The sequence below is a fragment of the Parabacteroides sp. AF27-14 genome (assembly GCF_003635425.1).
GTDB classification, from domain to species: domain Bacteria; phylum Bacteroidota; class Bacteroidia; order Bacteroidales; family Tannerellaceae; genus Parabacteroides; species Parabacteroides distasonis.
Map to the genome: position 1 here is coordinate 1 of NZ_QTLZ01000032.1, position 43944 is coordinate 43944.

General features: G+C 41.8%; 31 protein-coding genes. 11 read left to right on the plus strand and 20 right to left on the minus strand.

The window, feature by feature from the left end:
• Positions 1-110 (minus strand): glycosyltransferase family 2 protein (locus DWY79_RS20550; RefSeq protein WP_135960001.1); only part of this gene is annotated, 110 nt, incomplete at its 3' end.
• A 134-nt stretch (positions 111-244) separates the two neighbouring features.
• A complete protein-coding gene (locus DWY79_RS20555) occupies positions 245-2014 on the minus strand; it encodes a tetratricopeptide repeat protein (RefSeq protein WP_121960721.1) in 1770 nt (589 codons plus the stop codon).
• Between the two features lie 560 nt (positions 2015-2574).
• On the opposite strand from DWY79_RS20555, the gene DWY79_RS20560 reads away from it, so the two are divergent.
• A complete protein-coding gene (locus tag DWY79_RS20560) occupies positions 2575-3951 on the plus strand; it encodes an MATE family efflux transporter (RefSeq protein WP_122370259.1) in 1377 nt (458 codons plus the stop codon).
• A 44-nt stretch (positions 3952-3995) separates the two neighbouring features.
• Here DWY79_RS20560 and DWY79_RS20565 read toward each other — a convergent pair whose 3' ends face one another.
• Positions 3996-5663, minus strand: a complete 1668-nt coding sequence (locus DWY79_RS20565; protein ID WP_036616454.1) for a RagB/SusD family nutrient uptake outer membrane protein — start codon at positions 5661-5663, stop codon at positions 3996-3998.
• A 16-nt stretch (positions 5664-5679) separates the two neighbouring features.
• The gene (locus DWY79_RS20570; RefSeq protein WP_005863703.1) at positions 5680-8694 is read right to left on the minus strand and encodes a TonB-dependent receptor; all 3015 of its coding nucleotides are present in this window, start codon (positions 8692-8694) and stop codon (positions 5680-5682) included.
• A gap of 213 nt (positions 8695-8907) precedes the next feature.
• Here DWY79_RS20570 and DWY79_RS20575 point away from each other — a divergent pair, with 213 nt between their 5' ends.
• The 5 genes from DWY79_RS20575 to nadB all read left to right on the plus strand — a co-directional run bounded on the left by DWY79_RS20575 (position 8908) and on the right by nadB (position 17219).
• Positions 8908-9519 carry an RNA polymerase sigma-70 factor gene (locus tag DWY79_RS20575; RefSeq protein WP_008773174.1) on the plus strand — a complete coding sequence of 204 codons (612 nt, stop codon included), beginning with the start codon at positions 8908-8910 and terminating at the stop codon, positions 9517-9519.
• A 23-nt stretch (positions 9520-9542) separates the two neighbouring features.
• Complete coding sequence (locus DWY79_RS20580; RefSeq protein ID WP_122370261.1) at positions 9543-10544, plus strand: FecR family protein; 1002 nt, start codon at positions 9543-9545, stop codon at positions 10542-10544.
• Positions 10541-12289: a RagB/SusD family nutrient uptake outer membrane protein gene (locus DWY79_RS20585; RefSeq protein ID WP_057327031.1), complete on the plus strand. Its 1749-nt coding sequence runs from the start codon at positions 10541-10543 to the stop codon at positions 12287-12289. The genes DWY79_RS20580 and DWY79_RS20585 overlap by 4 nt, the downstream gene beginning before the upstream one ends.
• 16 nt (positions 12290-12305) lie before the next feature.
• The gene (locus DWY79_RS20590) at positions 12306-15494 is read left to right on the plus strand and encodes a SusC/RagA family TonB-linked outer membrane protein (protein WP_233564026.1); all 3189 of its coding nucleotides are present in this window, start codon (positions 12306-12308) and stop codon (positions 15492-15494) included.
• Positions 15495-15647: 153 nt separating this feature from the next.
• On the plus strand, positions 15648-17219 hold the full coding sequence (gene nadB, locus DWY79_RS20595; RefSeq protein ID WP_005860322.1) for an L-aspartate oxidase: 1572 nt from the start codon (positions 15648-15650) through the stop codon (positions 17217-17219).
• Positions 17220-17294: 75 nt separating this feature from the next.
• On the opposite strand, the gene rbr is transcribed toward nadB, so the two are convergent.
• Complete coding sequence (gene rbr, locus DWY79_RS20600) at positions 17295-17873, minus strand: rubrerythrin (protein ID WP_008777696.1); 579 nt, start codon at positions 17871-17873, stop codon at positions 17295-17297.
• Positions 17874-18162: 289 nt separating this feature from the next.
• Here rbr and DWY79_RS20605 point away from each other — a divergent pair, with 289 nt between their 5' ends.
• Positions 18163-19842: a SulP family inorganic anion transporter gene (locus DWY79_RS20605; RefSeq protein ID WP_005860327.1), complete on the plus strand. Its 1680-nt coding sequence runs from the start codon at positions 18163-18165 to the stop codon at positions 19840-19842.
• Positions 19843-19895: 53 nt separating this feature from the next.
• On the opposite strand, the gene DWY79_RS20610 is transcribed toward DWY79_RS20605, so the two are convergent.
• From DWY79_RS20610 to DWY79_RS20620, 4 genes are all read right to left on the minus strand, one after another.
• Entirely contained in the window at positions 19896-21341 is a 1446-nt protein-coding gene (locus DWY79_RS20610; RefSeq protein ID WP_122370263.1) for a PA14 domain-containing protein, read from the minus strand.
• Between the two features lie 104 nt (positions 21342-21445).
• Positions 21446-21604 (minus strand): hypothetical protein, encoded by a 159-nt coding sequence (locus DWY79_RS22850; protein WP_005860331.1) that lies wholly within the window; start codon positions 21602-21604, stop codon positions 21446-21448.
• A 68-nt stretch (positions 21605-21672) separates the two neighbouring features.
• Positions 21673-22128: a hypothetical protein gene (locus DWY79_RS20615; protein WP_005863718.1), complete on the minus strand. Its 456-nt coding sequence runs from the start codon at positions 22126-22128 to the stop codon at positions 21673-21675.
• Between the two features lie 112 nt (positions 22129-22240).
• Positions 22241-22828, minus strand: a complete 588-nt coding sequence (locus DWY79_RS20620; protein ID WP_005860336.1) for a DUF5025 domain-containing protein — start codon at positions 22826-22828, stop codon at positions 22241-22243.
• 228 nt (positions 22829-23056) lie between these two features.
• On the opposite strand from DWY79_RS20620, the gene DWY79_RS20625 reads away from it, so the two are divergent.
• A complete protein-coding gene (locus tag DWY79_RS20625; RefSeq protein ID WP_005860338.1) occupies positions 23057-23488 on the plus strand; it encodes a hypothetical protein in 432 nt (143 codons plus the stop codon).
• 78 nt (positions 23489-23566) lie between these two features.
• Here the strand turns inward: DWY79_RS20625 and DWY79_RS20630 are convergent, their stop codons facing one another.
• The 3 genes from DWY79_RS20630 to DWY79_RS20640 all read right to left on the minus strand — a co-directional run bounded on the left by DWY79_RS20630 (position 23567) and on the right by DWY79_RS20640 (position 27499).
• Positions 23567-25147 (minus strand): hypothetical protein, encoded by a 1581-nt coding sequence (locus DWY79_RS20630; protein ID WP_005860340.1) that lies wholly within the window; start codon positions 25145-25147, stop codon positions 23567-23569.
• A gap of 79 nt (positions 25148-25226) precedes the next feature.
• Positions 25227-25580: a DUF3244 domain-containing protein gene (locus DWY79_RS20635; protein WP_005860342.1), complete on the minus strand. Its 354-nt coding sequence runs from the start codon at positions 25578-25580 to the stop codon at positions 25227-25229.
• A gap of 173 nt (positions 25581-25753) precedes the next feature.
• Complete coding sequence (locus DWY79_RS20640; protein WP_005860344.1) at positions 25754-27499, minus strand: hypothetical protein; 1746 nt, start codon at positions 27497-27499, stop codon at positions 25754-25756.
• A 321-nt stretch (positions 27500-27820) separates the two neighbouring features.
• On the opposite strand from DWY79_RS20640, the gene DWY79_RS20645 reads away from it, so the two are divergent.
• Complete coding sequence (locus DWY79_RS20645) at positions 27821-28927, plus strand: acyltransferase family protein (RefSeq protein WP_122370265.1); 1107 nt, start codon at positions 27821-27823, stop codon at positions 28925-28927.
• A gap of 77 nt (positions 28928-29004) precedes the next feature.
• Here the strand turns inward: DWY79_RS20645 and DWY79_RS20650 are convergent, their stop codons facing one another.
• The 7 genes from DWY79_RS20650 to dinD all read right to left on the minus strand — a co-directional run bounded on the left by DWY79_RS20650 (position 29005) and on the right by dinD (position 40650).
• Positions 29005-31308, minus strand: a complete 2304-nt coding sequence (locus tag DWY79_RS20650; protein ID WP_122370267.1) for an outer membrane beta-barrel family protein — start codon at positions 31306-31308, stop codon at positions 29005-29007.
• A gap of 144 nt (positions 31309-31452) precedes the next feature.
• On the minus strand, positions 31453-32340 hold the full coding sequence (locus DWY79_RS20655; RefSeq protein ID WP_048926950.1) for a LytTR family DNA-binding domain-containing protein: 888 nt from the start codon (positions 32338-32340) through the stop codon (positions 31453-31455).
• 108 nt (positions 32341-32448) lie between these two features.
• On the minus strand, positions 32449-36072 hold the full coding sequence (locus tag DWY79_RS20660; protein ID WP_122370269.1) for a discoidin domain-containing protein: 3624 nt from the start codon (positions 36070-36072) through the stop codon (positions 32449-32451).
• A 32-nt stretch (positions 36073-36104) separates the two neighbouring features.
• Positions 36105-36884 (minus strand): radical SAM protein, encoded by a 780-nt coding sequence (locus DWY79_RS20665; protein ID WP_122370271.1) that lies wholly within the window; start codon positions 36882-36884, stop codon positions 36105-36107.
• A gap of 33 nt (positions 36885-36917) precedes the next feature.
• On the minus strand, positions 36918-38978 hold the full coding sequence (locus DWY79_RS20670) for a helix-hairpin-helix domain-containing protein (RefSeq protein WP_122370273.1): 2061 nt from the start codon (positions 38976-38978) through the stop codon (positions 36918-36920).
• A gap of 13 nt (positions 38979-38991) precedes the next feature.
• Positions 38992-39801: a hypothetical protein gene (locus tag DWY79_RS20675; protein ID WP_122370275.1), complete on the minus strand. Its 810-nt coding sequence runs from the start codon at positions 39799-39801 to the stop codon at positions 38992-38994.
• Positions 39802-39822: 21 nt separating this feature from the next.
• Positions 39823-40650 (minus strand): DNA damage-inducible protein D, encoded by an 828-nt coding sequence (gene dinD / locus DWY79_RS20680; RefSeq protein WP_122370277.1) that lies wholly within the window; start codon positions 40648-40650, stop codon positions 39823-39825.
• A 119-nt stretch (positions 40651-40769) separates the two neighbouring features.
• Here dinD and DWY79_RS20685 point away from each other — a divergent pair, with 119 nt between their 5' ends.
• Entirely contained in the window at positions 40770-41375 is a 606-nt protein-coding gene (locus DWY79_RS20685; protein WP_008778681.1) for a DUF4294 domain-containing protein, read from the plus strand.
• Here the strand turns inward: DWY79_RS20685 and DWY79_RS20690 are convergent.
• Positions 41367-41897 (minus strand): RNA methyltransferase, encoded by a 531-nt coding sequence (locus DWY79_RS20690; RefSeq protein ID WP_005860365.1) that lies wholly within the window; start codon positions 41895-41897, stop codon positions 41367-41369. The two genes, DWY79_RS20685 and DWY79_RS20690, sit on opposite strands and share 9 nt — an antisense overlap.
• 696 nt (positions 41898-42593) lie before the next feature.
• Between DWY79_RS20690 and nadA the strand changes: the two genes are divergently transcribed.
• Positions 42594-43580, plus strand: coding sequence for a quinolinate synthase NadA (gene nadA, locus DWY79_RS20695; protein ID WP_008773192.1), 987 nt, complete (start codon positions 42594-42596; stop codon positions 43578-43580).
• Positions 43581-43944: the final 364 nt, after the last annotated feature.

Consider the following 43944-nt stretch of genomic DNA (forward strand, 5'->3'; position numbering starts at 1 on the left):
ACCACGATAACCTCAAAATGGACATAGGTTTGCTTGCAAAGGCTTGATAACAGATCATCAAGCTCATCCGGCCTGTTATAAACAGGAATAATAATGGAGTATAAACGCATATCTTTTGTATAAAAGTCTAGCACAAATGTAGACTCATTTTCATACATAGTCAAGGAACACACATGGACAAATCAAGACCAGATAGCACTGATAATCAATAAATTAAAAACACACATATGGACATCCCCTGTTTTTAGTACTCTTTGAGATATTGATCTAGTAAGAAACTTACGTCGGAAGGTATTTGTTTGCTTTTTTTGATACGCTGTTTGATACGCTGTTTCTGTTTGGATACAGACTCGGGGAGAGAGTTCGCAAAAACAGCTATTTGGGAAGAACTGAACCCCATCTTGATTAAGCAGCAATATCGCTTATCTAATTCGGAGAAATCAGGGAAATCTTTCTCTAACCGTGTATAGAACTGATGGTATTGCAAGTTTGTCCAGTTTATGATTAATGACCAATCTGCATCCTTCAGATATTTAGGATGCTCTTTTAGGTCTTTCAATTTATCGAAATAAGGTAATTGCTCATCTAGTTTCTTATATGAGGATTTCAGTAGCTCTTCATATTTCTCTATCTCTTTATGGGACTCCGCATTTTGATCCAATAAACTTTTATTCTCTGAAACAATCTCGTCGATTTCCTGCTGTTTATTATTTAACGTGGCGATCAATTGCTCATTTTCTTTTATACGATTCTCATTCTCTCTTATCGATTCCTTGTAAATTCGTATTTGCTCTCTAGCATGCGCTAAAGATTTTTCCTTCCGCAATACACGATATTGATAGACTATTATAAGAATCAACAGAACCGCAGTGACAAACAAGCCGATTATCTCTTGATTCGTTTTTTCTAGTTTTAGCTGGTTATTTATGTTCAACAATCTCTCATGATCATACCGAGCCTGAATTTCAGCCAATTCTCCAGCATGATTTATTACCTGTAGCGAATCTGAGTAAATAAGATATTGGTTATTATATTCTATGGCCTCCTTGTAAAGTTTTTGTTCTACACATATATAATATAACACTTCATAGGCTTCACTTAGCGTATACAAATTGTCCGTTTCTAAAGATTTCTGAAAGTAGACCTTTGCTGAGTCTAGTTGCCCCAAACTCCAAAAAGCACTACCTATCTTGTAATATATTTGAGGAAGCTTATGTAAGGAAGATACTTGTAAACATAAGTCAAGCTCTTTTCTAGTGTAATGTAAAGCTTTTTCTCCTTGACTTAACTCATTATAAACAACGCCTAGCTCTCCCATAGCCATAGCTTCAAGTTCTAAATTTCCTAATCTTTTAGCATTTTCCAATGATTTACCAAAATAGAATAAGGCACTATCCATCTCATTTATATGCACATAAGTTCTTCCCAGCTCCGATAGAGCATAAGATATCCGTTCTCCATTTCCTGATCGTAATGCGTATTGATAAGCATCCTTTAATTGTACCAACGATTCTTCATAAAGATCTTGATAACGATACGTATTTCCTAATGATTGGCAGATCAGATAAGTAAAAAGCGGCTCATCCAACCTTGTCATTATATCTTTAGACTTTAAAAAGAGAGGTATCGCTTCCGTTAACTTTTTCTGATCCTCCAATAATTGTCCCTTATAATAATACGCTTGCGCCATCCTTTTCAAGTCATCCTCTTTCTCGAAATAATCCATCGCATCTTGAACCAACTTATCCGAGGAAGGGATATTCAACGAATCCGGAAGGCGTTTACCATATACCTTATCCCGGGCTTGTGCCAACAATAGCGCCCAAGTAGCATAGTTCTTTCCGCTAGAGAGTGATGATTGAGGCATAGAACGTAATATAGATAATGCGCTATCCGGATGCTCCCACATCACAGATTCCGCACGAGATAATTCCGCAGGTAATGGTTTTTCTTGGCGCATACAAGAAAAAAGGGTAGCGAAAAGTAGCAAAGTCAGTCCTAGTGTTCTCTTCATTTAGATTACAGTTTACAACTTAAACGCAAGTTATAAAATTTATTTTATAAATACCACTAAAATATTTGTTTTTCAATAGTGATTTTGAGATACGATCAGCCAGCAAGGAGACGCGGCACACTACGTATCTACTAGTTGTATTATGTATTTAAAATATTAGCATATAAGCATTTGCAGTTTTTATGGTAAAAAACAAAAGTTTATCAAGCAGAAAACTTTTGTTTCCCTATATAGAAACTAAAGTTTCTTCAGCACGAAACTTTTGTTTTCCCTAATAGAAACTACTTTTACATATATAGGCACTACGACACACGAACCTAAACGATAATTTGGTTTCTTGCGTTTTCTATCAAAACATGGTAGATAAAGAATGATAATTGTAGATATTTTCTATCTACAACCACTATATAAGATGTTTATTTATAAGGCATATAAGAAGGAATTGTAGATGTGGTAGATATTAAGTGTTTTTTATTAACTGGTAATTTATGGAACTCGATTATATAATCCAACAAGTTCTTGTAACTTTGCAGCCATTTTAATTGAAATCCCGATTGAATATGAAGAACAAATACGAGGCTAGGCTAGGTACGGAACGTATGCTACCGCTGGTTTTCAAAATGGCGCTTCCGGCGGTAGCGGCCCAATTTGTCAACTTACTTTATAATATCGTAGATCGTATCTATATCGGGCATATTCCCGAGATCGGGACAAACGCTTTGGCCGGTATAGGGGTGACCACCTCCATCGTGATCTTGATCTCCTCTTTCTCCGCTATCGTGGGAGCGGGCGGTTCGCCGTTAGCGGCCATCGCTCTCGGACAGGGCGACCGGGAACGGGCCGGAAAAATAGTGGGAAATGGATTTATATTGCTTATCCTATTTACTATATTCACTTCCCTCATCACCTATACCTTCATGGAACCGATCCTGCTTTTTACAGGAGCATCAAAATATACGTTAGGATATGCGGTGGATTATCTCTCTATTTATTTACTGGGCACTCTGTTTGTCGAGATATCCACGGGCTTGAATGCCTTTATCAACGCACAAGGGCGTCCGTCTATCGCTATGTGCTCGGTTTTGATCGGGGCTTTATTGAATATCGTATTAGACCCTATCTTCATTTTCTGGTTGGATATGGGGGTAAAAGGCGCCGCGCTCGCCACGATCCTATCACAAGCTTGCAGTGCCATATGGGTATTGAGCTTCCTTTTCTCAAGACGTGCCTCCTTGCCTTTGGAAAGGCGGTATATGAGACTGGACCGAAGAATCGTACTCTCGATGTTCGCTTTGGGAATTTCTCCGTTCATCATGGCCAGCACGGAGAGTCTGGTCGGTTTCGTCTTGAATAGTAGTTTGAAAAATTTTGGCGATATCTATGTGAGCGCATTGGCTATCTTACAGAGTGCCATGCAATTAGCTAGCGTACCGCTGACCGGTTTCGCCCAAGGATTCGTACCGATCATAAGCTATAATTACGGACATGGAGACAAACAGCGGGTGAAAGATTGTTTTCGTATCGTGCTAATCGTTATGTTCTCTTTCAACTTGATACTCATGCTATTCATGATCTTATTCCCCTCAACCGTAGCCTCCGCTTTTACAAGCGACGAGGAGTTGATCGATACCGTCCGTTGGGTCATGCCCATCTTCTTGGCGGGTATGACGATTTTTGGCTTACAACGAGCTTGCCAGAATATGTTCGTAGCGTTGGGACAAGCTAAGATATCTATCTTTATCGCCTTGCTTCGTAAAGTAATCCTCTTGATTCCTTTGGCATTACTATTACCTCATTTTATGGGGGTAACCGGCGTATACGCGGCAGAAGCCGTATCGGATGCCACGGCCGCTATTTGCTGTACGTTGTTATTTATATGGAAATTCCCGAAGATACTAGGGAAAATCAAGCAAAAAGAAGAAAGGGCTGCCCAATAACGGACAGCCCCCTGATAAAGCCTTAAAGATTAAAATGAATCGTATTAATATCCCGGATTCTGTGTCAAGTTAGGATTCAGGCTAAGGATATCGGCATAGATGGAGAATACCGTTGTATATCCCGTCTTATCCTCTTGATAATCCAGTGAGCTGGCGGAATGTTTCACGCCTACATAACGGTCTACCGTAGCCTCGGTAAACTTACCGAAACGGATCAAATCCTGCCGGCGTACGCCTTCCCACGCTAATTCAAGCATACGCTCGTCTAATAGCGTATCCAGCGTTACGTTTTGTAGCGGTTTGGCGCCTACACGGTTACGAACTTGGTTCACCTCATCGTCTCCATTCTGTCCCAGACGAATCTTGGCTTCCGCCTTCATCAGCAACGCGTCGGCGAAACGGAAGATCACGCAGTCATTTCCATGCAAGTTTCCACCATCCTGAGCATTCTGGTCGAACTCATATTTAGCCATACGAGCTCCGGCGGTCTTCACCAACAAACCATCGGAGGCATCCATATATACCTTCGGGGCGTTCGGCTCATATTTCAAAGGCACTTTCTGTCCGTCCCATTCCGTATAGATCGTCTTTCCGTCCGGACCGGTTACCTCGCCCGTAAAATAAGTAAGCTTACAACGAGGATCCTCATCCGCCGTACCGAACTTAAACACGTTCATCGCCTTCACCGTAGCGCAAGAGCCATTCCATCCGGATTGGCCGTAAGCGGTTGCATGATCATAATGGCGGGTACGTACCAAATTGTAGTCCTTAGCGTCCGGATAAGCGACCGGGTCCATAGGAACCGTGAAAATATTCTCAACCGAGGTCTCGTTCGCTACGGCGAAATTCTCCGAGAAGTTTCCCTGCAATTTATAGCCCAAAGCCTCCAGCTTATCCACATAAGCGATCGTAGCTTCCCAAGCGTTCATCTCTTTACCGTCAACGGTAAACTTGATGTTCTTTCCAGCCGGACGATTGCCGTCCGTCCAATTGTCGTCCGCATAAACCTCCGCGTTCAACGCCAACTTAGCCAAGATCATATAAGCCACCGGCTTGGTAATACGCCCGTAATACTCACCTTTTTGGTTACTGCGGTTATCTGAAAGATAAGGCAACGCCTCCTCCAACTCCGAACGGACAAAGTTAAATACAACGCTACGCTCAGATTGCTTTACCTCAGACATCGGTGTCGTAGAGGAAGTTACCAACGGAACACGAGCGAACAAATCCAACAACTCATAATAGAAAAACGCACGGACCGCACGGACCTCTTCCAGATAAACCTTGAAATATTCCACGTCCGGTTGTTCCTCGGCAAAGGCTTGCAACTTATCAACACTCTGGTTGCATTTTCCGATCTGCTCATACAAGAAATCCCAAGAGTTCTTGGTCAAATCATTCATCGTGCCCCAACGGTGTAAGAAAATATTCTGCCATAAACCGCCATCTTCCCAGTCGCCGATACGGCAAGGAAGCATAGCCTCATCGCTGGAGAAGGTATTCAAGTCATATACATGACGGTCGTTACCCATGATCTTGAACATATTATTGTACAGGCTCGCAACCGTGTTTACATAGACCAACGTAGGGCTTTGGAACGCGGTCTCCTCATCAAACGCGTCTGTAGGACGCTCTTCCAAAAAATTAGAACAGGAAGAAAATGCCGCGGCGGCAGCGGCTATCATAAAGCTATATATAAATTTCTTTTTCATGACTCTTTAAATGGATTTAGAAGTTAACACTCAAACCTAATGAATACGTACGGGATAACGGATAGAAACGTTTGTTATCCATACCTAGGTCATTATTATCTTTATCGACCGTCGTACTGTTAATCATCGGAGACAAACCGGAGTAACCCGTGATCGTAGCTACGTTGTTCACCGAGAATGTCACACGGATATTCTTCACGTATTTCTCGATCTTTTTGCAATCGATGTTGTAACCCAACGTAATATAATCGATATTCAAATAATTACCCTTTTCCAACCAATAATCAGAGATCGACTGGTCGTAGATCTTGCTTTCCGGAGCCTTAGCCAATGCGTTGTATGTAGGGAACTGGCTCAAGTTCATATAAGCTAGCGATGTACCGTTGAAGATCTTATGACCGAAAGCGCCGTTCATCTGCGTCATCAAGTCAAAGCGTTTGTAGCGGAAGCTGAAGTTCATTCCCAGATAATATTTCGGCATGGCTTGGCCGGCGATATAACGGTCGCCACCATCATTGGTATCCAAACCCTCTTTTCCATCGATCGTCTGATCCAAGTTGTAGATATAGCGGCCTTCGATAGCGTTTCCATTCTCATCCAAAGCCGGAGTCAAGCCCAAGCAACGAGGAATGTAGAACACTCCGACAGGCTGGCCTACCATCTGATAAACCACACGGTTGTTTCCTACGAAACCGGCACCACTCATACTGGACAGATCCATATATTGTTTCGCCTGCAACTCTTGTCCCATATAAGAACCGCTCAAGGAGTTCAATTTATTCTTCTGGTAAGAGAAATTCACGCCCATGTTGAAATCGAAATCCTTTGTCTTCACGATACCACCGCTTACAGCCAATTCCACGCCGGAGTTGGTCATCTCTCCCAAGTTCGCCAATAATTCCGGATATACGAACGGAGGAACCGGAACCGCGTATTTATACAACAGATCCGTAGTCTTGGAAGTATACCAATCGGCGGTCAACGTAAAGCGGCCATCGAGGATACCAGCGTCCACACCCACATCGAATGTCTTTTTCACCTCCCAACGCAAGTCCGGGTTCGAGTTACGTGTAAAGCCATAGGTAGCGGTAGAATTTCCATTGACGGAAGTCACGCCGTTCGGGCTCATCAAAGCCAACGAGTTATAAGCCTCGATAGCATCTTGGTTACCGGTCAGACCATAACCCGCACGTAGTTTCAACTGGCTCAGCCAATCCACGTCTTTCAAGAAAGCCTCCTCATTCAACACCCAAGCGGCGGAAGCGGAAGGGAAGAAGCCCCATTTATTATTCATACCCAATTTAGAGGAACCGTCCGCACGTAAGTTCACGGTGGCGATAAAACGGTTGTCATACATATAATTGAAACGACCCATGAATGAGGCCAGACGATTCTCGTTTTGGAAAGAAGTCACGTCTCCGTATTTCACCGTACCACCCGCTTTCAGGTTGTTATAACCGAAGTAATCCGTCTCAAAGCCACGGGCACCGGCGCTAAATCCCGTATAATGATATTTTTGTCCCTCTACCAAGGCCAAAGCGTCGATATGATGTTTCTCATTCAAATCCTTATTATAGGATAACTGGATATTACCCATCAAGATATTCTGCTTATTATCCGCACGGTAACCATGAGCGTCGGAAGTCTGCGTAATCGCTTTCAAATCTTTCGGGATATACTTCATGTTCTCCTTCACGTTATACGTATAAGAGCCGAATGCGCTCAGTTTCAACCCGTCCAAAATCGTCCAAGTCAATTTACCATGTACGTTCACGTAAGCGTTCTTCTCACGATCCTGTATCTCAAGACGTCCCAGCGGGTTCTGGATCTCGTTCGCGTAGGGATCCTCATCCCATTTGCCATCCTCATTCTTATGCGTAGGGAAGGTTGGGTTGTAAGTGGCGGCCGAATAGAAAGTTTTCTCATAATCGTTCGTATAATCCACTTGTTTCAAGGAACCGAACATACCGAACTCGATTTTCAACTTATTGTTGAACATATTCTGTGAAGCGTCCAGTTTAGCCGTATAATTCTTCATACCGCTATTCTTGATAATACCCTGTTGATCGATCACGCCTACAGAAGCACGATAATTCGAATCGTCGTTACCCGCGCCGAAAGAGATGTTATGGTTCTGCGTATAACCCAACTGCTCGATCTCGTCGAAGAAATTCGTATTACCTCCCATATCCAGCGGAGTCATGCCTAACGCCTTCGCCGTAGAGCGGAACTCATCGGCGGATAACATCTTCAAGTTCTTATAAACATTACTGATACCGAAGTTGCCGTTATAACTCAACGTCTTCATACCGTTCTTACCTTTCACCGTAGTCACTACGATTACACCGGCGGCACCACGTGAGCCGTACTGAGCGGTCTCGGAAGCGTCCTTCAAGATCGTGAACGTCTCGATGTCGGCGGGAGCGATCGCGTCCAACATGCTCAAATCACCGAATACGCCATCGATAATCACCAAGGGATCATTACCACCGGACAAAGAGGTCGTACCACGTACACGGATAGAAGGCTTAGAGGCAGGGTCGCCACCCGTCTTGGAGATTACCACACCGGCAACCTTACCTTTCAAGGATTCCAACGGCGTATTCACCACACCTTGGTTCATATCCTCTTTCTTGATACGCTCTACCGCACCGGAGATCGTACGCTTGCTACCGGTAGCGTAACCTACTACTACCACCTCGTCCAACGCCTCTACATCCTCGTCCAGAATGATATTCAGGTTCTGCTGTCCATTTACCGGGATCTCTTGTGATTTATAACCGATATAAGAGATGGTCAGAGTCCCGTCTTTCGGAGCTGCCAACGTGAAATTTCCGTCCATATCGGAAATCGTACCATTCGTTGTTCCTTTCACAAGGACACTAGCTCCAATAATCGGATCGCCGAATTTAGAGTCTTTCACTACACCTTTTACGGTAATGTCTTGAGCATAACTGCTAAAGGAAAGAAAAAGTCCCAAAAGAAGTAGGAACAGACCTCTTTCCCGCAAAGAGAAGAAATGCTTTTTCATGCTTTACAATTTAAGATTACTAAATTAATTTTATTTATTTCGTTTGCTTGATAAAACAACCAAGAGGGGGAATCCCCCCCTTCTCGGACATAAAATAATCTTACAGGAATAAAGGGCGGGTAAAAGCGGGCCTAGTTGTTATATAATAAATTGATTTGATCATAAAATAGAATACTTTTGTTACATTTGCCTCAATCTTTTATCTAAAGTGGTATGTGTGAGCAATTGTATCTAACGGATGATCGTCTTCTTTTCGATAAGATCAGAGGGGGCAACGCAAAGGCGTTCGAATACGCTTTTCGCAAGTTCTCTCCCCGTTTAGAGGCATTTGCCCAGAAATACACCAACGATACAAACGAGGCGGAGGATATCGTACAGGATGTATTCTTGAAATTATGGGAAAGAAGGGAGTTGCTGGATAACATCTCGCTGACCTCTTTTCTTTTCATGATGGTAAGGAATAGTTGTCTAAACTATTTAAAACACCGTCAGATAGCCGATACGGTACAGCAACGGATACCGGATACCGAGACTGCCGAGCGATTATACGCGGCGGATTTCGTACCCGACCCTTCCTCCTTGCTGATCCAAAAGGAACTGTCCGACTCGATCGATCAGATTATGGAGGAACTACCGCCCAAATGCAAGGAAGCGTTCGTTCTCAGCCGTCTGAATGGCTTGAAAAACCGGGAGATAGCGGAACATATGGCTATTACGGAGAAAGTGGTGGAGAAACACATTACCCGTGCCTTGAAACGATTCCGGGATGGATTAAGGCGTTATGCCTTATTACTGGGAACGCTCCTTAGTCTTTGGAAATGGTAATAAAGATTTAGTAAAACAGGAAAATGGAGAATAAACGATTCGAACATATAATTACACGGTATCTGAAAGGCAAGGCGACCCCGGAGGAAGAAGCGGAGTTGCTTCAAGCCATCCATGTCTCAAAGGAATGGGAGGCCGCTTTCCGGAAGCGAACCGCCGAATGGAATCCTTTGGAAGAGACTGAAGCCGATCCGGAAACGGACCGGAAATGGAATCGGATCGCTTCGATCATCACGCCCTCGGAATCTCAATCGCAAACCGAAGAGGCACCGGTTATTTCTTTGGTCTCAACTTCTTCCCGAAGAATATGGTTCTCGATAGCAGCGGTGGTCTTACTATTGCTTGTATCCGGAGTTACCGTCTATTTCTTGAATCAAGGCGGAAAAGCGGGAACAGGAAATGCCGAATGGCAAACGATTATAGCTGCGCAAGAGGATCGTTCGATCCTTTTACCCGATGGTAGTTCCGTTTATCTGAGAGAGAATTCCGAGCTAAGCTATCCGGAGGTCTTCGCCTCTTCCATACGAGAGGTCAAAATCAAAGGAGAAGCCTTCTTTGAGGTCACTCCCAATAGCGAGCAGCCTTTTATAGTTGATGCTTCCGGCTTATCGGTCAAGGTACTGGGAACCTCTTTCAGCGTACAGACCTCCGATCAAGGAAATGAGATCTCCGTGATCTTGGTAGAAGGAAAGGTGAGCCTGAATAACGCGCATGAGAAAGAATTGGTACAGTTGCATCCGAACCAAAAAGCCGATTATTTCGTGAATGACGAACATTATACGGTAACGGAAGTTGATAGTGAACGGCTTACCTCGTGGAGAAAAGGGATCATCTTTTATGATAACGCTTCCCTAGATGAAATCGTACGCTTGATCGAACAAACCTATAAGGTCTCACTCATGTACACACGTCCGGAAAACGATGACCAACGTTTCTCCGGCGCTTTTCTAAAGACACAAAAATTAGAAACCGTATTACAACAAACCAATAAACTCACGGGTACGAACTTGATTCTTATTCAATGAAGAGATACGCGCCACTGCTGTTAACCTTTCTTTTTCTCCCGCTGCTCTTCTCCTGCTTCGATCTGGAAGAAGACCTATACGACCAGCTGGAGAAAGAGGATTATTATACGGATTATGAATCCTTAATGGCCTCCGTACTCCGTCCTTATGAGCATGCGAAATGGGCGGAGACTAATTTCTCTTTCTGGCTGCAAGAGTTATCGGCGGATCAACTCGTGATCACCCAAAAACGAGAGCATTGGGAAGACGGGGGCGTATGGCGTATGATCCACCAGCATACATGGGATACGTACGAGAAAAACAGCGAGCAAATGTGGAACGCTTGCTACGGTGGTATTGGATATTGTAATAATACATTGGCGGATATCCAAGAGTTATCATATGATAACTTCGGACTCTGCGAGTCCGACAAGCGGCAGCATATCGCCGAGCTTACCGCTTTACGGGCTTATTTCCAACTTTTACTTCTGGATGCGTTCCGCATCCCCGCGATCTCCCTCACGACAGAGGAAGAGGTTGGTTCAGCCACCCCACAAGAAAATTTCCACTTTATAGAAGAGAGCTTATTAAACGCCATCCCCGATTTACCCAAGGCACCCTCTAAGAATTACGAGGGACGTATCACCCAAGGAGCGGCGGCCGTATTATTGATGAGGCTCTATTTTAACGCGTCTTGGTACATCAATATACCGATGTGGGAACAGACCGGAGCGCTTTGCGAACGGATTATCAACGGAGAGTTCGGCACTTACTCTCTCACCTCGGAATGGACCGATTTATGGAACGCGGGCAATCAAGATTGTCCGGAATTAATCTGGTCTTATCCCCAGTCCCGGCAAGTAGGATATGACGATTTTTACTATCTGTTTTTTATGCACTACCAAGCGCCCGAACGATTCGGCTGTGGCAAGGATTTGCCGGCGGCCTATAATGGTTGTCACCTCAGTCCCTCTTACGATCCATCCGGCAAGCCCTACCCTTATACGTTAGGACGCACGTTTTCCAAATTTCCTGATACGGATCTCCGGAAGAAGAACTTCAAGGTACTCTCACAAGGCATTTACGAGGGATTATTCCTCTTCGGACCCCAACAGATATACAATAGCGACCAGCTTCAGTATGGCGCCGAGGAATGGGGAAACTACCCCCTCATTTTCATAGATCAAGTAGCACGTTATTCCGACCATCTATCCGATACGGAAAAGAAAGCGCTCACAGATAAACAATTATCTTCCGATACGCCGTGGATCATACGAGATAAAAGATTCACCTCCCTCGCATCCAATATCAAGACCGGCGAGGAGAATACAGGTATCCGTATCGTGAAATATCCGCTTTATCCATCCGGAGACGTGGGGCTGATGGCGAATAATCTGGTAGTGTTACGGCTGACAGAGGTTTATTATACGCTGGCGGAAGTTTCCTTTCGTCTGGGTAATCCAGCCAAGGCCGAGGCGATCTTGAACCAGATACGCAAACGATACTATGCGCCGGAAGACTGGGAACAAGTACGCTATCCGGAAGATGGCTCCGTCCTTACCGCACAGGAATTATTGGATGAATGGGGACGTGAATTTCTAGCGGAGAAACGAAGACGTACCGATTTAAACCGGTTCGGCCTATTCACGACCGGTATCTGGTGGGATAAGCAACCCTCCGATAGTTATCGCCGGTTCTATCCGATACCTGCCCGGGCGATATCGGCCAATCCCTTATTGAAACGCTCGGAAGGATATATCTATTAACCGTTTAATTCACCCTATGCAAATCAAGATATACATATCATTCTTAATAACGGCTCTGTTCCTTTGCGTCCCGCATACACGGGCCCAAGAGATCGAGGTTCCCATCACCTTGAATGAACATGGGACTCAATTAAGGGATGTATTGCGGAAAATAGAGCAACAATCCCCTTATCTTTTCCTATACAACGAGACTCAGTTGGATATGAAACAGAAAATCAATGAGAAAATAACCTCGCCGGATATCCGTAAAATACTAGACCGGCTATGCGGACCGATCGGGATACGCTATGAGATCATGGACGTACAAATCTTGTTGATGCCTAAGATCGATACAAGGAAGCCCAAGCCCTATCCAGTCCCGGTTACGGGTTATATCACGGATGAGAAAGGGTCTCCCATGGAATTTGTCTCGGTAATCGACCTTCTTTCCGGTAAAGGAGGACTAACGAATGAGGAAGGGTATTTCCGCTTCTTTACGGATAAGGATTCGTGCCGGCTACAAATCTCCCATCTGGCCTATAAGCCGGAGCTAAGGACGGTAGGGCCCGATAACCGTCATTTACAGATCCAATTGATACCGGCCGTCTTTAATTTGGACGAGGTGGTAGCGATCGGCTACGGAACCTTGGCACGCAAGGAACTGACATCAGCCGTGGGTTATGTATCCTCGGAACGGTTCTTATCCGGGAAGGTCAACAATCCCATCCAAGGCATCAAAGGATTGATCGCCGGAATGAGCATCTCGGGATCTTCCTTGTCCGATATAAACTCGATACCGGATATACAGATACGGGGCGCCGGGTCTATTTTGGCCGGAAACAATCCGCTAGTCGTGGTAGATGGGGTACCCGGAGTATCCTTGAATAGTTTATCGCTAGCCGAAATCGCCTCCATATCGGTATTAAAAGACGGATCTTCCGCCGCCATTTACGGATCGAACGGGGCTAACGGAGTGATCTTGATAACGACCAAAAGCGGTAAAAGCTCGGATAAGTTGCAGGCCAATTACCAAACCTACCTAGCGGCCGCTCACGAATATAATAGACCTCGTGTCCTTTCGCCCGAAGCCTTTGTAGCAGCCGGGAGAGACGCTGATCTAGGGTACCATACGGATTGGCAAGCCGCTTTGATACGCTCCTGCCCCTTGGAACAAAATCATGATTTATCCATTCAAAACGGATGGAAAAGCGGGGCGTTCCGTATCTCCATGAATTACAGGGACGGACAAGGGCTAGACATTGTATCCTCCCGCCGGGAATACGCCTTACGTACCCATATCAGCCAAAACCTCCTCTCCGGCTATCTGGAGCTAACCGTATCGCTCGCTTACAAAAAACAACATTTGCGCCTAGGTAACCATACAGCTTTCCAACAAGCGATGCTAGCCAATCCTACCGCCCCGATCTATACCGATGAGGAGGAGACGGAGTATCTCTATCCTTCCGGTTTCGAGCGGGATAATCCCGTAGCCTCACTAAAAGAGGAAAACCGGCAACAAGAGAACCAGTTTATGACCGGCTCGCTAACCGCACGGATCAACTGGAGCAAACCTTTTTACTCCACCATTATGCTCGCCGAGAACCGGGAAGAGAGTGAGGAAAATGTCTATTGGACCTCACGGGCCAAAGAATCCGTAGACAATAACCGGAAAGGGCGAGCGGATCGTACCTCTTCCAAATATGTAAACCGGACGCTAGACTGGACCAATCATTACGATAATACGTGGGACCAGCACATGGTCAAAGCGATGATAGGCTATTCATTCCAACGTTGGGATCATTCGGGAATGAACGCCGGAAATGCCGACTTTCCTACCGACTTCTTCACATGGAACAACATAGGCACCGGTTCTTACCTTACCGATGGAAAAGCGACTTTAAGCTCATTCAAGAATTCCAGCAAGTTGATTAGTGTCTTTGCCCGGTTTAATTATTCCTACCGGGACTTATTGATGCTTTCCGCCTCGTTTCGCAGGGAAGGTTCCAGTAAATTCGGGGCGAATCATAAATGGGGCAACTTCCCTGCCCTTTCGGGTGGTATACGCTTGAGCGAGTTACCCGCCTTCCAAACGGAATGGTTGGACGATCTTAAATTCAGGGTTGGTTACGGGGTATCGGGCCGCCATAATTTCTCCCCTTACCAATCGCTAGAGACGTACGCCGGAGCGGGTAAAGTCATGGTAGATGGCAAATGGATACAAGTATTCGGACCTAGCAATAACCCCAATCCGGATTTACGCTGGGAAAAAAGCCTGCATACCAACATAGGCGCCGAGGCGATCTTACTTAACTCCCGCCTCATGCTCTCCTTGAATCTATTCAAACGTACGACAAAAGATCTCCTGTTTGTCTACAACGCAATCAAGCCTCCCATGATCCATGACAATATCACGACAAACGTAGGTACTATCGACTCCAAGGGATTGGAATGGGAAATGAACTGGCTGCCCGTGCGTACCAAGAACTTTCAATATTCGGCAAGCCTCACGGGTAGCCTATTGAGCAGTACGCTGAAAAGTCTTTCCAACAATCAGTTCAAGCTAGGCTATACCTATCTGTATGATCTTCCCACCCCCGGATTACCCGGCCCGGCTATCCGCTTGGAGGAGGGAAAGCCAATCGGCTCCTTTTTCGGTTGGCGCTATGCCGGAACCGACGCCGAGGGTAATATCTTGGTATGGAGCAAAGACGGGAGAAAGATCCCGACCACGGAACGAACCGAGGAAGACAAGAATTTTATCGGCAACGGCGTACCGAAAGTGCAGCTCTCTTTCAGCCATACGTTTACTTGGAAGAATTTTGATTTACGATTGTTTTTCACCTCTTGGCTGGGGTACGACCTGTTGAATCTGAAACAAATGTACTACGGGCTACAAAACGTACCGGTTACCAATCTTTTAGAAGACGCTTATACCCGTAACGACGCCATCAAGGGAGACAAGATCTATTGCGATTATTTTCTGGAGAACGGTAATTTCCTGAAATTAGAAGAATTGACCTTGGGATATAAAATTCCTCTCCCAGACAATAAATGGATTCAATCGTTACGCTGCTATTTCTCGGTAAATAATGTATTTACACTTACCGGATATACCGGAGGCGATCCCGCTAATATCAACGTGAATGGCGTAGAACCCGGTATCGAGACCACTTCCATCTATCCTGTAGCCCGTACCTTCACGCTGGGATTATCCGTCCAATTCTAAAGACCTCCACTGCAAGCCGGGTTGCAGTAACACAACCCGCAAGGCTCTATCCGGGAAACCTGTAGTCAATATTTATTTTGTACGAAAAGCAAGCGCAAAAGGAACAACCTAATCAGTTAATCCCTAACTTTGTGAGCCTAAACAGTAGAAAACATGGTACAAAGATTCGATTACTTAGTGATAGGCTCAGGAATCGCCGGTATGAGTTTCGCTCTGAAAGTAGCCAATGAAGGCAAGAGCGTAGCACTTATCTGTAAAGCCGGACAAGAAGAAGCCAACACATATTTCGCGCAAGGAGGTATCGCTTCCGTAACCAACTTGAAAGTAGATAATTTCGAGAAGCACATAGAAGACACGATGATCGCCGGCGACTGGATCAGTGACCGGGCAGCCGTGGAGAAAGTCGTGCGCGAGGCCCCTGCCCAGATCGAGGCGCTTATCCGATGGGGAGTTAATTTCGATAAGAAAGAAAGCGGAGAATTCGATCTGCATAAAGAAGGAGGACACTCCGAGTTTCGTATCCTGCACCATGCCGACAATACGGGAGCCGAGATACAGACGAGCTTGATAGAAACGGTAAACAACCATCCCAACATCGCCGTATTCACGAACCATTATGCGGTAGAGATTATCACCCAGCACCATATGGGCATTATCGTCACCCGCCATACCCCCGGTATCAAATGTTTCGGTGCCTATGTATTGAACGAGGATACGGGCGAGGTACATACTTTCTTGTCAAAGATAACCGTTATGGCGACAGGCGGTTGCGAGGCCGTTTACCGGAATACGACAAACCCGCTGGTAGCTACCGGAGACGGTATCGCCATGGTTTACCGCGCGAAAGGCTCCGTAAAAGATATGGAGTTTATCCAGTTCCACCCGACCGCCTTGTATCATCCGGGCGACCGTCCCTCTTTCCTCATCACCGAGGCGATGCGCGGATATGGAGCTGTATTGAGAAACCTTGGCGGCGAGGAGTTCATGCATAAATATGATCCCCGTCTTTCCTTGGCTCCCCGTGATATCGTAGCCCGTGCGATCGATAGCGAGATGAAACAACGGGGTGAAGACCATGTCTATTTGGACGTGACGCACAAAGATCCGGAAGAGACGAAGAAACACTTCCCCAATATCTATAAGAAATGCCTCAGCTTAGGGATCGATATCACGAAAGATTACATCCCGGTAGCCCCTGCGGCCCATTATTTATGTGGAGGTATCAAGGTAGACTTAAACGGGCAATCCAGCATCCGTCGCCTATATGCGATCGGAGAATGCTCTTGTACCGGCCTGCACGGTGGTAACCGCTTAGCTTCAAACTCATTGATCGAGGCAGTTGTATATGCCGACGCCGCGGCGAAACACTCATTAAGCGTCATGGATCGCTATGAGTTTAACCAAGATGTACCGGAATGGAACGATGAGGGAACGATCACCAATGAAGAGCGTGTATTGATCACCCAAAGCATGAAAGAGGTAAACCAGATCATGGAAGCGTATGTAGGTATCGTTCGTAGTAACACACGTTTGATCCGTGCGTGGAACCGTTTGGATATTTTATATGAGGAGACAGAGAGCCTTTTCAAACGTTGTAAAGCATCCCGTGAATTATGCGAGTTGCGTAATATGATCAATGTAGGTTATTTGATCACTCGTCAAGCGATGGAACGGAAAGAGAGCCGGGGATTACATTATACGATTGATTACCCACCGATTAAATAATTGAAAATTGAGAATTGAAAATTGAGAATTACTAACTATGTTAATTCTCAATTTTCAATTCTCAACTTTTAATTATCAATAGTTCTGTTTCATCGGTTCGAAATAAGCTTGCGGATGAGCGCATGCCGGACAGTTAACCGGAGCTTTCTTGCCCTCGAATACGAAACCACAGTTGCGACATTGCCACAAGATAGCCTCAGCTTTCTCAAATACCGTACCTGTTTCTACATTATTCAATAACTTACGGTAACGATTCTCATGCTCTGCCTCTACCTTAGCGATCATCTTGAAAGCTACAGCGATAGCGGGGAAACCTTCTTCCTCTGCGATCTTAGCGAACTCAGGATACAATTCAGCCCACTCCTCATTCTCACCAGCTGCCGCAGCTGCCAAGTTCTCAGCGGTTGTTCCGATTACGCCTGCAGGATAAGAAGCGGTAATCTCAACCATTCCACCTTCCAAGAATTTAAAGAAACGTTTAGCGTGTTCCTTCTCTTGCTCGGCTGTTTCCATGAAAACACCTGCGATTTGCTCGTAACCTTCTTTCTTGGCTACGCTAGCGAAAAATGTGTAACGACTTCTTGCCTGAGATTCTCCGGCGAATGATTTCAATAAATTCTGCTCGGTACGTGTACCTTTAATACTTTTTTCCATAATGCTAATTTTATGTAGTAAATTAATGAGTCTGTTTTGTATATCGTTTTTCTTATGACCGATCAAAAGTAAGAATTTGTTTCCAAACATCGATTACGCAAACATTAAATAATATCTATCTCTCAATAGATATCACTTATTTATCAAGGAAAAACTTCTCCTCCTTTATACTATGAAACAACAAATCCTCCTAAATTGTTTACACAAAACCGGAATGCGTCTTTAGATTTTTTGCATCTTCTTTATTTTATTAACTTTGCATCCTCAAATCAAACAGGCAAGAAGAAAAATGAAGAACAAATTTGATTTTCAGCCCAAGCTCTTTACGGCGCTGAGAAATTATTCCAAAGAGAGGTTCATGACGGATCTCATGGCGGGTATAATTGTCGGCATAGTTGCCCTACCACTCGCCATCGCTTTTGGTATCGCCTCCGGGGTAAGTCCGGAGAAAGGGTTGATCACGGCTATTATCGGTGGATTCATCGTCTCCCTTTTAGGAGGCTGCAACGTACAGATCGGCGGACCTACCGGAGCGTTTATCGTGATCGTTTATGGCATTATACAGAACTTCGGTATCGAAGGGCTTGCCATCGCTACCGTCATAGCGGGTATTATTCTGGTATTGATGGGCGTGTTGAAGCTCGGTACCGTGATTAAGTTTATCCCCTACCCGATTGTCGTAGGTTTCACGAGTGGTATCGCTATCACTATCTTCACGACACAAATGAAAGACTTATTTGGATTGACTATGGATAAAGTCCCCGCCGATTTCATCTCTAAATGGATCGCATATTTCGGGGCGTTCGATACGGTTAACCCTTGGGCATTCGTTATCGGTATCATTAGTATCCTGATCATTACGTTAAGCCCGAGGCTAACGAAGAAAATTCCGGGTTCCTTGATCGCTATCGTCATCATGACGATCGTTGTTTACATTATGCGTAATCATTTGGGTATTACAGGTATCGAGACGATTGGAGACCGGTTTACTATTAACGCTTCCTTGCCAGCCCCGGCTCCGATCACGTTTAATATGGAAACTATCAACTTATTGCTTCCCTCCGCCTTTACGATCGCTATCCTTGGGGCTATCGAGTCTTTATTATCCGCTACGGTAGCGGATGGTGTGACAGGCGACAAGCATAATTCAAATACGGAACTAATCGCCCAAGGCGCGGCGAATATCATCGTTCCTATTTTTGGCGGTATTCCCGTGACCGGCGCCATCGCCCGTACAATGACCAATATAAATAATGGTGGACGAACTCCGGTTGCCGGTATTATTCACGCCATCGTATTATTATTGATTTTGCTTTTCCTCGGACCGCTTACCAAACACATTCCAATGGCTTGTCTGGCTGGCGTATTGATCATCGTATCCTATAATATGAGTGAGTGGCGTACGTTCCGTTCCTTGATGAAAAACCCGAAAAGCGACGTATCCGTCTTGTTGGTGACTTTCTTCCTGACGGTTATCTTTGATCTTACGATCGCTATCGAGATCGGCCTTCTGATCGCCATGTTATTTTTTATGCGCCGTGTGGCTGAGACCACGCATGTATCCGTCACCACGGATGAGATCGATCTTTCCGACGAGGGCGAGATTCATCATGACGAGGAAGTCCTCTCCCTGCCTAAAGGTGTAGAGGTATACGAGATCGATGGTCCGTTCTTTTTCGGCGTAGCGAATAAGTTCGACGGCATCATGAAAAGTATGGGAGATAAACCGAAAGTCCGCATCATCCGTATGCGTAAGGTTTCGTTCATAGATTCTACCGGTCTGCATAACTTGGAAAGTCTTTTCCGTCTTTCTGAGGCAGAGCATATCCATATGATACTTTCCGGGGTCAATGAACATGTACACCGTGTATTGACAAAATCCGGATTCGATAAGAAGATTGGCGCAGAAAATATTTGCAGTAATATCAATGAGGCAGTAGAGAAAGCGAAAGCTGCCGTACAAGACTAAGATACTATCAGACAGTGGGAGACGCAGCATGCTGCGTCTCTACAACTGGATATTTATTCCGGTAAATAATACCAGTCCTCTGGTAAGACAGCTTCCTTTATTTTACGGCTGGAAACCCCGACCTCCAAGGCCTCGCCCATATAATCCTCGAAATACAAAACACGTAATTCGTGGAAACCAGCGTCTAACGCTACCTTTCCTTTCGCTATACGAGCATTATGAGAGCCATCATTATCAACAATAGCTTTACCGTCTATAAATAGTTTGGAACCATCATCCGAATACGTATAAAAGCGATATACACCTTTTTCAGGGATATTTATCAACGTACGGAACTCATAAGCGAAATGATCCTTGGCCGGAGCCTCCTGAATGGAGATATTTTTCATCGTACCCTCTTTCACTTTTGTCCCGGAAGCGATCTGATCCGTATGTTTAAACTTGCCTTCATAATAGGTATAAGCTACCCCGTGCTTTTTAGGTTTTACCGTTTTGGCGGGTAAGAATTCCATCGTTTCCTCATCCTTAGAGGTCAGGCCAGACGGATAATAATACGTATATTCCTTTCCGGACGAGGTACGAATCCATGAATCAAACTCAAACTTGCCCTCACGCAATTCAATGATACGGCCACCCCGCTCGAAATCTCCATAAGCGTCCCATCCGGATACACGCCCGAAAGCTAGCCCCACGTTATATAACATTCCTATATAATCGTTATCATGATCGTGCCCGGCGAAAGTAGCCATCACATCCTTCATTTCCACCAAGGAAGCGAAGAAGCCCGTGTTGATCTTAGGAGAGGCGATTCCCTCTTCTTTCTGTCCTAATGTAGTCTCCGCCCCAACGATCTCATTATATTCCAACAGAGGAATATGGAAAAAAGCCAAGGCTGGCAACGGTTTGCCGCCATTTTCCTTGGTATAGCGCATACTTTGCTCACGATACCAATGGATCTGGTCGAAATGAATCCAATCATACGTGCCATAATCCTTCAGCGTAGGATAATCGTTGGAGTCGATACAATACAATAAGGCCGCCGGTTTCTTTCCGTCCGAACTGTAGACCGGTACCACATAGTTTCCGGCTCCATGGATATCACCCGGTCCCTTCTCGCCCATAAAATAAGGTGATTTACTAAGCATGGCATAAATCTCGTCCTTGGAGACGATCTCCGCGTCATGATTTCCCATCATGACCGTAAACGGTATCTTGGCCTCCTCAAAGATCCCGATCACCGACTTCCATCCTTCCAAACCGGGGTTTGCTGTCACCACGTCGCCCGTCAGCATTGCCACATCCGGATTCTCCGCCTTTAATACGGATTGTATCGTAGCGACTGTCTTAGCGCATTTAGATGATTTCTGATCCCAATGAATGTCTGTAAATTGGACGATCTTGAATTTCCCATCCTTGAAAGCAAGCTGTTTTTGCGCGAATAAGCTCATCGGGGCACAAAAGCACAACAAGGCTATCGCTAATAAAAAAGTCTTTTTCATGTTCTTCGATTTAGTAATTGGGGGCTAAGTTATAAAAAAAAGAGAGCGATGTATAAAAACAGGCTCTCTTCCTTATGTTAAATGCCACAATGAAACCCTTGCTGTCAAACAAAAGCTATATACATATCCGCAAGCCGGGTTTTCCTGTCAAAATGCGGGATCTCTTTTACTATTTTCTCACAATCCTCAAGGCTCATTCCTCCTTTAGGTTCCCCCCAGTACCAAAGTTTAGGGGTATTCTGTTTTTTACTTGTTGACTCCATAATTCTCGTTGTTTTTATCGTAAGACAGGAAACGCTCAAATACCCCTATCCTCAAAATATATAAAAGATTAAAATAATGTGAATTTATATCCAACCGACAACCCCAATTTCAAATCCCGGTCATTGACACAATTCTGGAAATAGTTCACTCCCACATAAAATCTTTTTACCTCTATACCGGCCGCCGCCGTAGCTCCCAGATTCCAATATTCACCACTACCGGTGTAAGCACCCGCATTTAATCGGAGATTCACTTTATCGCTCAACGGAATATGAAAAGAAGCATACACGGGTACAAAAAAATCAATATTCCAATCATCTCCATATGAAAACGAATTCCCTGCGGTATGCAGCAACAATCCCGTTTGTATAGAAAACAACCGTGATTGTGGAAAGTTTATATACGCCCCCGTCTGAAGCCCCCATCCATCTCCTCCTAGTATTCCGGTACGAGCTTCTATATCAGCGGCCTGCGATCGACCAAAAGATAAAAGCAATATTAACAGAACAAACAACTTCTTCATTACTTACAAGGTATTAATATTAATATTTAGATTGAATAAAAGTTCGACATATCATGATATAGAACTCCCATTCAATCTAAATATTGCTTCTATATCATTATTCGGCTCCAAGTTAGTGTATTCCGAATATAGCATCTTTTATGACGATCGAATCTTCCGAATTCTCTATATTATATAGGATGCCTTCCATCTTCCCTTCAATATAAGGGGTACCACTTCCCTCATGAAAACGAATACTATCCACTTGTATCCGAAATGAAGATTTCAGTGGATGATACACTATTTTAGCGTCATCTTTCGTGATCCTAACAGTAGATTCTATCTCTTCATTCAATAATTTACCCTTATCGATCAGATATTCTCCTTCTCTCAATGGAATCAATGAGATCCTCAGCATAGGATAAGGATAGTCAGAGATATGCACTCCTAATGGTATCTCCCAATAGAAACCGCTTAAATCGGTATTTACCTCCTGCCAAAAATTTCCATGATCAATAAAAGAATGAGAGTTCGACTGATTAGCTATAGAAATATCTTGACTATTCACCTTTCCTTCAAAGTACCCCAAATAGTAAGGAGTTTCTTCAAAAGAAGTATCCTCATCCTTGTCACAAGAAACGAATGAGAATAGTAAAAGAATGAATAAAGAAAAGATGAAACCTGCCATCATTCCTTTTTTAGCTTCATCCCAGTAAAGCATAGAGATATTCCGTTTTTCAGTTGTTGATTCCATAATGACTATTGTTTTCTTATAAGACAGGAAACCATCAAATACCCCTATCCTCAATGTATATAAAAGATCACAATAAAGTAAACCGTATTTTATTATTTCTATTTTACACAAAAAGACATTAATTATATTTTTACATATAGCCTATTACAATATATTCACTACATTTGAAATATTAATCAACATAAAATATAAGCCATGCAAAAATCATCATTTAATAAACTTAGCATTTTACTATTTATTATAGTAATTCTATCTTCTTGTAATAAAGATAATGGCATAGAAGAGATTAGTGAATCATATATTGAAATAAAAGTGCTTAGAATTAGCAAAGATAACACAAAAACACCTATTTATAATGCAATAGCATACATTTATTATGATATAGCACCTATTGATCTCGCAAATTACACAGATAAAGGGAATGGTATATACTCTAATGGTAAAAATACAATTATACCTAATCAAGTAAAAAGAACAAATATAGATGGCTATCTAGAAATAAAACCAGAAGAAACTATTCATTCTATTACAGTTTTCATCCATGACACTAATAGTAATATGATTTCTCACTCATATTGGTCAAACCGTCAAAATCAAATAAAAGAAACTATTACATTTTATTACTAATTATATTTAAGATATGAAGTAAATAGTTATTTATAAACTATTTACTTCATATTTAGCTTATTCATATAAGCATATCCATTAATACATTTTCAAAGGAGCCAACTCTATTTTATAATAACCATTATAATATTTACTATTTAATGGAATTGAATATGCCGTATCTCTACGTCCTGCATATTCAATCCAATCACCAGAAAGAACAACAGGATCATAAAAATTAACAATAACATCCCCCAATTCATCATTACCCAATGTAAATGTTTTTTCAAATGTAGTCGTAATTGTCTTTTTCGCACTTGCACCAAATTTCAATCCTACTTTTTCAAAAACTCCTTTTACAGGATTAAGTTCAAAATTTCCTGCAAATTCAGCAGTAGTTTGGCTAAGCGTCCTTTGAGTTTCTGTACCATCAATTTCTTCTATAGAAATTTTTATTACACAACTAAAATTTTCTATATTCCATTCAAACAGAGGTAAATCAAGAGGAACAACTAGGCATTCTTTTACACCATCAACTTTAGAATTACCTCCTCCTATATCTTTGTAAGATACTCTAAATAGATCTTCTGGTTTTACGCCAAAAGAAAAAGTTTGTTCTGTCCCTATAGGACTTTTTGTTCCAACATATACTTTAACTAAAAAATCAAATTTACCATCAGTCCAAGGAGTAGCTTTATAAGATTGCCTAGGATTAAATATTTGATCATAATCTAACTGTGCATCTCCTGTTTGATCTGATATCTTTTGGAAAGCTATATTTGGATCCCCTTTCATTTGGAAAGAATATAGTGTTTCTTTATAATCATAAACAAATACACCTTTATCTGAACCTGGAACCATATCATAATATATATAGTCCCTATGCCATCCATCCTTATTTTTATAAATATTATATGCATCAACTGATTTTTGTAATCTATCTTTCATACTTTTATTTACATTTCGAGATCTTAAAATGTTTTTTTGTTTCATATTATTAAAAGATTCTCCAAGAAAAGAATAAGTTATTCCCGATTTAGAAGAAAAAGTAAAATTAGTACTACTAAAATTACTTCTAGACAAATTACTATATTCATTCGCTACGATTCTTTCATTATCCTTTAATACAACAATAGGATACATAGGAATGAGATCTGATTTTATAATTTTTTCTTCCCCATCCTTATCATATATAGGAACATCGTTACTGATACAAGTTCTAACAGCAACAACTGGTATTTCTTTATCAGTATTCCAAAGAGCAGCAGAGAACGAATTCTTAGGTAATTCTGGAACAAAAATTGTTAGAGTAGGAAACTTTTCATTAATAGATAATAATTTATCCATTTCAATATATTTCCCTATATACTGTTCAAATGTAATATTATCTTCCAGCATCTCATCTTTTACTAATTGATAAAGAACATCATAATCATTATCAATCATTTTTAAAGCCTCGTTTTTAATCAAATTTCTAGCCATTAGGCTTTCATTAAAAACTTTTGATAATGCTTTAGCAAAATCTTTTTTCAAAACTAAGTCTTTATTCATTAGAAGAGAATCATGAATAGAAATTTCTATATTATTTGTAGATAATATATCATTTCTTTCCATCACTAAATCATCATTACAAGATGATATAAAAACTAAGCAAATAAATAATAAATACACCTTTTTCATAATACTACTTTTTAAAAGGTAAAACAATAGAAAATTATATTTTTACTCCTATATCATTTACAAATACAAAAGTTTAAATTTAAAAATCCCCAAATACATGATTATAATCATTCATTATATGTAATACTCCTTTTTCTTGATCTCTTACTTTTAGAGGTATTACTAAATATGGCATAGTACTCGTTTGTACCTTTTCATTATAGATCACTTCTCCCGTAGAACTAGTGACGATAACACATACATCACCAAGATCCTCGTGAAAGTTTACTATCAGTTCTCTATTAGCCTCCTCAATCGATGCATCCATTGGCAAACCTATTGGAATGGATTTTTTCTTATGTTCCCATTTACCATGTAGATCTATAGGCTTACCCCAGCATGGCATAGCCCATAATAAAGCTATTGCCGCTAATAACAATTTAAGCTGTCTCATTTCGTTTTTATTTTTTCAACGTAAAGATCAAGCCTATAGAAGAAACAAGCAAATATAACGCTAAATAATAAGCGACAAACGAAATTCATAATCAACTAATATTTAATTGATTATAAATCAACTAGCAGGACAAAGGGTAAAGCCAATATTAATAGAAGCTATTGTTTATCAATCTATTGTACACTATTAATAAGATAAGCACATAAATCAAGCTCTTTCGCTATGATTCCCAGCCTTTGGCGTACACGCTGCCGACGCTTGTTTACCGAATCCGGCTGGATATGTAACAGGATAGATTCACCTATCGAATCCAAACCCAACAAGCTCAAATAACAATAACGCAATTCGGCGGCAGATAAATTAAACGCAGCGAGTCGATCCGCTAAAAAAGGATAAACCTCATTCACTTGCGTAATAATATTTTGCCAGTCTTTTTCTGATAGTGGAGATTTGGTAGCTCCCGGTACTACTTTTTGGGATAGCTTGATTACTTTCTTGGCTATAGCGGATGATAAGAATAGATCCTTACGCCGTTCCGCTATCCGAAGGACGAGGGTTTCCTCTTCTTTTTTTATTTGTTCATATTCTTTCTCCAGTTTCTCTCTTGAATCAAGTTCATTCAGTTTTTCATTTTTTTCAGACAATTGAATAGATAAAGCCTCTAATCTATCTTGTTTGTTACGTAAATTATCCCGTAGTCTGAATAATTCATTACTCTTATTCGACAAATCGATTTCCTGCTTAAGAAGTCTTTTATTTTTTCTATCAATTCGTATTTGAAAGACCCATAATAATATTAAAAGAATAGATACAGATATTACCCAATAGATAAAATACTTTTGTTTATCCGATTTTAATCGCATATTTTCCAATGATATTTTTAAATGCTCATATTCCTTTTCTATTTTTATTATGTTTTCCCTATTTCGTATCGTCAAGATCGAATCTGAGGCACTGTTATATTCATCCAAGTAAAACCAAGCCTTTTCCCAATTACCCTCCGCTTTCTCTAACAAAGAATAACCATAAAGTACCGAAAAACGGGTCATATCATTAAAACTAGGTACACTTGCTTTCTCCAAACAAATACGTGCATTCTTAAAATCGCCTTCTTCTATATATATACCAGCCAATGTCCTGTAACTTGGTGCGTCATCAAAATCTGACATATTGACATTTTTCCACAAATACAATTTAGCTAACTCTTTATTACCTAACATATTATAAATATTTCCTATTCCATTATATATAGTCCCTATATCAGAAGAGTCACCTACTTCAACTATAATAGTATCCGCTTTCAACAAAAAAATTAACGCTATATCCAAAGAATCCGAAAACGCATACATTCTTCCCACATCCCGCAAGGCGAAAGCCGAACTTCGCATATTACCCGCTTTTCGAAAATAAGATTCCGCTTCCTTATATTTGTCCTTTCCTAACAGATAATTACCCTCGAAATCATACAGATCTCCCATATAGCTACAAATATATCCGGCTTGATTATAGTCTTCACTGCGTAAAGCGATATCCAAAGCTTGCAAATAAACCTTCATCGCTTTCTCGTTCTCTTTATCTTCCACATACGAACGCCCCAAATACAAACCAATCTTCGCTTGTTCTTGCTTTGTCCCGTGTGACTTATAATAGGCTTGCGCACGTAGCAATTGTTGTACATAGGGCAGATCCGTATATAACGTGTCCGCCACTTTACCGGATAGCATACACCAACGAGCCAATAATTTATCACTCAAATTATCGGGCACGGCTATGCTATCCAATAGGATATGGGAACTATCCGGATCGGATTTCAACAAGGATTCCGCACGATCGATTAGGTATATGGCATCGCTCTCATCTCGACAACCTATAAATGAGAGTGTGGATAATAGCGATATCAAAATAAGCAAATGCCTCATTGGTTCCTATCTTTAGATTCTATGCGCAAGATAGGCATATTTTTCATCAAACCTTAAAGAATAATTGATTATTAGGCTTATTGTATAAAATTCTTATCGCTTGGATATCTCCATCATCTTTTTGGAAAAACACGTACGTGTTTTCATAAATTCTCGTACGTGTTTCCGAAAAAAGACGTACGTGTTTTTCCGAAAACATGTACATGTTTTTATACATCTGATTTTCAATATACTAAAAACAGTATTCCCGAAGGCAGGGATATTGTAGGAAATTCAATTATCTTTGGACTTTTATTGGTAACTTTTTAATCTACTATCAATATGGCACAACAATCCGGAAGATTGCTATCCCTCGACGTGATGAGGGGAATTACGATTGCGGGGATGATTTTGGTAAATAACCCCGGGTCATGGAAGTATGTATATACGCCTTTAGAGCATGCACGTTGGAACGGCCTCACTCCCACCGATTTGGTATTTCCGTTCTTTATGTTCATCATGGGGGTCTCCATGTTTTTCTCGCTTCGGAAATATAACTTCAAGCTGTCGAAAGAAAGCGTGACGAAAGTATTGAGACGCACGGTATTGATATTCCTCGTGGGATTAGGGCTGAATCTGTTCGGGCATGTTTGCTACAATGGATTTACCGATTTCCAGAATTTACGTATCCTTGGGGTGATGCAAAGGTTGGCGCTCGCATACGGCTTCGGGTCGTTGATAGGATTAGCGATTAATCATAAGTATATTTTGCAAGTAGCCGCTGGTATATTGATATTTTACTGGGCATTACTAGGTTTCACGCATAGTATGGAAATGTCGGAGGATAGCATTATAGCAATCGTGGACAAGGCTTTATTCGGTACATCGCATATGTATCACGATGATATGGCAGATGGTACACGGATCGCCTTTGATCCGGAAGGGCTCTTGAGCTGCATCGGTAGCATAGCGCATGTATTACTCGGTTTCTACGTAGGAAAGGTAATACAGGATTGTAAAAAGAACAATGAGTTGATTATCCGTAATATCTTCATTTTCGGTACGATTATTCTTTTTGTCGGTTTCTTACTAAGTTACGGCTGCCCGATCAATAAGAAGATATGGAGTAGCACGTTCGTCTTGGTAACTTGCGGATTCGCCTCCTTATTTCTCGCTTTATTAATCTGGATCATCGATATAAACGGGAAGAAGAAATGGACGTTATTCTTTGAGTCGTTCGGTATCAACCCGTTGTATCTGTATGTACAAGGGGATATATTGGCCGTATTGCTGGGAATGAGCGGTATCTCCGCCTTTATGTATATGGATCTGTTCAGGTCGGTATTCGGCGATTTCGGAGGATCGCTGGCTTGGGCTATCTTCTTCGTGGTGTTAAACTGGATACCGGGATATTTCTTGTATAAGAAGAAGATTTATATAAAGCTATAAAAGCAATATTCATATAGTAGCCTCGTAGTGATCGAGGCTACTATATAAATGAGAAATACCCCATAGAGACGGGTTTCTTAGAGCCTTCTTATTTCCTCCTCAGCGGCTCCTTTTCCCTTATACTTATTTTTGGTCGTATTAAACTTATAGCGAACGGTCAGTCGTACCTCACGGCTATCGGTTACATTATTCACCGTCAGATCCATGTGTTTGTTATAAATCACGTTGCCATCTTTACGCCCATGCGTAAGATCAATACCTTGTAGATTAAAGGAAAGACGGTCATCAAAGAAAGACTTAGTGAGCGAGGCATCCATCATAAACACGTTCTTGTTGATATAAATATTTTGGAAATCACCTTTACCCTGAAAAAACAAATCTACATGTAGTGTCCATCCATAAGGAAATTGAATTCCATTGTTAAACCGGCCGATAAACAACGGTCTATCCATAGAAAGCATCCTACTATTATGCTCAATATCCATCCATTGTTTCTGTAAACCTATCGTGAGTTGAGGATGCCACTTCTTTATAATAGGAGACGCTATCAAAAACACCGATACGTTATCAATCCGGTCATAATTACGATGCGTAATGATCGTTATAGCGGGATTTTTCTCATATTGATCCGTCATATAAAGAATAACGTCTTTTTCTCTCTGGTAGCTCAACATAAATTGAAACCAATCATAACTGCCTGATAAAGTGATATCGTGTAGGTTTGTAGGTTTTAACGCCGGATTACCGTTCATATAGGTAAACCGATTGATATAGTTCATATTACTTGACAATTGAGCGTAAGTAGGGCGTTTCGTTTTCGTCGTATAACCAAGTTGGGTTTGTAGTTTTCCTATTTGCGTGGATAACGAGACATTTGGAAAAAAATTATCATAGGAACGTTCTGTTGAAACATGTTCATAACGCAAACCCATATTTAGGTAGGCGATACGGATAAACTTACTATATTCAGCGAAAGCTCCCGCACGATCTTCCCGGATATGGCTATCGGTTGTAGGAAGGATTTCCTGTGGATTAGTAAATAAGTCTGTACGGCGGGTACTGGTAAACTCCGAGCCTAGGCTCAAATTACCACCTGCTAATGGATAGGAAGCAATCAATTTAGCGGCGTATAACTTATTGTCCACATTATTAGTGGAGGTCACGATACGACTTTCTTGCTCTTGACTGTTTTCTATTACCTCATTTCCTGTCCTCGCTTCGCTCCTTAGCATATCCGCATTGAAATCCAAAGAAAGCTTCCCTACGGCTCCCGAATAATAAACGTTGATTTGGTGAGCTGGATGTTTCACGGTCGTACTATAACTCTCGCTCAATAAATAGTCATAGAAATCATCATTGGCATCAATCCGACTTTCTGTTTGTCCCCCTATTTTATTTTCTGGAGAGGCAGACATTATATAACGGACACCCAAAGAATGGTTATCGTTAACTTGATAATTCACTCCCAGCTCTCCCCGGTAATCATTATCCAATGAATGCTGCTCCATCCGATTCTCTTGCCGCCAAAGCGTATCGACATATACTTGCTGACTTACATTATTGATGAGCAAATAGTTGTTATGCACATATTGAAACATAGCAAATACATCCAGATTATTATGACGGTAGTTTAAATTCAATTGTTCCGTAAAATCCGTGTTTTGCGACTGTCCCCAAGTAGAGCGAGCCTCAAAGCTCATCCCTTCACCTTCACGCTTTATAGTCTTAATACGGATAACCGATTTCACTTCCGCCCCATAACGTGATCCCGGATTAGTAATCACCTCTATTTGACGAATCTCAGAAGAGCTAAGACGATCCAGTTCGGAGAGATCCCTTACTTCACGTCCATTGATATATATAACAGGAATACCTTTACCGAACACCTGAAACTCCCCCTCTTTGCCTTGTATGCCGGGAATATACTTCAATACGTCGTTCGCTGTCCCGGATTTGCTTAGCAGGCTGTTTTCTATGCGGGTTGTCAAGGTACCGTCTTTGATCTGGAAATCCGGTCGTTTCCCTATGACAACGGCCTCATCCAACAAGATCGCCTCATCCGACAAAACGATATTTTCCATATTACCGGCTCGTGTATCTCGGTAGATGGTTTGATAACCGATCGAAGATATTTTGATCACATAAGTTCGTATAGATATAGAATCTCCTGTTTGAATGCGAAAACTACCACTCTCATCACTAACCGTACCTTGAAGGAAAGAAGAATCCGGAACAGATAACAATACTATATTAGCAAATTCCACAGGTAAACCCTGACGATCCGTAATTGAGCCGGTGATAAATTGCGCCGATCCATTGACAGCCACAAATAATAACAACATAACATTAATAAGAATCTTTTTTACTACTGACTTTTCCATATCGCTGATTATTTTTGCAATTGATTTTTCAGCAAATATAAAGTGGGTAAAAAAGCCAGTCAAACAATAGGGATAGATGTCAAGATTTGGTGATAAAACATGGAAATCTGTGCCTTATCACAAGTTTTAGGGATAAAATACAACCTAGTTTTCCTTATTAAGAAAACTCTTAAAGTCTTTTAGATAGGTACGTGAGACAGGAATCTCTTGTTGTGTATCCTCCAAATTCAAACGGTAGCCTTGCGCATTACCGTTTATGTTCATGATTTTATTCACGTTTACGATATAAGCCCGGTGACAACGGACAAAACAACCATATTTCTCCATCATCTCATCCATTTGCTTGATCGTGGAACGGAGAAGTTTATGCTTCATATTCCCTTCCTCTCTATAACAGACATCTACATAATTACCAGAAGATTCCATATACATAATATTATCCGGAAGTACGCAAATCGATTCTTTTGTATCGCCGGACAGGATTATGGCATCACCCCCTTTCTCTTCTTGTATATTTCGTTCGGATAATAGTTTATTCATCCTTTTCGCTTCTTGCAAATTACGTTTCAAAGCATTATTCTCTATAATGAAAAATCCGAAAATAAGGGGAATAATAACAATCGTGATCGCCGCTGACACATCTATAAGCAACATTTTATAAAAAATAGTCGTATCTAAATCACTCCAAAAGTCCATTCGCATCAAGAAGTAATAGTCATAAATGAAACAAGCGAGTCCCAAAAATAACAAAAAGCAGGAACAATGTAGTAAGTTTTTACCAATAGTCCATCGTTCAGGATCATAAAAACGTTTGAATAATTTAGGAAACAAGACAAAAGCGACAACAGAAAATATAAATGTCAAGCCTACGAAACACCATAATACCCAAAACTGTATCACGCTATTTAGCCGATAGTGAAAAGGCTCGAAAATAGCGAGTATTAACGCCACTACCATCGAGTTTAACAGAACGATCACCCATGGTCTATCTATAGCGTACGTAGGTTTATTAAGATATTCCTTCAAATTCATATTCAATTCTCACATGTAGTTAAAGATAAAATTTTCACAAAGGTATGCATTTGGATATAAAAAATCCCCTAGATCAAAATCTTTTGACCTAGAGGATTAATCTATCTATTACTCTACATTATAACCGGAGATAACCACCTTCGGAGTCTCGCCTCTCGTATCTACATCTTTCCAATGGATGTTGATCTCTTTCTTCTCGCCCGGGAGCAATGAGAAATAGTTATCGCTATAGAAGACGGGGAGGAATTGCTCGCCATCCTTCTCGCCCACTACATTCACACGAATCATTAGAGCCGGGGTGGATGAAGTATTCTCTAAGGTAGCGATAACGGTCCAAGTACCGTCATTACCCTTATTGGTTGTCACGTTGGATTGTAAAGTAACCTTTGGCATCTCACGCAGAGCTTGGTAATTGCCTTCCTCTACGCCACGCAGATAGAAGTTATCCGATACGATCTTACCGTTCTCGGTCAACGTCAACTTGACGAAATGAGCGCTGGATACGCTAGCTGGGAAATCCAGTTTCATACATTTGTTGGTCGTATCTTCCTTACTATCCACGGAAACCTCGTTTTCCCATGAAATAGAACCGTCCATATTGATGATTTGAGCCTTTGCCGTCAAACCATTACGTACGCCGGCGCTATAGTTCACTACCTCGATCTCGTCCGTAACCGGATTCCATTGGATATGCAAAGGCTCGGAAGCTTTCTTACAGCCAAAATAAGCGGCGGTAGGCTCGAAATAATAGTCATAGGTCTGCCATACCATAGAAGGCCATGCCGGATGCGTCATCCACAGCAATAATCCCTTACGGTTCAAGCTTCTCGATTCGAACATACCCCGGTAACCATCATAGTTTACCCACTGAGCCAGATCGGCGAATTCCTTGGCGTTGTTCGGCTTGCCAAAGCCCTTTTCGATGATAGCGTTGAAAGAAGCGCAAGACTGGGCGCCTTCCATCGTATAATCGTGTTGTCCCCATTGAGCGTTTTGCGGCCAAAGCGCTTCCGGAGAGAAAGTACGAACCAAGCTCTCGTAATTCATCACGTTAGGCATACCCCGCTCACTATGGAACTTATCACTACCATTCTTCAAGCTAAAGTATTCTTTAACAGGAAGCGCACGGTACGGGCCATGGCCACTTACCACCTCATCCGCCGAGCTGGAGATATAATGTAAGCCCGGATGATCCTCTTTCACGATACGGCGTAAAGCCTTGTCGATCTGCTCCGGCGGGAAGCCCTCGTTGCGCCCGCAATAAATACCGATAGAGGCATGGTTACGGAAACGTTTCACATAATCCTCAGCATTAGCGATAAACATCTCCGGATCATAAGGATCGGGTCCGTCGGAAGGATTCGCCAACCAGAAATCTTGCCAGATCATGATACCATGACGGTCGCAAGCCTCATATAATTCTTTATCGCCAATCTGTCCTACCCAGTTACGCATCATCGTAAAGTTCATATCGGCATGGTAAGCCACGGCGATGTCGTACTCACGACCCCGGTAATTCAGGTTAGACTCACCGAATCCCCAGTTACCGCCACGGCCGATAAAACGACGCCCGTTGATAAAGAGACTCAAGATGCTATTATTCTCGTTGAAGGTCATTTGTCGGATACCTACCTTGAAATCCTCAGAGTCGGATACCTTATCGCCTACCTTAAAGGTGAAATTAGCGTCGTATAAATAAGGAGATCCGTACCCTTTAGGCCACCACAGACGTGGGTTCTGAACCTTCAATTGGCTGAAGCTATTTGGATCGAAAGTAACCGTCTTCTCCTCGTTTGCGGCCAATTCTACCGGTTGCTCGAAAGTGATATCGCCGATCTTTCCTGTCAATACACCCTTTACTGGAGCGGCATCATGGTTCTTCACGATCACTTCCGGAGTCAAGGTAGCGGAAGTCGTATCCGGCAACGGTAATACAACCTGTACGAACGGGTCTTGAATCGTTACCTTGCCTGTAGAAGTCAAGTACACATCATCCCAAATACCTATATTACGACCACGGATCGTCGAGATCCAATCCCAACCGATCGAAGCGTGGAAGGTCGGGTTATCAGCGCCTAAGATACCACCGTTGAAATCCGTATTCTTCTCACATTTCTCCTTGATAGCTCCGATATGCTCATTCTTGATGATCTCCACTGCGACAACGTTCTTACCCGGTACGACCCTGTCTGTAACGTCAAATACACCCCGGATAAACGCTCCCTCGATACGGCCGATCTTGTTACCGTTTAAATATACATTCGCTTTCCAGTTGATACCATCGAAATTCAAGAACAAACGATCTTGCTTGAATCCTTCGGGTACCTCAAACTCATCCCTATACCAGAAATTAGAGTTGAAGAATGACTCGGATATCTGCATCAAGTTATCCGCATAATTCGGATTCGGGATAGCTCCGATATTCTTATAACTGCTCAATACCGTTCCCGGTACGGTCGCCACGATCCAATTTTCCGGAGAGAAAGAAGGTTTCGATATTTCCTCACCAGAAGCGGTTACCTCGGAAGCTCGTTGTACTTTCCAGTTTCCACCCGATAAACGGATCTCGTCTTTTGTAGAAGCCGGAGCAGCAGCCGGTTGGGCAAGCAAGCCACCTTTACCCATCACCTCTATCTCGCTTAAGATATAGCGTCCGTCATTAGCCGGTTGCTCCATCCATACCCGTACGTAGCGGCCCTTTCCTTTTAGCTTGATCTCATCCAGATTAGCATCTCCACCCGGAAGATTCGCTATGTCAACCCATTGTTTCGCGTCGTCGGAAACTTGAATCTTACCCTTGATCGCTTTATTGATCCAATGTAATTTTACTTTGTCGAATTCGGATTGGCTACCCAAGTCTACATAGACCCACTCCTCTCCTGTCGTGGCACTCATCCAAGCGCTATTAAAGAATTTGGAAGGAAGCAAATCTATCAACTTATCTTGGTTATAGAAATTCATCTCGAAGAATGCCCAATAAGCGGCACCTTCCATTTTCAATCGCATCCGATAATAAGCATATTCACCCGGTTGATCGAATGTCAAAGTCTCATTCAACATACGGGTGGGCAACGTACCCGGATCCCAGCTATTCTTATTCGGGTCCGAATGGGCCTTATACTTGCTGGCCTTACCCGGCATACCTTTACCCTTTAAGGCAGCCAATTCCGTCCAAGTATTTCCATCATTCGATCCCTCGCAAACAATCTCATATCCATCCTTAATCTTATTCTCGTCATAAGCCACGCTGCCGCGAAATTGTACCTTGTCGGCTTTCTCTTTCCAGTTATTCAGCGTGAACAGGAAATAGGCATCCTCGCCTGTAACCGCATTACGAGAATAAGGACCTTGATCGATCATCCACTCACGCTCACGACGAGCGATATCCCCATTTTGCGTGGAGAGATCGAGATACTGAGGTTGTTTATCGCTAATAACACCATCCGTCACCAGTTGAGCCGTTAGATTGTAATCATAACTGGAGGAGTTGTAAGCGCTACGCAAAAGAGCTATGTTACGATACGTGGAATAATCCGGACGTAATGAAGGAGAGAAATCCTCCCCCGGATCTCCCGGATACGAACCGATACCTCTGGTATAATAATCCGACCGATCGAAAGATTCCGCCGGAACACCGCTCTGCCCACATCCTCCTAGCAATGCTGAGACCGCTACCGCTCCACAAAGCGTCAAGAGTCGAGGCAATTTTTTCTTTTTACTGAATGTTCTCATACTACTTATTGTGTTTCTCTAAATTAGTTAGTTTAATAAGATACCGTCACGTCAAAACCCTCCTTCCGGGCCCGTTCCGCAATCGCATCTAATTCTTCTTTAGTAGCTTTTTTCAAAGCTTTAACCGGGGTCTCCCTATCTATCGTATAAATCATGACTTGTTTCGGACGGATTTGTTTTAAGGCGGAGATCCAGCCCGCTATCTCCTCTTCTGTCATATTATTAACCGATTCCCCGTTTAATTCCCCCTTCAAGAACATGGTCTGTATAATCAAGTTTCCGTTAAAACGACATAATTGCTTTAATAAAGACTCGAAATTAAACGCCGGAGAATTAGGTACGTCTATCTGCCGAATCCGACTGTCTAATACAGAATCCAGTTTCAATATGTTATCCTCTATTTTATTCAAGGCTTGAAAGACCTCCTCTTTCTGGAGCATCGTAGAATTAGAAAGTACGGCGATTTTAGCATCAGGGAAAAATCGATCCCGGGTAGCGATCGTATCATCAATGATTCCACCGAATTCCGGGTGTATCGTAGGCTCTCCGTTTCCGGCGAATGTAATTACATCCGGAGCGATCCCTTCCGCTTTCATGGAACTTAGTTTTTGCTCTAAGGCTTCCCTCACTTCCGTACGAGTAGGCAGTTTACTATGAGTCCTATGATTCTCATTCAATCCACATTCGCAATAAATGCAATTAAAAGAGCATAATTTCCCGTCTGTAGGAAGTAAATTCATCCCTAAAGAGACACCTAGACGCCGACTATGTATCGGGCCAAATACTATTTTATCAAAAAGAATTGTAGACATAGCGCTGTTTGTTTTTACCCACGCAAATCTACTCTAAAATTTCCAGCGAAGCAAAGCATAAAGATCTGTTTTATCAGAACCACTTATCTCCTCCGTATCAGTACCTATCAAATCCCTGTCCCAATAATGGGTGTGAGCCAGTTTCGCGGATAAGGATAAACGTTTCCAAATATCCAGACGAAAGGTAAGGGCAAACCGCATCCCATCCCCATAAAAAGAGGGCATATTAAAGGCATATAATATATTCTTCTCATACGAACTGACCCGGCTATTGTAATCATCCGTATGAAACCACGCTAGATAACCATCCATTTGAAGAGGTAGGGTAGTGGGCTTCCAGCCTATACTTTGGGAGATCATAATTCCTTTATTAAGTTTCTTTATAGGATCATCGAATAGAATACCATCTAAGGAAGTCTTAAAAATAAAAGGAGAAGAAAAGTTATAAACCTGTTGAAAACGAATACGATGTTGTTTATAAGAATTGATTCTCAATAAATTATCATTTTCAAAAGTTCTATTCTTTTCTTTTTGCCGGTATTTATAACGAAGATAAGCTGAATAGTTTCTACTAGGGGTATAATCTATCTGAGCCATATATTCCTGTCCTCCGGAAGGAGCGTCTATCCCGTATTTCAACCAAGGAAAACGGAATAAGTCCGCATAAATGGATAATTTCCAGCGGGCGATCGGGGTTAATTGCAATCCCATATAAACCCCTTGCTCATTCTGAACCGTAGAGCCTTGCGAGAAAGCGTTCCCAAACAAAGCTTGATAACGGCGATCGTAATAGCGGTATAATACCAAGAAAGATATATAAGAAGCGGGTGTTAACTGCAAGGCATTCAAGGTAGAAATAGCTCCGTTTTTCGAAAGGGCAGTTTCGCCATAAAACTTAATACGGTTACTTTTCAACATATAGTCAACACCGATGTTGAAATTGTTGGAACCTCTGAAATAGAACAGGTTATAAGGTTTTGGATCGGGGTCCATCTTAAACTTACCGAATGAATAGGAGAGAGCCGTTAAACCTACATGAAAATGAGATGTAGCATAGCGGATATTTCCTCCATATACCTGCATCGTTATCATTTTCCTCTTTTCCCAATCCCGTTGTAAACGATGAAGTCCATCCGTTTTTAATGAGGTGAATGTCAAGCTATCTACGGCCGCATCCATTTTCCGGTACGAATAGAAAACACTTATATCCAAGTTTTTAATCGTGATCGTACTAGCCACCCCTCGGAAGAAATCCTGTTCATTGGTTGAGAAGTGCCTACGGAAGCCATTTGTCCTTCGCTCCGCTTGAGCGACTACTGCCGTACGACTAGGAGAAAAGTCATTGCTAATCACCAGACCTTGTCCGAAAGACATCTTGTAATCCCCTATAGCCAAGCTTTTTAACCAGTTGATATCTTTTAGGAATAGATGTGCGGAATAAAAGTCATATCCTTTATGATATGCGTTCCAAAAAGGTTCGCCCGCATCTTTCTCAGCTACGAAGCCTGCTTGTAAACGATCCTCGAAAGTATAGGAATAACGTAAGGAGTGATAGAAAGGTTCTCCTCTATATTTACGATTCGGATATAACGAAAGTATGCTATCCGTTTGTTCACCATATCCCTTTTTCTGTTGAAAACATTGATCATACCTGATTTGTAATTCATTACGACCATATTTCAACAGGTTCTTAACCGTAAGTAACCGTTTTTCAACAAGATTATCACCTATATAAACAAAGGGAAGGAGAAGAGATATCGTCTGAAAATCGATATCCTCTATATTCTTCAACTCATAGATGCTAACCATGTTTCCGTATCGTTTCCGATAGGAGAGGAGCTGCTCGATTTGGCGATCGGATAGAAAAGGTAATCGCTTCAGTTGTTCTTCCGTCACGGCATTCAAATCAAAAGGATGCTCAGTTAAATAAGATAAATCGGCATACAAACTTTCGATACGCTCCGTATCCTCGGTTTCCAAGGCTAGTTCCTCTACATACTCTATCCACTTATCAACAGTATATTCTATTTGAGAATTAGCGTAATAACTATTTATCAACAGGATTATCGACAAGATTATAAACAATCGTTTCATAGCTAAGTATCATTTAAAAAGAGAATGATAAACCAAGACCGGTACTCATCCCTAAAATCGGATGGTAAATAGAGGCTACATCTATCGTAAAGCAAGAAAAGTTATAACCAATTCCTAAAGAGGGCAGGAGAGGAGCGGTCTGTATTCCGGTACGAATAAAAAAAGAATCGAAAGCGGTGTATTCAAGACCTAAGTTTCCAACAACTAGGTTTTCATTTTCCGTTCCTGCACTTCCTGTAATTAACAGACTGTTTATAATCTCCCATTGAAAACTTATTTGAATTAAGTAATAATTAAAATCTTCTATTTCAATATCTTTATCTCCTATAGAAACAGATGGTAAATTCATTATTAACATTCCTATTAACAACTTATCAATAGGAGAGAAAGTGATTCCAAGATCTGTTGACAGTCTGGATCTTGTATTTTCCAATAGATCAGTTTGCAAGAAACTATAGTGAACTCCAAGCCCTAACGCCCATTGATCCCCCAAGCGTTTTCCTCCCAGCACACGAACCATCATCTCCCTGTACTTATCAAACCCGAAAACAGAGATATCAACACCTACGGATAATAGTTGATTCGGATAATAAAAACTACCGGACATCGTACCCAGTTCTTTCAACATGTACCGATTAAAGTATTCTAAATGAATGGATTTTTTATCTTTATCGACAATAAGGGCCGGATTGAATAAAATAGATTGCGTCGCCACATTCCCTCCCATTCCCACGCTACGAACATCCGGTAAACGTAAGTTATCAACACCATGTACATACAATGAAAATACCCCCGCAAACAGGGATAGCAATAGATATTTCATAGTTAAGATTTTGTATGGTTTCTATTTATTCTTCAAGTTTTGCTTATTATCCTTATTTATCCTACGCTGTACCTTTTTAATATCCTCATTAGGAGAAAGTTGTTCAGGCTTAATCCCCCTTTGCAATAACATATCACGTACAGCAGTATTGTTATCAATATGTTCTTTTTCAATAGGAGATTGTCCATATAGATCCTTCGCTTGCACATTTACGTTTGTCATTTCAGTCGCTAGGTCTTTAGCTTTTATACTTATAGTCGGTAAAAAATCAGCGATAGGTCTATTCGTGGGGACGTTCATTCTCTTTTTCAACATCTGTGTACTTAAATTGAATAAAGCTTGATCTCCCTTAGAACGAATAATCGCGAATCCTTTATTATCAATACCTCTTTCGTATAAGATTCCGGATAATTGTTTTTCAGTCTGACTTAATTTTTCTCTGGCCTTTAAGCGTTCACAATCCAATAGGCGTTGTTCAATCACCTCGGCCTTACGGGTTTGTACCGCAAAATAAGTCTGAGCGAAAGCTACTTGTGGTTTACGACTATCACCATTTTGTGCGATTAAGTAGCATGCGTAGCGTGTTAATAAGATGTCATTTATTTGTTGCTCAGCACCATGCCCCACAATAATCACTTTCCCGACATCGGGAAAGTGATCCTCTATATTTTCTCCCGCATTCCGGCACGCTTCTTTGGCTTTCACCACTACATTATTGATAAAGTTATCCCATTTGGCATATCCTAATAGAGGTTGTAACTCTCTGGCACTCCAGCATTCTATGCCTTCTACCTCACATGAAATGGATTCGAATTTTCCGAATAGGGCGGTAATTTCTTCTTTCTTCATAGTTAATATATTCTTAAGTTGTTGTCAATTGCGCAAATGTAATGTTTTATATTCATTTAGCAAGTTATTAACAGATAAATGATGCTGAGAGTCACGCAGTATTTATATTTTCGCGGTATATGATACGAAAAGGGATATATTGTATTTTGGCTCTACTCGCTCTCTGTAGCTTTAAAGGGATGGCGCAGGCGGTAAAGACAAATATTGTTCCGGAAGGTTATCAGAAAGCTCAACTGTATGAAGGTGATACAATGGCTGTCGTCAACCTTCGGGAAGTTTTCATATATCCTCAAGTTAAGTTTAAGAATAAGCGTGAACAAGCGAAGTACAATAAGTTGGTACGAGACGTAAAGCGTACTTTGCCCTATGCCAAGATGGTGTATGATACGTTGATAGAGACCTACGAATACATGGAAACCTTACCGAATGACAAGGCCCGCCAAGCCCACTTGAAACGGATGGAGAAAGAGTTGTTCGCCCAATATAAACCGGAACTAAAAAAATTATCCTTCTCGCAAGGTAAGCTACTTATCAAACTGATCGATAGGGAATGTAATCAATCCAGTTACAATTTATTGAAAGCCTATCTAGGAAGTTTCCGTGCGGGCTTTTGGAATTTCTTCGCCGGAATGTTCGGAGCCAGTCTGAAATCGGAATACGACCCGAAAGGTAAAGATGCCATGACCGAACGGGTCGTCGTATTGGTTGAGAATGGTTTAATCTGATAGTTGCTTGAAGAAATCCCAGATCACGATACCGGTAGTAACCGATACGTTCAAGGAATGCTTTGTACCGTATTGAGGTATTTCAATACATATATCACAGTTATCAACCACATTTTGTTGAACGCCTTTTACCTCGTTACCCATGACGATAGCGTATTTCTTTGTCTTGTCTAACTGCAAGTTATCTAACATGACACTACCTTCCGCTTGCTCTACGGCACATACCGTATACCCCTCTTGGCGCAGTTTATCAACAGCCTCCGGGGTATCCTTGAAATATTCCCAATCTACGGTTTCTTCCGCTCCTAAGGCGGTCTTATGGATCTCTGCGTTCGGAGGGCAAGCCGTAATACCACAAAGATAAATAGCCTCTACCCGGAAAGCATCGGAGGTACGAAACACGGAACCCACGTTGTTTAGACTTCTAATATGGTCTAAGACAACGATTAAAGGAATCTTCTTACTTTCCTTAAAAGCCTCAGGAGTCAGGCGGTTCAATTCGGTTACTTTTAATTTTCGCATAACAAATATCTTTGACCGCGAAAGTAGCGAATATCCGTGGATATGCCGTTGAAAAGCTATTAATAAGTAGTGGACATAAAATGAAAAATATTTCTTGCTTTATTCAAATACTTGTCCATACATCCCCCTTTCTCAAATTAGCAAATGAATAAGCCACTTATTTATTACGCTCTATCAACAGCCCTTATACACCTATTGACAGCCTTGCTGGAGGATCTATTTTTTCACAATCAAGGTTATCAACAATAAACAGCTAAATATTCATAAAGTCTATAACTATAAGAATTACAATCTATAGATAGACATCCATGCTGTTGGTATCCTTTTGATAAACCGTTCACAGACTTTAATAAGTCAATAACCAAAGATTGTAACAAAAATGTATTAACCATTTCAACAGCCTATCATATTCATCATATTTATTTTTAAAATTAAAGATTAATAAGAATATAATATAATGATTGTGGATAACTCTTGATGGTTCACGACAGCTCATCCATCGACAGCAAAGATAAGAATCTTTCTTGTTATTTCTATAAATGAAGAAAGTTTATACCTTTGTGCTTTGTGAACAATAGGTTGATAAACTAGATAAGATGAAGATTATCAGTAATACTTTCTGTGGATAATATTGTTTATATATAGTGAAAAGCCTATTGGGAGCAGTAGAAACAGGAATCATTAATATATAAGGCTATGTTGACAAACCAATCAATCGGGTACATGGATGCGCCCGTTCCTAAGGATTTAGACCTTAAGGAAGCGATCGACAAGTTACGTAAAGAGAAGAATGCGATTATTTTGGCGCATTACTATCAAACAGGCGATATACAAGATATAGCGGACTATGTGGGAGACAGTCTGGCCTTGGCACAATGGGCGGCTAAGACGAAGGCGGATATCATCGTGCTTTGTGGGGTTCACTTTATGGGAGAGACGGCGAAGATCCTCTGTCCGGATAAGAAAGTGCTGGTACCGGACTTGAATGCCGGTTGTTCCTTGGCGGATAGTTGTCCGGCTCCGGAGTTCGCCGAGTTCGTCAAGCAACATCCCGGTCATACGGTAATCTCTTACGTGAATACGACCGCCGCCGTGAAAGCGGTCACGGATGTGGTGGTTACTTCCACGAACGCCCGCCAGATCGTGGAGAGCTTCCCGGAAGGTACACCGATGATTTTTGGCCCGGATCGTAACTTAGGTAATTATATCAATAGCATCACGGGACGTAATATGTTGCTTTGGGATGGCGCTTGCCACGTGCATGAGCAATTCTCATTGGAGAAGATCTTATCTTTGAAGAAACAGTACCCGAATGCGGAAGTAATCACCCATCCGGAATGCAAGCAGCCGGTTATACAGGTCTCAGACTTCGTAGGATCGACCGCGGCTTTGCTGAAGCATACCATTAAGTCCGACGCGAAACAATTCATTGTAGCGACGGAAAGTGGCGTTATTCACGAGATGCGCAAGCAGAGTCCGGATAAGGAATTCATCCCGGCTCCTCCGAACGACAGTACTTGCGCTTGCAACGAATGTAATTTCATGCGCTTGAACACGATGGAGAAGCTATATAATTGCTTGAAGTTCGAGATGCCGGAGATATTCGTGGACGAGGAGGTACAGAAGAAGGCGATCAAACCGATCAAGAAGATGTTGGAGATCTCTGAGAAGCTGGGACTCTGATCCAAACAAATGCGGGATAGGTCTCAACCGATAGGCCGGACTTAAATGATATAAAAGCTAAGCCCGGTCTATTATATGTAAATAATCAAAATTATGTACAATATCTACAACTATCCTTATAATCATTTGAATTTAAAATATTTATCCTATTGTTGTAGATAGGAAAACATCTACAATAGTAAGTCTTTATCTACCATCATTTCCCGCTTTTAGTAAGTGTCTTTGCCATGCCGTCAAAGGAATTTTCTACACTCTACGTATATAATCAGTCCGTTTTTCTTCCTTTCTTTATATAGATAAAATATTAATATTGTCTTATGCTGATATAGGTAGACACATTCAATAACAATAAAATGTGTAATTA

Coding starts and splice junctions, on each gene's coding strand:
- dinD (WP_122370277.1), bottom strand. CDS start 40,650: ATGAAGAAAGAAGAAATTACCGCCCTATTCGGAAAATTCGAATCCATT.
- rbr (WP_008777696.1), bottom strand. CDS start 17,873: ATGGAAAAAAGTATTAAAGGTACACGTACCGAGCAGAATTTATTGAAA.
- DWY79_RS20675 (WP_122370275.1), bottom strand. CDS start 39,801: ATGAAATATCTATTGCTATCCCTGTTTGCGGGGGTATTTTCATTGTAT.
- DWY79_RS20670 (WP_122370273.1), bottom strand. CDS start 38,978: ATGAAACGATTGTTTATAATCTTGTCGATAATCCTGTTGATAAATAGT.
- DWY79_RS20665 (WP_122370271.1), bottom strand. CDS start 36,884: ATGTCTACAATTCTTTTTGATAAAATAGTATTTGGCCCGATACATAGT.
- DWY79_RS20625 (WP_005860338.1), top strand. CDS start 23,057: ATGCAAAAATCATCATTTAATAAACTTAGCATTTTACTATTTATTATA.
- DWY79_RS20615 (WP_005863718.1), bottom strand. CDS start 22,128: ATGAAGAAGTTGTTTGTTCTGTTAATATTGCTTTTATCTTTTGGTCGA.
- DWY79_RS20555 (WP_121960721.1), bottom strand. CDS start 2,014: ATGAAGAGAACACTAGGACTGACTTTGCTACTTTTCGCTACCCTTTTT.
- DWY79_RS20605 (WP_005860327.1), top strand. CDS start 18,163: ATGAAGAACAAATTTGATTTTCAGCCCAAGCTCTTTACGGCGCTGAGA.
- DWY79_RS20635 (WP_005860342.1), bottom strand. CDS start 25,580: ATGAGACAGCTTAAATTGTTATTAGCGGCAATAGCTTTATTATGGGCT.
- DWY79_RS22850 (WP_005860331.1), bottom strand. CDS start 21,604: ATGGAGTCAACAAGTAAAAAACAGAATACCCCTAAACTTTGGTACTGG.
- DWY79_RS20640 (WP_005860344.1), bottom strand. CDS start 27,499: ATGAGGCATTTGCTTATTTTGATATCGCTATTATCCACACTCTCATTT.
- DWY79_RS20585 (WP_057327031.1), top strand. CDS start 10,541: ATGAAGAGATACGCGCCACTGCTGTTAACCTTTCTTTTTCTCCCGCTG.
- DWY79_RS20660 (WP_122370269.1), bottom strand. CDS start 36,072: ATGAGAACATTCAGTAAAAAGAAAAAATTGCCTCGACTCTTGACGCTT.
- DWY79_RS20690 (WP_005860365.1), bottom strand. CDS start 41,897: ATGCGAAAATTAAAAGTAACCGAATTGAACCGCCTGACTCCTGAGGCT.
- DWY79_RS20570 (WP_005863703.1), bottom strand. CDS start 8,694: ATGAAAAAGCATTTCTTCTCTTTGCGGGAAAGAGGTCTGTTCCTACTT.
- DWY79_RS20655 (WP_048926950.1), bottom strand. CDS start 32,340: ATGAATTTGAAGGAATATCTTAATAAACCTACGTACGCTATAGATAGA.
- DWY79_RS20590 (WP_233564026.1), top strand. CDS start 12,306: ATGCAAATCAAGATATACATATCATTCTTAATAACGGCTCTGTTCCTT.
- DWY79_RS20630 (WP_005860340.1), bottom strand. CDS start 25,147: ATGAAAAAGGTGTATTTATTATTTATTTGCTTAGTTTTTATATCATCT.
- DWY79_RS20610 (WP_122370263.1), bottom strand. CDS start 21,341: ATGAAAAAGACTTTTTTATTAGCGATAGCCTTGTTGTGCTTTTGTGCC.
- DWY79_RS20645 (WP_122370265.1), top strand. CDS start 27,821: ATGGCACAACAATCCGGAAGATTGCTATCCCTCGACGTGATGAGGGGA.
- DWY79_RS20560 (WP_122370259.1), top strand. CDS start 2,575: ATGAAGAACAAATACGAGGCTAGGCTAGGTACGGAACGTATGCTACCG.
- DWY79_RS20685 (WP_008778681.1), top strand. CDS start 40,770: ATGATACGAAAAGGGATATATTGTATTTTGGCTCTACTCGCTCTCTGT.
- DWY79_RS20565 (WP_036616454.1), bottom strand. CDS start 5,663: ATGAAAAAGAAATTTATATATAGCTTTATGATAGCCGCTGCCGCCGCG.
- nadB (WP_005860322.1), top strand. CDS start 15,648: ATGGTACAAAGATTCGATTACTTAGTGATAGGCTCAGGAATCGCCGGT.
- DWY79_RS20575 (WP_008773174.1), top strand. CDS start 8,908: ATGTGTGAGCAATTGTATCTAACGGATGATCGTCTTCTTTTCGATAAG.
- DWY79_RS20580 (WP_122370261.1), top strand. CDS start 9,543: ATGGAGAATAAACGATTCGAACATATAATTACACGGTATCTGAAAGGC.
- DWY79_RS20620 (WP_005860336.1), bottom strand. CDS start 22,828: ATGCTTTACTGGGATGAAGCTAAAAAAGGAATGATGGCAGGTTTCATC.
- DWY79_RS20650 (WP_122370267.1), bottom strand. CDS start 31,308: ATGGAAAAGTCAGTAGTAAAAAAGATTCTTATTAATGTTATGTTGTTA.
- nadA (WP_008773192.1), top strand. CDS start 42,594: ATGTTGACAAACCAATCAATCGGGTACATGGATGCGCCCGTTCCTAAG.